This is a genomic window from Arthrobacter terricola, assembly GCF_004354015.1.
GTDB classification, from domain to species: Bacteria; Actinomycetota; Actinomycetes; order Actinomycetales; family Micrococcaceae; genus Arthrobacter; species Arthrobacter terricola.
In genome coordinates this window covers 1-56,468 of the sequence record NZ_SMRU01000028.1, presented here as the reverse complement: position 1 = coordinate 56,468, position 56,468 = coordinate 1, and the positions used below count along the sequence as shown (strand labels likewise).

The 56,468-nt window shown below is 64.0% G+C and carries 57 protein-coding genes, 1 pseudogene and 1 riboswitch; of the genes and pseudogenes, 39 read left to right on the top strand and 19 right to left on the bottom strand.

The window, feature by feature from the left end; genetic code table 11:
* Positions 1–330 precede the first annotated feature (330 nt).
* The 8 genes and pseudogenes from E1809_RS28045 to E1809_RS20340 all read left to right on the top strand — a co-directional run.
* A pseudogene (locus E1809_RS28045) lies at positions 331–543 on the top strand (META domain-containing protein); the annotation flags it as partial.
* A gap of 1,560 nt (positions 544–2,103) precedes the next feature.
* Positions 2,104–3,981, top strand: coding sequence for a DNA primase family protein (locus E1809_RS20365; protein WP_205754279.1), 1,878 nt, complete (start codon positions 2,104–2,106; stop codon positions 3,979–3,981).
* Between the two features lie 155 nt (positions 3,982–4,136).
* Positions 4,137–7,421, top strand: a complete 3,285-nt coding sequence (locus E1809_RS20360; protein ID WP_133206059.1) for a hypothetical protein — start codon at positions 4,137–4,139, stop codon at positions 7,419–7,421.
* 81 nt (positions 7,422–7,502) lie between these two features.
* Positions 7,503–7,823 carry a PDDEXK family nuclease gene (locus E1809_RS20355; protein WP_133206058.1) on the top strand — a complete coding sequence of 107 codons (321 nt, stop codon included), beginning with the start codon at positions 7,503–7,505 and terminating at the stop codon, positions 7,821–7,823.
* Positions 7,824–7,862: 39 nt separating this feature from the next.
* The gene (locus E1809_RS20350) at positions 7,863–8,093 is read left to right on the top strand and encodes a thioredoxin domain-containing protein (protein ID WP_133206057.1); all 231 of its coding nucleotides are present in this window, start codon (positions 7,863–7,865) and stop codon (positions 8,091–8,093) included.
* On the top strand, positions 8,077–8,223 hold the full coding sequence (locus E1809_RS26855; RefSeq protein WP_165962422.1) for a hypothetical protein: 147 nt from the start codon (positions 8,077–8,079) through the stop codon (positions 8,221–8,223). The genes E1809_RS20350 and E1809_RS26855 overlap by 17 nt, the downstream gene beginning before the upstream one ends.
* Before the next feature lie 210 nt (positions 8,224–8,433).
* Positions 8,434–10,257 (top strand): SNF2-related protein, encoded by a 1,824-nt coding sequence (locus tag E1809_RS20345; RefSeq protein WP_133206056.1) that lies wholly within the window; start codon positions 8,434–8,436, stop codon positions 10,255–10,257.
* 246 nt (positions 10,258–10,503) lie between these two features.
* Complete coding sequence (locus tag E1809_RS20340; protein ID WP_133206055.1) at positions 10,504–10,701, top strand: hypothetical protein; 198 nt, start codon at positions 10,504–10,506, stop codon at positions 10,699–10,701.
* A gap of 94 nt (positions 10,702–10,795) precedes the next feature.
* Here the strand turns inward: E1809_RS20340 and E1809_RS20335 are convergent, their stop codons facing one another.
* Complete coding sequence (locus E1809_RS20335; RefSeq protein WP_235835697.1) at positions 10,796–11,737, bottom strand: SUMF1/EgtB/PvdO family nonheme iron enzyme; 942 nt, start codon at positions 11,735–11,737, stop codon at positions 10,796–10,798.
* Positions 11,738–11,758: 21 nt separating this feature from the next.
* Positions 11,759–12,580: an aminotransferase class IV gene (locus tag E1809_RS20330; protein ID WP_133206054.1), complete on the bottom strand. Its 822-nt coding sequence runs from the start codon at positions 12,578–12,580 to the stop codon at positions 11,759–11,761.
* Positions 12,581–12,969: 389 nt separating this feature from the next.
* On the opposite strand from E1809_RS20330, the gene E1809_RS20325 reads away from it, so the two are divergent.
* From E1809_RS20325 to E1809_RS20270, 12 genes are all read left to right on the top strand, one after another.
* Entirely contained in the window at positions 12,970–13,479 is a 510-nt protein-coding gene (locus E1809_RS20325; RefSeq protein WP_205754278.1) for a hypothetical protein, read from the top strand.
* A gap of 341 nt (positions 13,480–13,820) precedes the next feature.
* Positions 13,821–14,105: a hypothetical protein gene (locus tag E1809_RS20320; protein ID WP_133206053.1), complete on the top strand. Its 285-nt coding sequence runs from the start codon at positions 13,821–13,823 to the stop codon at positions 14,103–14,105.
* 64 nt (positions 14,106–14,169) lie between these two features.
* On the top strand, positions 14,170–15,072 hold the full coding sequence (locus E1809_RS20315; RefSeq protein WP_133206052.1) for a hypothetical protein: 903 nt from the start codon (positions 14,170–14,172) through the stop codon (positions 15,070–15,072).
* 97 nt (positions 15,073–15,169) lie between these two features.
* Complete coding sequence (locus E1809_RS20310; protein ID WP_133206051.1) at positions 15,170–16,180, top strand: hypothetical protein; 1,011 nt, start codon at positions 15,170–15,172, stop codon at positions 16,178–16,180.
* Between the two features lie 53 nt (positions 16,181–16,233).
* On the top strand, positions 16,234–17,466 hold the full coding sequence (locus E1809_RS20305; RefSeq protein ID WP_133206050.1) for an AAA family ATPase: 1,233 nt from the start codon (positions 16,234–16,236) through the stop codon (positions 17,464–17,466).
* Between the two features lie 36 nt (positions 17,467–17,502).
* The gene (locus tag E1809_RS20300; protein ID WP_133206049.1) at positions 17,503–19,200 is read left to right on the top strand and encodes a vWA domain-containing protein; all 1,698 of its coding nucleotides are present in this window, start codon (positions 17,503–17,505) and stop codon (positions 19,198–19,200) included.
* Between the two features lie 77 nt (positions 19,201–19,277).
* The gene (locus tag E1809_RS20295; RefSeq protein WP_133206048.1) at positions 19,278–21,230 is read left to right on the top strand and encodes an AAA family ATPase; all 1,953 of its coding nucleotides are present in this window, start codon (positions 19,278–19,280) and stop codon (positions 21,228–21,230) included.
* Positions 21,231–21,504: 274 nt separating this feature from the next.
* Positions 21,505–24,306, top strand: coding sequence for a UvrD-helicase domain-containing protein (locus tag E1809_RS20290; protein WP_133206047.1), 2,802 nt, complete (start codon positions 21,505–21,507; stop codon positions 24,304–24,306).
* Positions 24,307–24,432: 126 nt separating this feature from the next.
* Positions 24,433–25,053, top strand: a complete 621-nt coding sequence (locus tag E1809_RS20285) for a hypothetical protein (RefSeq protein WP_133206046.1) — start codon at positions 24,433–24,435, stop codon at positions 25,051–25,053.
* A gap of 31 nt (positions 25,054–25,084) precedes the next feature.
* A complete protein-coding gene (locus E1809_RS20280; protein ID WP_133206045.1) occupies positions 25,085–25,510 on the top strand; it encodes a hypothetical protein in 426 nt (141 codons plus the stop codon).
* Positions 25,511–25,636: 126 nt separating this feature from the next.
* Positions 25,637–25,816: a hypothetical protein gene (locus tag E1809_RS20275; protein WP_133206044.1), complete on the top strand. Its 180-nt coding sequence runs from the start codon at positions 25,637–25,639 to the stop codon at positions 25,814–25,816.
* A 507-nt stretch (positions 25,817–26,323) separates the two neighbouring features.
* A riboswitch (ZMP/ZTP riboswitch) is annotated at positions 26,324–26,400 on the top strand.
* Between the two features lie 24 nt (positions 26,401–26,424).
* A complete protein-coding gene (locus E1809_RS20270; RefSeq protein ID WP_205754277.1) occupies positions 26,425–27,558 on the top strand; it encodes a hypothetical protein in 1,134 nt (377 codons plus the stop codon).
* Between the two features lie 289 nt (positions 27,559–27,847).
* Here E1809_RS20270 and E1809_RS20265 read toward each other — a convergent pair whose 3' ends face one another.
* A complete protein-coding gene (locus tag E1809_RS20265; protein ID WP_133206043.1) occupies positions 27,848–28,798 on the bottom strand; it encodes an SGNH/GDSL hydrolase family protein in 951 nt (316 codons plus the stop codon).
* A gap of 322 nt (positions 28,799–29,120) precedes the next feature.
* Between E1809_RS20265 and E1809_RS20260 the strand changes: the two genes are divergently transcribed.
* The 3 genes from E1809_RS20260 (at position 29,121) to E1809_RS26850 (ending at position 31,037) form a co-directional block, all read left to right on the top strand.
* Complete coding sequence (locus E1809_RS20260; protein WP_133206042.1) at positions 29,121–29,315, top strand: hypothetical protein; 195 nt, start codon at positions 29,121–29,123, stop codon at positions 29,313–29,315.
* Positions 29,316–29,380: 65 nt separating this feature from the next.
* Positions 29,381–30,526, top strand: coding sequence for a glutamate--cysteine ligase (locus tag E1809_RS20255; protein WP_133206041.1), 1,146 nt, complete (start codon positions 29,381–29,383; stop codon positions 30,524–30,526).
* 367 nt (positions 30,527–30,893) lie between these two features.
* On the top strand, positions 30,894–31,037 hold the full coding sequence (locus E1809_RS26850) for a hypothetical protein (protein WP_165962421.1): 144 nt from the start codon (positions 30,894–30,896) through the stop codon (positions 31,035–31,037).
* On the opposite strand, the gene E1809_RS20250 is transcribed toward E1809_RS26850, so the two are convergent.
* Both E1809_RS20250 and E1809_RS20245 read right to left on the bottom strand, forming a co-directional pair.
* Entirely contained in the window at positions 31,034–31,429 is a 396-nt protein-coding gene (locus E1809_RS20250) for a low affinity iron permease family protein (protein ID WP_133206040.1), read from the bottom strand. The genes E1809_RS26850 and E1809_RS20250 overlap by 4 nt on opposite strands.
* 156 nt (positions 31,430–31,585) lie before the next feature.
* On the bottom strand, positions 31,586–31,852 hold the full coding sequence (locus E1809_RS20245; protein ID WP_133206039.1) for a DUF7218 family protein: 267 nt from the start codon (positions 31,850–31,852) through the stop codon (positions 31,586–31,588).
* A gap of 580 nt (positions 31,853–32,432) precedes the next feature.
* Here E1809_RS20245 and E1809_RS20240 point away from each other — a divergent pair.
* Both E1809_RS20240 and E1809_RS20235 read left to right on the top strand, forming a co-directional pair.
* Positions 32,433–32,630, top strand: coding sequence for a CsbD family protein (locus E1809_RS20240; RefSeq protein WP_133206038.1), 198 nt, complete (start codon positions 32,433–32,435; stop codon positions 32,628–32,630).
* A 162-nt stretch (positions 32,631–32,792) separates the two neighbouring features.
* On the top strand, positions 32,793–32,999 hold the full coding sequence (locus tag E1809_RS20235; protein WP_133206037.1) for a hypothetical protein: 207 nt from the start codon (positions 32,793–32,795) through the stop codon (positions 32,997–32,999).
* A 60-nt stretch (positions 33,000–33,059) separates the two neighbouring features.
* Here the strand turns inward: E1809_RS20235 and E1809_RS20230 are convergent, their stop codons facing one another.
* Complete coding sequence (locus tag E1809_RS20230; RefSeq protein WP_133206036.1) at positions 33,060–33,332, bottom strand: DUF1508 domain-containing protein; 273 nt, start codon at positions 33,330–33,332, stop codon at positions 33,060–33,062.
* A gap of 632 nt (positions 33,333–33,964) precedes the next feature.
* Here E1809_RS20230 and E1809_RS20225 point away from each other — a divergent pair.
* The 5 genes from E1809_RS20225 (at position 33,965) to E1809_RS20205 (ending at position 36,931) form a co-directional block, all read left to right on the top strand.
* Positions 33,965–34,429, top strand: a complete 465-nt coding sequence (locus E1809_RS20225) for an SRPBCC family protein (protein WP_133206035.1) — start codon at positions 33,965–33,967, stop codon at positions 34,427–34,429.
* 201 nt (positions 34,430–34,630) lie between these two features.
* Positions 34,631–35,080 (top strand): hypothetical protein, encoded by a 450-nt coding sequence (locus tag E1809_RS20220; RefSeq protein ID WP_235835696.1) that lies wholly within the window; start codon positions 34,631–34,633, stop codon positions 35,078–35,080.
* 206 nt (positions 35,081–35,286) lie between these two features.
* Complete coding sequence (locus tag E1809_RS27170) at positions 35,287–35,880, top strand: hypothetical protein (RefSeq protein WP_133206034.1); 594 nt, start codon at positions 35,287–35,289, stop codon at positions 35,878–35,880.
* A gap of 75 nt (positions 35,881–35,955) precedes the next feature.
* A complete protein-coding gene (locus tag E1809_RS27165) occupies positions 35,956–36,213 on the top strand; it encodes a hypothetical protein (RefSeq protein ID WP_133206033.1) in 258 nt (85 codons plus the stop codon).
* 205 nt (positions 36,214–36,418) lie between these two features.
* Positions 36,419–36,931, top strand: a complete 513-nt coding sequence (locus tag E1809_RS20205; protein WP_205754276.1) for a GNAT family N-acetyltransferase — start codon at positions 36,419–36,421, stop codon at positions 36,929–36,931.
* 721 nt (positions 36,932–37,652) lie between these two features.
* Here E1809_RS20205 and E1809_RS20200 read toward each other — a convergent pair.
* Entirely contained in the window at positions 37,653–38,135 is a 483-nt protein-coding gene (locus tag E1809_RS20200; protein ID WP_133206032.1) for a hypothetical protein, read from the bottom strand.
* Positions 38,136–38,415: 280 nt separating this feature from the next.
* Here E1809_RS20200 and E1809_RS20195 point away from each other — a divergent pair, with 280 nt between their 5' ends.
* Positions 38,416–39,168: a MerR family transcriptional regulator gene (locus E1809_RS20195; RefSeq protein ID WP_133206031.1), complete on the top strand. Its 753-nt coding sequence runs from the start codon at positions 38,416–38,418 to the stop codon at positions 39,166–39,168.
* A 121-nt stretch (positions 39,169–39,289) separates the two neighbouring features.
* On the opposite strand, the gene E1809_RS20190 is transcribed toward E1809_RS20195, so the two are convergent.
* Positions 39,290–39,625 (bottom strand): hypothetical protein, encoded by a 336-nt coding sequence (locus E1809_RS20190; RefSeq protein ID WP_205754275.1) that lies wholly within the window; start codon positions 39,623–39,625, stop codon positions 39,290–39,292.
* Positions 39,626–39,853: 228 nt separating this feature from the next.
* On the opposite strand from E1809_RS20190, the gene E1809_RS20185 reads away from it, so the two are divergent.
* The 5 genes from E1809_RS20185 (at position 39,854) to E1809_RS20165 (ending at position 42,910) form a co-directional block, all read left to right on the top strand.
* Positions 39,854–40,318, top strand: coding sequence for a hypothetical protein (locus tag E1809_RS20185; RefSeq protein ID WP_133206029.1), 465 nt, complete (start codon positions 39,854–39,856; stop codon positions 40,316–40,318).
* 184 nt (positions 40,319–40,502) lie between these two features.
* Entirely contained in the window at positions 40,503–40,937 is a 435-nt protein-coding gene (locus tag E1809_RS20180) for a hypothetical protein (protein ID WP_133206028.1), read from the top strand.
* 142 nt (positions 40,938–41,079) lie between these two features.
* Positions 41,080–42,018 carry a hypothetical protein gene (locus tag E1809_RS20175; protein WP_133206027.1) on the top strand — a complete coding sequence of 313 codons (939 nt, stop codon included), beginning with the start codon at positions 41,080–41,082 and terminating at the stop codon, positions 42,016–42,018.
* 208 nt (positions 42,019–42,226) lie between these two features.
* Entirely contained in the window at positions 42,227–42,427 is a 201-nt protein-coding gene (locus E1809_RS20170; protein ID WP_133206026.1) for a hypothetical protein, read from the top strand.
* Positions 42,428–42,550: 123 nt separating this feature from the next.
* Positions 42,551–42,910 (top strand): hypothetical protein, encoded by a 360-nt coding sequence (locus E1809_RS20165; RefSeq protein WP_133206025.1) that lies wholly within the window; start codon positions 42,551–42,553, stop codon positions 42,908–42,910.
* Positions 42,911–43,074: 164 nt separating this feature from the next.
* Here E1809_RS20165 and E1809_RS20160 read toward each other — a convergent pair whose 3' ends face one another.
* On the bottom strand, positions 43,075–43,683 hold the full coding sequence (locus E1809_RS20160) for a hypothetical protein (RefSeq protein ID WP_133206024.1): 609 nt from the start codon (positions 43,681–43,683) through the stop codon (positions 43,075–43,077).
* Between the two features lie 361 nt (positions 43,684–44,044).
* On the opposite strand from E1809_RS20160, the gene E1809_RS20155 reads away from it, so the two are divergent.
* From E1809_RS20155 to E1809_RS20145, 3 genes are all read left to right on the top strand, one after another.
* Positions 44,045–44,599: a hypothetical protein gene (locus E1809_RS20155; protein WP_133206023.1), complete on the top strand. Its 555-nt coding sequence runs from the start codon at positions 44,045–44,047 to the stop codon at positions 44,597–44,599.
* A 95-nt stretch (positions 44,600–44,694) separates the two neighbouring features.
* Positions 44,695–45,174: a hypothetical protein gene (locus E1809_RS20150; RefSeq protein ID WP_133206022.1), complete on the top strand. Its 480-nt coding sequence runs from the start codon at positions 44,695–44,697 to the stop codon at positions 45,172–45,174.
* A 333-nt stretch (positions 45,175–45,507) separates the two neighbouring features.
* On the top strand, positions 45,508–46,221 hold the full coding sequence (locus E1809_RS20145; protein WP_133206021.1) for an ankyrin repeat domain-containing protein: 714 nt from the start codon (positions 45,508–45,510) through the stop codon (positions 46,219–46,221).
* A gap of 163 nt (positions 46,222–46,384) precedes the next feature.
* Here E1809_RS20145 and E1809_RS20140 read toward each other — a convergent pair whose 3' ends face one another.
* The 10 genes from E1809_RS20140 to E1809_RS20095 all read right to left on the bottom strand — a co-directional run bounded on the left by E1809_RS20140 (position 46,385) and on the right by E1809_RS20095 (position 56,132).
* On the bottom strand, positions 46,385–46,987 hold the full coding sequence (locus tag E1809_RS20140) for a dihydrofolate reductase family protein (RefSeq protein WP_133206020.1): 603 nt from the start codon (positions 46,985–46,987) through the stop codon (positions 46,385–46,387).
* A gap of 497 nt (positions 46,988–47,484) precedes the next feature.
* Positions 47,485–48,282 (bottom strand): hypothetical protein, encoded by a 798-nt coding sequence (locus tag E1809_RS20135; RefSeq protein WP_133206019.1) that lies wholly within the window; start codon positions 48,280–48,282, stop codon positions 47,485–47,487.
* Entirely contained in the window at positions 48,279–48,887 is a 609-nt protein-coding gene (locus tag E1809_RS20130; protein ID WP_133206018.1) for an RNA polymerase sigma factor, read from the bottom strand. Before E1809_RS20130 ends, E1809_RS20135 begins: the two co-directional genes overlap by 4 nt.
* A gap of 290 nt (positions 48,888–49,177) precedes the next feature.
* On the bottom strand, positions 49,178–49,681 hold the full coding sequence (locus tag E1809_RS20125) for a DUF6194 family protein (RefSeq protein ID WP_165962418.1): 504 nt from the start codon (positions 49,679–49,681) through the stop codon (positions 49,178–49,180).
* A gap of 314 nt (positions 49,682–49,995) precedes the next feature.
* Positions 49,996–51,012, bottom strand: coding sequence for a hypothetical protein (locus tag E1809_RS20120; RefSeq protein ID WP_133206017.1), 1,017 nt, complete (start codon positions 51,010–51,012; stop codon positions 49,996–49,998).
* Between the two features lie 55 nt (positions 51,013–51,067).
* Positions 51,068–51,502: a hypothetical protein gene (locus tag E1809_RS20115; RefSeq protein ID WP_133206016.1), complete on the bottom strand. Its 435-nt coding sequence runs from the start codon at positions 51,500–51,502 to the stop codon at positions 51,068–51,070.
* 450 nt (positions 51,503–51,952) lie between these two features.
* On the bottom strand, positions 51,953–52,768 hold the full coding sequence (locus E1809_RS20110; RefSeq protein ID WP_133206015.1) for a class I SAM-dependent methyltransferase: 816 nt from the start codon (positions 52,766–52,768) through the stop codon (positions 51,953–51,955).
* A gap of 10 nt (positions 52,769–52,778) precedes the next feature.
* The gene (locus E1809_RS20105) at positions 52,779–54,308 is read right to left on the bottom strand and encodes a putative bifunctional diguanylate cyclase/phosphodiesterase (RefSeq protein WP_133206014.1); all 1,530 of its coding nucleotides are present in this window, start codon (positions 54,306–54,308) and stop codon (positions 52,779–52,781) included.
* Between the two features lie 377 nt (positions 54,309–54,685).
* Positions 54,686–55,060 carry a DUF7793 family protein gene (locus E1809_RS20100; protein WP_133206013.1) on the bottom strand — a complete coding sequence of 125 codons (375 nt, stop codon included), beginning with the start codon at positions 55,058–55,060 and terminating at the stop codon, positions 54,686–54,688.
* A 481-nt stretch (positions 55,061–55,541) separates the two neighbouring features.
* A complete protein-coding gene (locus E1809_RS20095; protein ID WP_205754274.1) occupies positions 55,542–56,132 on the bottom strand; it encodes an AAA family ATPase in 591 nt (196 codons plus the stop codon).
* Positions 56,133–56,468: the final 336 nt, after the last annotated feature.

The following is a 56,468-nucleotide window of genomic DNA, read 5'->3' as shown; positions in this document are numbered from 1 at the left end:
TGCTCCGATCAGCTTCAATGCCGGGGGGATTCGATGGAGCATTTTCGGTTGCCGCAATCGGCTTTTTGCCTTCTTTTCGCCGGCCTGCTTATGACTTCTTGTGGGTCTGGTCCGGTCGGCAAAGCCGGCACAGCCGTACCCGCTCCGCCTCCGATCAGTTCCGCGACTCCACAGGTATCCTGCGCGCCGTTCCTCCCCTCCGCTCCGTGTTCTCAATACGTCAGCATTTCAGGGAATTCGAACGGCGTCACCCTCCCGTGGGTAGCGGCTGGCGGGCTTACGGTAGAGCTGAATTCCGTGAATGGTGGACTCTAGCTCACCGCGAAGACTCCATGTAATCCGGTCAGCGGACCGGCAATGATCATGGGGAGCACTCTCGTTGTCGAAAAGCTGGCGCTCGGAGCGGTTGGCTGTGTCGGCGACCCGGCTGAACAGGAAAAGTGGGTCGTAGGGTTCCTCAAACAGCCTGTTGAAATGAGCCTCGATCAGGACACTTTGACATGGAAGAGCGGAACCGGCACTCTCAGCTTCAAAACCAGGTGACGACCGCTATCACTCTTCGAAGGGGTCGATCGCCTGTCGGCAGGACGGACAAAATGGATCTGTTGGGGCCGGGCTTCCGGCATGGCCGGCCTGGATTCGATGGACGAAGAAGCGGGAAGAAATGAATAAAGCAACTTACATCGGCATTTCCCTTCTGGGCGCTGTGGCGATTTTAGTCGGATTCTTTCTCATGTTGAGACCCCAGGGCTCGCCATTGGCCGGAATAATATTTGTATTATGTGGACTGGTTGTGGCTGTCAACACTTGTTTTGCTTACAGAAAAGCGAAATTATTAGGGAATTTTGACGAAGATTCCGGGAAATAAGGCCGAGGCCTTTGCCGGAAAAGATGCGAGGGTGAACAGAACGGTCAACAGATTCCAAAACCGCCAGCAATGCACCGCTGAATCCCGGCCCAGGTCCGTGTTGATCTGCCAAGCCATGCAGATCTCGCCTGCTTGGGGCACACCCCAAACTGACACTCAAGGCTTAGCCTTCAATTTCACGCCATTAATACCCGGGCCCCGACGTTCCTCCTCGGTGTCAGCGGCCTGGCGCTCCTCACGCCCGGAATCCACCCGGCGTTCCGGCACGGTCCCGCAGTTGCGACCGGCCCCGCCGCGGCGACCCCCGTGGCCTGGTGGAAAAGACTTGAACCCGAGCCGGTGATCCACCGGTAAACACGTGCCCCGGATGAGACCGAATCTCGTCCGGGGCCTTTTCTCCACGGCGCCGCCTGTGACGGAAAACGCGGCGGGCGCCCGGCTGTACCACTTCATCTGGTACAGCGAAAAACAGTGTCTGACCTGCGAAAACACTGTTCCGGACGAAAGTGTTGTACCACTTCGAAATCCGGTGTGGTACAGGTGTTTCCGCAGGTCAGATGCCCTTTTCGGGCCTTTGTACCACATGTACCACGCTTTTCCGACTTTTATATAGGAGCGAGGATATTGAAGCCGGAAATTACCGGTCCACTGATTTTTTGACAGGGAAAGAGGCTTGCGGAGAAAAATGAAAAGCGGTATCGCGCGCCTGCGTACGTAAGCCCATAAAAGGGTGGTACATCTGGTACAGGGGGTATCGAAACCCCTTCTGAACTGGGCTTATATATGTACCACTTTAAGATCTAAAAGTGGTACAGCGCTTCTCTGTACCACTATGAAACCCGCCCTGACCTGCGAAAACAGGTGTACCACATGAAGTGGTACACGCCCGGATACCCCGGTGGGGTATCGGGAGCCGGGCCTCCTTCTCATCAGGCCGGCCCTTTCCCGACGATGCCCGCCCCTGGGACGCCCGGGCCGGCTGGCGCCGCCCCCGGGTGGGGTGTTGTGTCGCGACCGCGCCGCCTGCGCCGACGCAGCAGACGCCGGTGGCGGCCTCCCGCGGCGGGACGTCCAATTCGAAGCTTCGCTTTTCTATCAATAGATGACCGAGTCCCCTTGCGATTCATCTATTGAATGATCTATCGTGATGATGCACGTTCCCTTCAGATATGAGCCCCGGTCAGGCTTCCCACTTCGTGCCGGCAGGGTCCTCAGGCAGCGAGAAAAGACGACCCATGACGACCTTCGAGGATGACCTTTCCGTTTTTCCAAACGACGGAAACGGCCCGGAAGGCGCCGTCTCCACTCCGGCCACCATGGCCAGGTTCGCCTTCCTGGAGGAGCTTCAGGAGTTCTTCACCAGGCGCTCCGAGGCCGCGGCTCCGCTGAATTTCATCATCACCCACGTGACTGCGGCCTACCTGGATTCCCTCGATCCGGCCGACGCGCCCGCACCCCGGGTGCTCGAGCAGGAACTGCTCGCCGCCGGCAACCTGATCATCAAGGCGGAGAACCGGAAGATTGGCAAGGACGAGCCCAGATACCCGATCGCCCGTCAGCTTTCCTGCTGGCAGCTCGCGCAGGTCCTGCTGCGCCTGCACCACGTCGTGCGCATCGCGCCCGTCAACCAGAGCACCGACCGCGAATACGACCTGCTGGCCGCGTACCAGGCCGTCGGATCCCGCCGCGGAACCTACACGCCCAGTGAGGACGACATCCGCACCACTGCGCGCCGGTACAACACCGCGCTGACCTTGAACGAGTTCAAGGAAGTCCTGGCCGTGCTGCGGGAGGACAGCCCGCGGGTGCACCTGTTGACCCACCGCGACCTCAGCGCCCAGAACAACGGCGTCCTCTACTACGGCGCCGAGCCCCTCGACCTTGACGTCGGGGGCAGGCAGTTCCACTTCGAGCCGAAAAAGATCCACCCGTTCGACCCGGCGCTTGTCTACCTGGCCAAGGCCTCCGTGAACTATGTCGAAGACGCCCCCGTCCAGGTCATCAGCCACCCGGACCGCGACGACTGGGAGGTGGTCGCATGGATCAACAGCCTGTTCGACCAGCCGGACCAGGAAGGCCTGGCCGAGCTGATCTGGGAGATCATCGGCGCGATCGTCCGGCCGCACGTCCGCTGGGGCAAGACCGCCTGGTTCTACAGCGAGAAGGGAAACAACGGCAAGGGCACCCTCTGCGCGCTCATGCGCAACCTGGTCGGCGACGGCACCCACACCTCGATCCCGCTTTCGGACTTCGGCAGGAACTTCGCGCTGGAACCGCTGATGCGCGCCAACGCGGTCATCGTCGACGAGAACGATGTCGGTACCCTGATCGACAAGGCCGCCAATCTGAAGGCGATCGTCACCGGCGACGTCATCCAGATCGACCGGAAGCACCGGATGCCCGTCGCGTTCCAGTTCCACGGCTTCATGGTCCAGTGCCTGAACGAGTTCCCGCGGGCCAAGGACAAGTCGGAGAGTTTCTACCGCCGCCAGCTGTTCGTGCCGTTCGCGAAATCCTTCACCGGCGCCGAACGAAAATACATCAAGGACGACTACCTCAGGCGGCACGAAGTCCTGGAGTACGTGCTCTGGTACGCCGTCAACCGCGCCGGGGCCGGGTCTCCCGGGAACTACTACCAGCTCTCGGAGCCCGCGGCCACCAAGGCGGTCCTGGAGGAGTACAAGGAGACCAACGACCCGGTCCGGGCATTCTGGACTGAGTTCCGCGACCGCATCATCTGGGACCTGCAGCCGTTCCCGTTCCTGTACGACCTGCACAAGGCCTGGTTCACCGACGTCTCGCCCTCCGGATCCCCGGTCAGCCGGCAGAAGTTCGTCTCCAACCTGGTGGCGATCGTGGACGAGGACCCTGACTGGCATTGCCCGGACAAGAACCGCAAGATCCGCCCCGGCGTGATGATGGACGGTCCCGAACCGCTGATCGGCGAATTCGGGCTGAAAAGCTGGTATTCGCGCACTTATACGGGCAACGACCCGTTCAAGCTCGGCCGGCCGGTGCTGCAGGCCAGTTACCGCGGGCTCATGCGCCGGACACTCTCCGCCCCGGCCGCACCGGCTTCCGCCGGCCTTTCCGGCTCCGAAGAGACGGCCTGAGCCGGCGATGCCCGACATGACCACCACCGCCCGCCGCCACGGACAGCAGAAGCCACCGCTGCAGCCGGTCCCGGTCCGCGGGCCGCACTCCCGGATCCGGGCGGGCCCGGCCACGTCCGTGTGTGCCTCCGACCACGACTGAAACGAGAACCACCATGCTTGGAACCCAGGAGAAGGCCGGGACGACCACCGCGCCCCGGCAGTTTGCCCGCGTCACCGCGGCGACGTCCCTGTTCACCTTCTACGACATCGAATCGCTCTCGAACGTCTTCAGCGTGACCGCCTACACGCCCCGGCCGGCGGGCACACCCGATGATCTCGAGGTGTTCCATCTCGTCGATGACACGGCCCTGGCCGGACAACTGGAGCGGCAGGCCCTCCTGGACGCCGTTCGTGCGGGCAACCCTGGGCTGCCGCCTGTCCGGCTGCTGCTGCACAACCTGCGTACGGTCCCGGGCACGCTCCGCCTCGCCCAGCTCGTCGGCCTCTCCGACGCCGAACAGGTCTGCCACGCCGGGACTGAATCCTCGTATCCGCCGGACCTGCGACCGGTCTGCGACACGGACCCGGTGTATGACGCACGCCGGCATCCGTTCCTCGCCGGCTACAACTCGATGAACTACGACACGACGATGCTTGCGCTCTACCTCGCCGAGGTGTTCTCCGGCATCGCCGGGCACCGGGCGCAGCTCACCCATGCCCGGCACCTGGTGGCCGGCGCCGCCACACCGGAAGACCGCTCCCACGCGCACAGCCGGCTGAGGACCGTCCTCGGCCAGCGGCCGGCGTTCGACCCGCCGACCGCCGCGGCAATGCGTGCCCACAACGACCAGCTCTTCGACCCCCGGCACATCGACTACATGCCGGGCTATCTCGGCTGGGACACCCCGGCCGGGAACATCCGCCGCGCCATGATCCAGTCCGGCCGGCATCTGGACGTCGCCCGGCTCAACGAGCACCAGCAGCGTGTCGGGCTCAAGAGACTGCTCGGCATGCTCGGACACCAGATCCGCGAATCCGGCAAGCTCGGCCACGACAGCGTCATCACCACGGCCGGGGAACTGTACGAGCTGCTGGCGTACAACGTCGCCGACTGCGTGGGCCTGGCACAGCTTTTCAAGCACCCGGCCTACTCCAGCGCCTTCGACCTGAAAGCGGGCCTGCTCGCGCAGTACACGGAGACAGTCTTCAACCGCGACGGCAGCGTGCGGCGGGACCGCCTGGCCATCGATTCGTCCTCGGCGAAGTTCGTGGGCCGGATCCTGGCACCGCATGCACCGCTGAACGACATCGAAGCCGTCTCCTTCCTGTATCCGGCACCCGAGGTCGCCGCCGAGCGGAACATCGCGCAGTCCAACGTGCTCGACGAATGCGTGCGCTTCTTCGAAGACCGCGTCGCCCCGGACCGACACAGCAACCCGGCCCAGGCCGAGGCGCACCGCGGCTTCATGCAGGTGGCCGCCTATTACCGGGCGATCGAAGGGCAGAACTTCAACGAGTCCGAGGAGTACCGCGAGCTGTACGGCCGCGACGCGACGTCGCTGCCGGACATCCCGAAAACCCCGAACAACCTGCCGTACTTCACCGCCGACGGCACCCCGTCCCCGTGCTTCGCCACGTTCTCGACCGGAGGCATCCACGGAGCCGAAGCCGACACCCTGGCCTACCGGATCGAACAGCTCGAGCACCAGCAGCAGGCCCGCATGATCGAAGCGGCCCGGAGGGTGTACCCGGACGCCCGCGACTTCGTCGCCGAGGCCAGGCGCCAGCACGGCCTGCTGACGCTTCCCGACGGCAGCACCGTGGACAAGCACCTGGTGCTGCTGGGATCCGACCCCGTGAAGGTGAAGTACCGCAGGCCGGCGAAGGCGGATCAGCTGCAGGCAGCCCAGCTCGCCCGGGCGCGGGAACTCGTTCCCGATCCGGCGGTGCTTTTGGCGACCCGGCGCCCGGAGGCCGAGGCCCTGAAGGTGCGCCTGGACGACGGCACCGTGCTGGACGGCAAGGTGGTCCTCGCCGTCACCTCGGCGGCCAAGGCTGCCTACCGCGACGAACCGGCGAAGAAGCCTCCGGTGCTTTTCGTGGGCAAGGATGACGGATCCACCCGGCTTCATCCCAGGTACGCCCGGACCAGCGCGGCCCGGGTCACGCATGAGGACTTCACCAGCTACTACCCGAACCTGCTGCGGAACATGCGCGCGTTCTGGAATCCGGAGCTGGGAGAGGACCGGTACGCGACCATCTTTTTCCGGAAGGAGGACCTCGGCCGTGAAATGAAGCAGCCGGCCCTGTCCCCGGAAGAGAAGGCCCGCCTGACGACCCTGAGGAACGGCACGAAGCTGATCCTCAACGCCGCATCCGGCGCCGGCGATGCCTCGCACAAGAACCCGATCCGGATGAACAACCGGATCATTTCGATGCGCATCATCGGCCAGCTCTTCAGCTGGCGCATCGGCCAGGCCCAGACGCTCGCCGGTGCCCGGATCATCTCCACCAACACCGACGGCCTGTATTCGGTCCTGGACCAGGAGACGAACGACCGTGTGCTGGCCGAGCAGGCGGCGCTGATCGGAGTCGACATCGAACCCGAGCCGATGTTCCTCATCAGCAAGGACTCGAACAACCGCATGGAGCTCTCGGTTCCGCCGGAAGGATCGACGCTGGCGGAGAGCAGGATCATCACCGCGTCCGGCGGGACCCTGGCCTGTCACGCAGGACCCCGCCCGGACAAGTCACTGGCCCACCCGGCCGTGATCGACCACGCCCTGGCCCGGTACCTGCAGGCCGTCGCCGGCAGGGGAGAGGCTGCCCTGTCGGAGCCGTTCGACCCTGTCCTGGGCCGCAGGATCATCGAGGACGCCCTCGACCTGCAGGATCCGGTGGCGACCGCGCTGCTGTTCCAGAACGTGATCGCGGCGTCCCGGGGCTCGATCACCTACCCCTTCGCGGCGGCCCCGCCGGACACAAACGTCGCAGATCCGAACGGCGATGTCCCCGACAGCTCCCGGATCCGGGATGCGCGGCCGCTGCAGATGGTCAACCGGGTCTTCGTCGTCCGCCCCGGCACGCCGGACGCCGTCAGCCTGCACAACGCAGGGGCGTGGAAGGTTCCACCGGCCACTTTGGCCAAACGACGCTCCGGGGAAGCCCGTATCCCGGCGGCCGACCCGGTCGCGTCGGGAATCCTGGCCCACCACGGCTGGGCCTCGACGATGTGGATGAAACAGCAGAACCAGGCCCTGACACTCGTCCCTGAGGGGCAGGATGTCCTCACCCGCAGGATCAACGGCATCGACCCGGCGTGGTCGATGGTCATCTGCAACGACGATCTGCGGGCCATGGACCGGAGCAGGCTCATTGCCATACTCTGCCCGCTGGACCTGCCCGTGTATGTCCGGATGCTCGATGAGACCTTCAGCAAGAACTGGAAGAACGCATGAGGCGGGCTTGCGCCCGCCGCGGGGGCCGGGCTGGATCGCTCCAACCGGCTCTCCGCGGTGCCGGCAGGACGGCGACAGCCGATGGCTAGGATCCTCGAGAACCCGGTGGAGCACTACCTGCTCGCACAGTGCCGCAAAAACGGTTTCCTCTGCCTGAAGTTCGTCTCCCCGGCCCGCGGCGGCGTTCCGGACCGCATCATCGTCACGGGCGGGGAGCACGGCACCGTCTTCGTCGAAGCCAAACGCCCCGGCGAGCAACCCACCCGCCGGCAGCAGGCGACCCACGCGAAGATGCGCCGGTTCGGGGCGGAAATCCACGTCGTCGACAGCTACACGGCGGTCGAGCAGCTGATGAACCACCTCTCCGGACCCGGCGCACTTCCTTTCCGGCGCCCGGCATAGCTGGCCGGTTACCCGAAATATCCACGAGAGAAGCCCGACATGAACACCGCCACCACGCGCGACATTCCGCGCACCGCCCGCAGCGAGCCCCGGATCACGATCTACGGACCCAAGGAATGCCCTAACTGCGGACAGGCCATGGTGTTCTTCGACCGGAATTCGATCGCGTACACCAAAATCTGCATCGAGGCCGGCGACACGGACCACCGGTACATCACTGAAGAGCTCGGCTACGCGGCCGCCCCGGTCAATCGTGGACATCAACCATGACACCGGCGCCGGACAGCGCACCGTGCACTGGGGCGGCCACCGGATGGACATGCTCGTGGCCGTGAGGAGCCTCGTGGTGAACATCCGGTCAAACGAAGCACCGGCCGCCGACGAGGCCCTGTCCGCGTGAACACGGACCACCACAAGTATCCACGGATCACGCCGCCGTTGTCCCGGATCTCCACGGGGCGCGGCAGGGCGGCCACCGGATCGAGGACGAAAGCGGGATGGGATGCGCTGGCCGGCCATCCCCGGCATCATTGCGGTCCCGCTCATCTGCCTTGCCGGAGCGTGGCTTCTCCTGCACTGACACCACAATCACCGAGAGGAGGAGGATGCTATGACCACGCCAGTCACGCCTGCTCCTCCAACGGCGCCACCCGTTGTACCCGCGCAGGCTGCCCGCACTTTGATGCCCCACCAGCAGCAGGCCGTCGACTTCATGGTCAGCCACCCGTACGCCGGCATCTGGCTTGCGATTGGCGGAGGCAAGACCGCGTCCACACTCACCGCCCTGCAGCAGATCCGGCCGATCGGTCACATCCTGGTCATTGCGCCGGTCGCCATTGCCAGGTCAACCTGGCTCGACGAGATCGAAGACCTGAACCTGCCGATCCGCACGCGCTCACTGATCGTCGACGAGCGGGACCGCAAGCTCTCGAAGAAGCAGCGGCTTGAGCGCATCCGGCAGGTCTTTACCGATCCGCCCACGATGTACTTCATCAACCAGGACCTGATCTCGCGGTCACCGGACAAGCGCTGCAGGGTGTGTCGCGGCGACGGACTGAAAAACCACGCGTGCATCGAATGCCAGACGGGTCTTGTCGACCAGATGCCGAGGAAGCGCCTTCCGGGTCCGGACGGCAAGCTGCACGACACCATCATCTGGCCCTTCCAGACCGTCATCATCGACGAGTCCCAGGAATTCAAGTCGCATTCGTCCAACCGTTTCAAGGCACTGGCGCGGGTCCGTCCCGCCGTTACCCGGTTCATCGAGCTGACCGGCACACCGTCGCCGAATGGCCTCGAGGATCTCTGGAGCCAGATGTACCTCCTGGACCAGGGCCAGGCACTGGGTGCGACGATCACCGCGTTCCGCAAGCGCTGGTTCACCCCGAAGATGATCCCCGGGACCACCACCCCGGCACAGTGGCTGCCCAACACGGGAGCGGAGCAGGAGATCCATCAGGCGATCGCCCATCTGGTCATGAGTGCCCGGAACACCTCCCTGGTGCTGCCTCCGCTCACCGTCGAAGACATCCATGTCCGGCTTACGGCTGACCTGATGGCGGCCTACCGGGAGTTCAAGAAGAACCTCGTGATCGACATCGTCAACGAGGCCGCGCGGCGTTCTGCCGAACAGGCGTTCCGGCGGTGGATTGTGGCGGATCCTGATCCCGAGGCGCAGGCAATCCGCGACCGGCTGGGCACGTTGGCCGGCGAGGATCTGCGCAAGACCTATGAGCAGTGCAAACAGGCCAGGATCGGCGGTTTCGTCCAGGATCCGGATGCTCAGCTGGTCTCCACCGTGGTGGCGGAAAACCAAGCGGTGCTGACGAGCAAGCTGATGCAGTTCGCCTCCGGCACGCTGTACACCAGTGATCCTGATGACCCCTCGACCAAGGGCCGGTACGAAGTTCTGCACGACGAAAAGATCCACATGGCCGAGTACCTGGTCCGCAACAACGGGGGAGACCCTGTACTGATCGCGTACCACTTCAAGTCCGACCGGGAACAGCTCATGCTCAAGCTCAACCGGGCAGGCATCAGGACCGAGGCCTTCGACGGTTCCCGCGCGATGACGCAGCGCTGGAGCAACAAGCAGATTCCGGTGATGCTGATCCACCCGGCGTCTGCCGGCGCCGGGCTCAACCTGCAGCACGGCGGCTCCACGATGATCTGGTACACCCTGCCGTTCTCGCTCAAGCACTACCAGCAGACGAACGGCCGGCTCTTCCGGACCGGCCAGACCAAGCCTGTGAGGATCTACCAGCTGATCACGAAGGATACCCAGGATGAACGGATGCCCGCGGTCCTGCAAACCAAGGATCTGACCCAGACCCGGCTCATCCAAGCTGTCGATGTCGAGAAGGCGCTGGCGTCCGCCCTCGAGGAGGAGATCCGCGGGGACGTCAACGATCTCTGGTCGACGACACGCCTCTGACGTTGTGGAATCTAATCGGCACGGCCGGTTCGCGCGTGGCGTGCTCGTCCAGCCGGGGCTCGGCAGAGCCGATCCGGGTGAAACTTGGTAAGTAATGGACCGGTGGGACATTCCTGAGTCTCACCGGTCCGCACTGTCGCGACCCACTCAGGAGACCGCCCCTCGGAAGAACGGAAGTTCCGACGTGCGGATCCGCACGATGATGCCGCCGTAGAGTTTCGATGCCAGGCCGGAGAGGAGGCCCCGATGGGCAAGCCCAAACACCAAAAACGCAGCCACCTGTCCGTCGAGGGTTTCCGGCCTGCTGCCAATCCCGACCTTGCCCGAGCGATGCGCGAACTAGGGCGCAGCAACTCCGCCCAACCGCACATCGCTGCGCCGCGCAAAGGCACCCGCCGCGAGCGTGAACGCCAAGCGATCCGGGACCAGAGCCGAGGAGCATGACCGTGCGGCAATTGACCGAAGACGAGTTCGACACGGAGTTCACCGTCGTGACCGGCCGTGAGGCCGTCCCGGATAGCAATTTCGGCTCATTGAGCTATCGTTCCTCCGGCCGCATCTGGTCGGGCGAACTTGCACAACGGAACCCGGTGTCATCGTCCTGCATGAAGACATTGGCGTCGTTGGTCTCGGCCGGGTAACCTCGCGCGAATGTGCTAGTGAATGCCGAACCCTTCAACCCGTATCGCCCCATCCCCGTCTGCTCGCCGAGCCATTCCCACACGTTGCCTACCATGTCGTAGACGCCGTATGGCGACACCCCGGAGTGGAACCGAGACACATCCGTTGTCTCTCCTATACGGCTCTCTCGCACGTTGCACTTGGCTACCGTCGCCTGATCGCCCCAGGGGAAAGTCGCCCCCTTGGTCCCGCGGGCCGCTTTTTCCCACTCCGCAGCCGACGGGAGCCTCTTTCCGGCCCACTCTGCGTAGGCGACGGCATCAATCCAGGACACATGGACGACCGGATTGTCGTAGCGGTTACGCTCGCAGCGGCCGTTTGCCCAATGGCCCGGTGATGGGTGGTCGGTGGCCGCGACGAACCGGGCATAGTCCGCGTTGGTGACGGGGAAGACGTCGATGTAGAACTCGTCCACCCACTCAGCCTCGTTGGACGAGCCAGACAGGTAAATCCCTTTCGGCACTCGCACCATCAGGCGGCCATCGCCCGAGTGCTTGATGTAGTCGCCCACCAAGCCGTGAGTCGCTGCAGGGTCGACGGCCTGCGCCATACGCGCGTCCTCATCGTCTGAGAGGAGAGCTACGAACCGCACCTGTACGTCCATGTCAGCCGCCCTGAGCAGGGAGTCCAGACCGGCCTGGTTGACGGGTCGTATGTCGGCATCTTCGCCTTGTTTCTCCCATTTTGCTACGGCACGGTCGGAGATCAGGAGTCGTTCCGCCAACTCAGCGGTCGTCATCCGCAAAGCCACCCGCAGTGCTTTGCTCTCGCGCCCTGACCATCGCTTCACCACTGACATGGCCTACGCCTCTCCGATACCTCAGACCAACTCGCTGGGCACCTCGCCGTACGCCTTGCGCATCAAGTCGAGAGCAGGATGCTCCACGTCGAAGGAAACGTCGTTTATGCTGGCGATGCCGCGTACGCCGACGGAAACGTTGGTGGCGAACGCGGCACTCATGGTGCCCAAGTCGTCGAGATGGACCGGAGACGTCTTTTGGGCAACGCCGGAGGTTTCCTGTGCCTGCTGAATAAGTTGCATGGTCACGCCAGGCAGAACAGGACCCGAAGGCCACACGACGTCGCCGCCTGCGGTGATGAAACCGAGGTTCCAAGTCGCGCCCTCAGAAACCGTACCGTCGGGTTCGACGAAGATCACGTCGCCAGCGCCCTGACGCTGGGCACCACGGCGCAATCGCATCTGGCTCCACAGGCCGACATGCTTGATGGCCGCTGCGTCCCTGGTGAATGGGACTGTGACAGTCGTCAATGGGGTCGCAGCCATCGGCCCGGAAGGCGAGGAGGTCACCAGGATGTCCGGGTGAGCGTCGGCGGCGATGTTGCCCAACCCGATCGATGCATCGAACACGGTAATGCGGAGAGAGACTGGCCCGTTGACGCTTGTGAGATAGCTGCGAATGAAACCACGCACACGATCGGTATCGAGATCTACCTCGAACACCGCGCGGCAGTCCCGCTGGAGCCTCTCGAGGTGGAGGGCAAGCCCCCTGACGGTCTTATCAGGCTCGACTCGCATAGTGGTGAAGTGGCCGTAGTTCGTTAGCGCCAGACGCAACAGCGCCTCCGTGGCGTGCTCACCGTCCGGGGTCGAGTCGAGAGGGGATCCATTCAACGTCACCATGCGACCCACAATTTCATAATTCGGTTTAGTTCTCCAAAGTTACAGCACTTGTCATATCAATATGACTCCGCGTCAATCAGGCTTGTGGGTAAGGAACTACACACACTTTGAAGGATGCTTCGTGATTAACCCCAGGAGCCCTCCCGAGACCCAGATCGCCATTGGGTACAGAGAACCGCGCTTCAGCTCGCCACTCTGCTCGACCCCCGGCGCCGTCCCGTAGACGAAATAATCGCCAGTCTCGATCCTGGACCAAAATACGTCGTTCAAATTGGAGATGAATTAAGCCAAGGAGAACCAGACGATCACCGACGTGCTCCATGAGCACTACGACCGGGTCGAATCCTTCGCGTCACCCGTGCCGATCGCTCACGCAAAGGAGTGCAGTGATGACCACTCACAACCCCAGCTCGGATGAATTCCACGGGTTCGACAAAGCTCGCGCCATTATGTGGTGCTACGAAGCCCGGGCTCGTGTGGTGGAACGCCTTGCACTCACGGACTTTGTCGCAAACGCGGCTATTGCCGCCGTACATGTCGACAACACCTCGCGGGCCGATCGCGTCTACCTCACTGCTTTCGATGAGAGGGGCTGCCAGCTTTCATCCGACACCCTCTACACGGATGAAGCCGGGCATCACCTCGATGTTGCGCCCGAGTTTGACCACGACTTCACTGGAATGTCTGTTGCATCTGGCTCCGAACTGGACGCTGCCGTTGAGCGTGAGTATGGCTGGGTCATCAACATGCAGGCGTTGCGCGCCTACGACGCTCTCGCCGATCACAGAGCAACCCAGCGTGCTGTTGTTCTGGCCCATCTGGCTGACATGATGCGCCGCGGCGACGCGAACGGATTCCTTTTCGACCCAGGAGACTCCGGCAGCGCCGGCGCAGCCTGAGGAGCGCCAACCTCCTCTTTGCCCCTGCCTTCGAGCTGCTCCTGAAACAAGTCAAGTGCGGTTTCCGCCTTCAGCATGATGTCTCTACCACCTGTGGTCGGGGTGGCGAGTTCGCAGCCAGCATCCTGATATGACAAACGGTCCGGGAAATCTGACAAGTTTGAAAACCTCGGCTGAACAGGGTGGCGAAGCCAACAGATACTGGCCGCATGAGTTTCTTGTGCAGGGGAGTGCGGACCGACTGACGTCGGTCCCGGGTAAGGAAATGTGACGAAAAGAGGGACGCCCTGGCATCCCGACAAGGTCACGACAGGTTATCAAACCACACCAGAGAGGCTCTCATGGCCAGCACCTTTGACACCGGGCTCACCGAATTCTCCTACCTGATCAACTGCCGCCTCGTGCACATCTACAAAGTCGGCGGCGGCACGATCGGCCGCCGTTACCAGGGCCGGTGGGGTTACCGGGTCACGCAAGGCGGCACAACGATCGCCTCCGGTGAAGACCTGCAGACCGCTACACCGAAGACGCACGCAGAAGCAGCCGCTCTGGCCGTCGGGATGGCCGTGCGGGACACCTCCAGGGAGAACGTCCGAGGTGCGTCGACATCGAAGTCCCAGGCGTAGATCAGATCACTTTTGACCGCTCACACCCCCATAGACCGTCCCCAGACAGAAGGAACCGACCATCATGGCCACCACCACCGTCACCGCCGAACAGCTGACCGAGGGCTCCATCGTCCTCGTCCGGGGCAAGCTCGGCTTCGCCCGCCTGACCCGTCTCATCGAAGGCGCCGAGTTGCAGGCTTCCGATGCCCGCCGGGCGCAGAACAACATGAACCCCGTCGGCGTGCCGCACACCACGGCGACTCTCACCCATGCCGATGTGCTGCTGAAGGATCCGGCGAACCCCACGCTCGAAGAGCGTTTCGTCGCCGAGCGGCGCTATCCCTCCCGCAAGCGTCCGGAGACCGGCGCGAACTACTCGATCGACTCCAAAGGACGGAATCTGCCGGTCATCGCGATCCCGGACGGCAACGGCAAGGTCGTCCAGGACACCTCCGGACAGGAACTTGCCCAAGGCCTGGACGTCACCCTGGTGCTGCGGACCTACAAGCCGAAGAAGTATAACAAGCGCGGCCTGGCGCTCGAGCAGATCATCGTGAACGAGCCGGTCAAGTACTACGCGGGCAACGCCAACGCCGATGAGCTCGCCGCACGCGGCATCGTCTTCGTCGCCCCGCCCCAGGCGGTGCAGGCCGGGCAGAACATTCAGGCCGGGGAGGCAGCCCCGGTCGAGGCAGCCGGCCAGGTCGTCGACGCAGGCACCGGCACCGTCATCGACGAGAACGGCTTCGCGCTTCCCGCTCCTGCCGCGATGGTGCCCCCGGCCCCGCCGGTTGCCGACGCTGCGGCTGCTCCTCCGGCCCAGCCGCAGGCGGAGACCCTGGAGCAGAAGCTCGCCCGGCTCGAGGCCGAGAACGACGCCCTCAAGGACGCCGGCTCCGCCATCGGGGCTGCCACTGCGCCGGAGAACCCGTGGAGTGACGCTTCCGCCGACAAACAGCCGGCCGGCATCACCTTCCAGAGCTGAGGCCGGGCTCGTCCGACCTGGCCCCTGCATGCACCTCCCGTGCAGGGGCCGGATCCGTCCCGGCCGTCCGTCTCTGATCGCGAAAGGCTTCGTATCCATGACGAGTGTTGATCCCCGTGCCTGGTTCCCCGGTTTCTATGCAAACCCGGCGGTCCAGGCACTCGCGCCCGCGTCCCGGTGGACGATCTCCGGCCAGCTCGGCGACAACGAAGACCAGCGCAAAGCACCGGTCGACATCCGCGAGCTCCTCGACCACCGCAGGCTCCGCGGCGCCTGGGCCCTCGACGACCGGTGCCTGCTCACCCTGGATGAACTGACCAGCAGGCTCCCCACGGCCGCCAACTGCGCGTTCTACCTCCGGGCCCCGCTCGACGGCCTCATCGTCATCGACATTGAGAAGAGCTGTCCGCCCGACATCTCAGGGCAGCTCCTGGCGCTGCCGTCAATCATCTACTCGGAGCAGTCGATGTCCGGACTCGGGTACCACCTGCTGACGGCGCTTCCTGGGAATTTCGCCGACTTCCCCGGGGCGGCCGGGCACAAGGTGCTCCGCGAAGAGCACGGCTGGTACGAGATCCTAATCGACCACTGGATCACCTTCACCCGCCGGCCCCTGGACGAAGACGCCGTCAACCGGGGACGGTCGGCCGACGTCACACCCGGATTCTCGTCAGTGGAAGCCGTCTACGCCGCCCTCGCCGAAGCTGCCCGGTCCAGGAACACCGGATCCGGCGCAGTCGCCACGACGGTCCACGTGCCCGACATCCCGGGCTCCGGGCGGATCGTCAGGCAGATGATCGATGGGACCCGGAAGCGCTTGAAGACCCCCGATGACTTTCACGGCGACACCTCCCGCTGGGAGTTTTCCGTGCTCGGCACGCTCTACCACGAGATGCACACCCACCTCGCCGGGCCGGCCGGGTTCGGCTGCCCCTATTCCCGCAGCGACCAGGCCTGGCTGCTCTATCAGGCCGCCGTCCGGATCCTTCCGGAACGCCACAAGCACCACGAACGCCGCAACGGCCGTCCCTTCCTCCTGGACCGTGCCGCTGCGATGATCGCCGGCCAGTCCCCGGCAGGTGGCCGTTCCACCACGGACGGCACTTGACCCTTTCCGCTCCAGCCTTTCTCTTCCCGCCATCACAGAAAGAGCATTCCGCCATGCGCTTCAACGACATCCTCTCCGAGATCGTCAAGCAGGACCTCGAAATGAACATCGTTCCGGCCCTCATGGGAGAGCCCGGCATCGGCAAGTCCAGCTTCGTCGAAGCGCTGGCTTACTCGATGAACACCAAGGCCTTCGTGCTGCCCTGCAACCAGCTGGCCGACAAGGCCGACCTGACCGGCGCACGCCTCGTGCCGACCGAAAACGGATCCTTCAAGCAGGTCTTCTACCCCCACCACGTCATCCAGGACGCCATCGACTATGCCGAGGCGAACCCGCGTGAGTGGCCGATCCTCTTCCTCGACGAAGTCAACCGCACCACCTCCGATGTCACCTCCGGCGCCCTGACCCTGGTCACGCTGCGCAAGATGGGCCACGTCGAGCTGCCCAAGAACGTGCGCATCATCGTGGCCGGCAACGACAAGGGCAACGTCACCACGCTGGACGAGGCGAGCCTGTCGCGCTTCTCCATCTACCGCGTCGAACCCGAAGCGGCCACGCTCCTGCAGATCCTCGGCGACGAGCTGAACCCGTGGGTGCGCAAGGTCCTGACGCAGTTCCCGGCGATGATCTTCCAGAAACCGATGTCCGGCATCGTTGCCGCCGACGGCGCCGACGACGAAGACGAGAACACGACGTCCTCGTTCGCCGAGCTCTTCGACTCCGGCGAGGAGATGAACCAGCTCACCACGCCGCGGACCATCGACAACCTGTCCAGGTGGCTGAACAAGGCAGACCGCGCCCAACTCGGGCGCTACCTGGCCATGCCCACGGTGGTGGGGGACCGGGAGACCACCGTGCTGAACGAGGTCGTCGAGTCGCACGTGGGCAACACGGCATTCGCCGTGCAGGTCGTTGCGGCCATCGCCGAGGACCTCGCCTCGGGTGCAGGCCAGCAGGCCTCCCACCAGATCGTGGTGCCGAAGCCGAACTGCTACGCCGATCTGAAGGCCGCGCAATCGATCACCGACCTCGAAACGATCATCGCGGTGCTCACCGACTCCGACAAGTCCGGCTCGCTGCTGTACGCGCTCAAAGAGCACGAGGACAACGAGCGCCTGATCCACCAGCTGGCGCAGGCCACGCACCAGATCGAGGCCGCCCACACCCGCACGCTCTTCGAACTGGTCTCCGCCCAGCAGGCCGACACGCAGAACGTCGAAGCCTTCCTGGGCAGCGGCGCACCGGTTGCCGAAGCCGTCAAGCCCATGCTCTCGGCGTTCCTCTGAGCCCTGCCCGATACCCGTCAAGGAGGGTGCATTCCCATGACGTTCACCGTCACCAACCAGAAGCCGGTCGTGCTCGACGCCGTCCACACGATCACCTGCACGGGTGACTACGACCCGATGGCAGCCATCGGACGCACCATCGTCGAGCCCCTGCTGACGCCCCTGAACCCTGCATCTCCCGCCGCCATCGCCGATGCGACCGGCCGGGCGCTCGGGCCGGCGGACATCACCGACCTGCTCCTGGCCTGTGCCGGCGACACCATCGACGCTGCGGCCGAGCAATCGATGAAGGAACTGCTCGGGCAGACCCTGGTCAATTTCGACCAGACCACCCCGCTTCCTGTGGGAGAGCTGTTCGCCGCCCAGGCGGGGCGCAGGCACAAGCTGCCCGCGCCCGTCCCGGGCAAGGTGGTGTACACGGCCCGCGAGGATGTGATCCCGGCGGCCAAGGCCCTGCTGTCCGGCACGTCCGACGCCGGGCAGTTCTTCGCGTCGCTCGCCTTCGCTTACCACCCGGACACCCTGGGATTCTGGTTCGAGACCGGGACCGTGTTCGATGACTTCAAGACCTGGCTGGCCCAGCAGGCACAAATGATCGGTCCGGCACTGCCTGCAGCCACCACCAAGCTCCTCGGCGACTTCGCGGGCCTTTCCCTGCAGGGCCTGACGGAGTCCCTGCTGCTCCGCCAGGACGACAGCGACAACAACGAGGAGCTCTCGTTCGCCCGCCTGATCGTCCACATGCTCATGCAGTTCCTCCAGCAGCAGCGTGCCCGGTCGCAGGCGGCCGGAACGCAGATCATCGCCGGCGTGCTGCCGTTCACCGTGGGCGAGCTGTTCTGCCCGAAATCGCTGGTCTTCGTCAACGCCGAGGCCCACGCCCGGGCACGCCCGAACAAGGTCACCGCCGAGTGGGGGATCATCAACCAGTCCCTGGCATCACCGGTCAAAGTTCTCTCCCACCGCAACCTGTCGAAGCTCACGGCCATGCACCGGGCGACGGCCCGCGCCCAGGCGCAGGCGGTAGCACAGGCACGGAATGCCGGCCGGCCGACGTCCAGGTCCGCGCAGGTCGTGTTCCGCAAGCAGCCGCCGACCAAGGTCGACTTGTTCTCGGCGCTCACCCGGGTGCTGAAGCGGATGGGCAAGGTCAACCGGTCCCAGAACATCTTCCGGAAGTCCAGGACCACCTTCCTGAAGGCGAACCGGCGGGATCCGGACGACTTCAACAAGGCCGGCCGGATCACCTCGGTGAGCTACATGCCCGATCTTCATGTGTACGTCGACACCTCGGGTTCGATCACCGAGGCGAACTACCAGGAAGCGGTCCTGATGCTCATCAAGATCGCCAAAAAGCTCAACGTGAACCTGTACTTCAACTCGTTCAGCCATGTGCTCTCCCAGGAAACACTGCTGCGCGTGGAGAACAAGTCGATCACGCAGATCTGGCAGGAATTCCGCAAGGTCCCGAAGGTGGACGGCGGCACCGACTACCTGCAGATCTGGAACTACATCAACGCCTCCGCGGTGCGCCGACGCCGGCTGAGCCTGGTGATCACCGACTTCGAGTGGCGCGTGCCCGGCACCCGCGAAGACCACCCGAAAAACCTCTACTACGCGCCGTGCTCGGCCATGGACTGGAATTCCATGGTCCGCAGCGCGAAGCACTTCGCCAAGGCAATGAAGCACATCGACCCCGCCATCGCCCAGCGGCTGCTGGGAATGATCGTCTGAGCCCCCGCCGGCACGGTGCCGCTTGGCCTCCGGGGCCTTCCGAGAACTCTCACTTCACTACGAAACGGAGCACAGCCATGGGACTGTCCAACTTCACCGGCAGCACCGACGACGACGCAGCCCCGCCCCACGGACCTGGCGGCGGGGCCGGACTCCCGCCGGTCTTCCCGTTCTCCGGCATGCCGGTGAGCGCCGGCGATGACACAGCCGCGGCCGAAGAGATGCTCGTCAATTACAACGAGCGGTTCGTCAACGCCGAACCCACGCTGTTCCGCGACCGCCTCATCGAACAGACGCTGTCCGTCCTCATCGGCAGGACCAAGCCGAACGCACTGCTGGTCGGACCCGCCGGCGTGGGCAAGACGAAGATCGTCGAGGACATCGCACGGCGCATCGCGCTCGGCGACACGCTCATTCCGGACCAGCTGAAAACCCACACCGTCTTCGAGCTTCCGCTCTCCAACCTCGTGGCCGGCTCCTCCCTGGTCGGCGCCCTGGAGCAGAAGGTGAAATCGATCCTCGACTTCGCCTCGGATCCGAAGAACAAGGTCATCCTGTTCATGGACGAAGTGCACCAGCTCACCGCCGGCGCCGAGAGCGGCACCTACGGCAAGATCGCACAGATCCTCAAGCCCGCCATGGCCCGCGGCGACCTGCAGGTCATCGGCGCGACCACGACGCAGGAAGCCCGGTCCCTGGACGATGACCCGGCCTTCAAGCGCCGGTTTTCCAGGCTGGTCGTCGACGAACTGACCCCGGCACAGACCATCGACATCCTCGCCCGGATCCGGCCGGGCATGCTGGCACACTACACGCACCGGATCAGCGTCGCCGACGAGGTGCTCCCGGCCATCGTCCGCATCGCCGACGAGAACATGAACGCCGGCACGGGTTCACACCGGCCCGACAACGCGATCACCCTCCTGGACCGGGCGATGGCGGACCGTGTGCTTGAACAGAAGCGCCTGATGGCCACGGCCCAGGCCTCCGGCGACAACGCCACCGTGCAGGCACTGCAGGCGATCGCATGCGTGCCGCTGACCGAAGCACGGGTTGTCGACGTCGCCCGCCGCATGCTCACCGGCACCACCGTCAAGCACAGCGTCGACGTCGCCGGGTTGAGGGCAAGCCTGCACCGGCATCTGCAGGGCCAGGACCCGGTCCTCGACACGCTGGTGGACCGCGTCGGCCGCGAAGAGCTGGACGTCTTCCCGCGGACCGCACCGATCGCCTGGCTTTTCGCCGGCGCCTCCGGCGTCGGCAAGACCGCGTCCGCGAAGATCATCGCCGGGCAGGTGACCGGCCAGGAGCCGGTCATCCTCAACATGACCGAATTCCACCACGAATCCTCGATGTCCCGGATCGTCGGTGCGCCTGCCGGGTACATCGGCTCGGACTCGAACGCCGAGCTTCCGTTCGACTCCCTGGAGTCCAACCCGCACCGGGTGGTCCTGCTCGACGAATTCGAGAAAGCGGACCGCGCGGTCCAGCGCCTGTTCCTGCAGGCCCTGGACGAGGGGTTCATCACCACCGCGAGGGGAAAGAGAATCGACTTCTCCAAGGCCCTGGTCATCGCCACCACCAACGCGGCGCGGGAGTCACTGGACGGCAGGCAGACCGGCTTCGGCACCGGCCCGAAGACGGTGTCGCACCGGAGCCTGAACACGGCGCTGGCCCAGGTCTTCGACGCCGAGCTGCTGGGCCGGTTCTCGCTGGTGATCGGATTCAACCCGATCGACGAGGACAGCTACGGCAGGATCCTCTCCTCGCACTACGTCCAGCAGCGCGAACGGATCCTCGAGGCGAGGCCGCGGCTGGCCCACGCTTTGCCGCCGGCCATCCCGGCGTCGGACCTCAGGGTGATTCTCGAGCAGAGCTTCGTCCGCGAACACGGCGCCCGTCCCGCAGCCCGAGCCATCCGCACCTGGATCGAAGACCGCCTGCTGGCAGCCCGGGGTGCCCAGCAGAACGCTTCTGCTCCCGGGGTGCTGGTGCCGGCGCAGGACGCGGCGGCAGGGGAGCAGCTCTGACCGGATCACCGCGCGCTGCCTCCGGCGCGCGGTGTACGGGGCCTTCCGGCCCCGTCGGGCGGTACGGGAAACACGGGCCACCGGCTGCCTGAAAGGCGGTCCGTGGCCGGCGTCGTCCCTGCGGTTCTTCGGTCTCGTGCACGGAGTCATCGACCCGGCACAGCACAGCCCCACCAACGGACGGGAGCACTCCGTGCCAAACGTCGTTCGCACGGCACCGCGGTGTCCTGCGTAGTGCCATCCAGCCATTCGCCATCAACGGAAAGCGTGCGCCATGCCTCTCCTGCTCGACGACATCGATCTCACCACGCCGGTCGCAAGGACTGTCGACCCGAAATTCTTCTCCTCGAAGCTTACCGGCAACGGCAAGCACAAAACCGGCCTGCTGCACGGCGCCCTGCGCCCGACCGTCAGCGCGAACAACAGCGCCTACATCGCGGCTGCCGTCGACCATGTCGAGACCAAGTCCACCTCGACGCAGCACGGCATCACGACGGTGAGCCTGCCGTTCGCGCCGGTCCTGCGCGCGGCACTCGGGACCGGCGGCGCCTTCACGCTCGCCACCCCCGACGCCCGGGACCGTTGCGCCATCACGACCGGCTCCAGCGACTGGGACGTCTTCTTCGACATGACCCCGCAGGCGGCGAAACTCTTCGAAGATGCCAACGGTGACACCAGCAGCGGCACGCCGAAAACCACCCGCGACTTCATCGTCCAGTACCGGATGGAGCTGTTCTTCCTCAGGAAGGGCGCCGCTGTCCCCGCCCGCGCCCGCATCGCACCGGCCTCCGCCGGACGCCGCAGCCCCGACGAGACCGTCGTCGTTTCCTGGGATGTCGATCCGCTGGCCAACGCCCGGGGCTTCGTCACGGATGCCCTTGGCGCTGCCGGCCTCACCGACCTGGACCCGGATGCCCTCGCCGACTGGCTGGCCAACGGGTTCAACATCCACGACCGCATCACGCGCCAGGCCGAAATCTGGGATTCGGAGGAGATCGCCGATGAGATCACCGCCTACATCGAGGCTCTTCCCGCGGATCCTTCCCGCACGCAGCTCAACGCCCTGGCTGTGCAGCTGCGCTACCTGGAGACCTACAACGTTCCCCTGGAGGCCTACCGCACCATACACCGGGCGATCGAGACGGGCTTCGACGAAGCCACCGCCGCCGCGCTGTCCAAGCAGAACCTCAACCTGCTGATGAGCCACACCCTGTATCACCTGGAAAAGATGAAGCCCCGGCTGACCACTCCGGCCGTCCCGGCCGGTGCTCCGGCGATGGCCGCGCACCTGTCCGTCCAGCAGCGTGCCGCCCTGAGCAGCCACGAGCCGCTCGTGATGGTGCAGGCAGGTGCCGGAACGGGCAAGTCCCGAGTGATCCTGGAACGCATCAAGTACCTGGAACAGTGCGGCGTCGACGCGTCCGAGGTGACCGTGCTGAGCTTCACCAACGCCGCCGCCGACCACATCACCGACAAGAACCCCGACGTCGGCTCGATGACCATCGCCCGGATGATCAATGACATCTACCAGCTGAACCATCCGACGCACGAGCTGTCCAGCATCGACACGATCATCAACAGCATCGACATCTTCTATCCGAGGAGCACCTTCGCTGCCGGGTTCCGGATGCGCCTGCTGGAGGTCGACCAGAACAAGACCGGTGCGATGACGGCCCTGAACACCTTCATCGAGAACCACTTCGACGAAGTGATTGCCCTGCTCGACACGATCGGGCAGACCTCGCTGGAACTGGAGATCGTCATCGCCTACCAGCGGATCGATACGATGGCCGAGCCGGCGCACGTCGCGTGCCGGTACCTGATCATCGACGAGGTGCAGGACAACTCGATCTTCGAGTTCATCTACGTGCTGAAGTACATCAGCAAGCACGCGCAGAGCCTGTTCATCGTCGGCGACGCCTCCCAGACTCTGTACGAGTTCCGTTCGGCGAACCCGCGCGCGCTCAACACCCTGGAAGGCTCGGGGGTCTTCTCGACCTTCAAGTTGACGACGAACTACCGGAGCAACCAGGAAATCCTGGACTTCGCCAACGTCGTGCTCGGTGACCTGGAGACCAACCAGTTCGCCGGCATCCGGCTGCAGGCGAACTCCCTGGCGGTTCCTACGGCCAAATCCTTCCAGGACACGGTCGCCCTCGACTACCGCACGGTCTCCAGGCTGAACGGCTTCGTCAACGACGAGCTGCACGGCATCGTGTCCCGCACGGTCTGCCGCGAGTATGTCGACACCTGCCTTGCCCGCGGCGAACAGGTCGCGTTCATTGCCTACTCGCGCCGTGAAGTCGCCGTCATCCAGGACGCGCTCGAACAGCACTACCCGGACAAGCACGTCGCCAACCTGGTCAGCGAGAAGGTGTTCGCCACGGACGTCTTCTCCAAGTACATCAAGTTCTTCTGGAACGACGTCCTCCAGGTCCAGCCCTCCAACGCCTCGTTCGTCGTGGCCCAGGGCATCAAGGACAACATGGACAAGCTCACGAAGAACGCCGGGAACAAAAAGGTCGCCGATGCCGTGCTGGGCATGGTCTCCACCTGGTGGACGGCCAACGCCCGGGTCATCCGCGGCTGGGAGCAGCTGTGCCTGCAGGGCACGCTGGCGCACGGTGACTTCTTCGACCGGCTGCGGGACAACCTGCTGCAGTTCGAGATCCGTCACAACGCCGTGCGCCAGTCGCTGACCAACCAGCGCAACCGTGAACAGAAGGCGAAGAACACCGCGAGCGACGCCGAGCTGATCGTTTCCACCATCCATGGGGCGAAAGGCCTCGAATTCGACAACGTCGTGGTCCTCCACAAGGAGGCCGCGCCGATGTCGCAGGAGGCCCGGCGGATGTTCTACGTTGCTTTCACGCGGGCCAAAAAGAGCGAGTACATCCTCTCCTACGGCACCGTGAAGAACCCGGCAATCGAATCCAGCCATCAGCGGATCATCACGCTGCTCACTGAACGGGACAAGCTGGCGGCCGCCCGTGCCGCCGGCATCGACCCCGATCTGCTCGACGACGGGACGGGGGAGGCCGACACCTCCGAGGACGCCGGGCTGGCCCGCGTCTGATCAGTGTCCGCCGGTTCCGCCGGAACGCCGGGCTGTGGAGGGTCTTTCCGGCTCGCCGCAGCCCTAGCGCGTTCCATCAAAATTACCCGACCAGGGCCGCCGGCCCTTCGACAGCAGGAGCGACCCATGACCACCGTCGACTCCCGGGACCACGCCGACGCTCTCGTCGATGACCCCGGCTCCACGTACGACCTGATCGTCCTGCACCGGGACAGGATCGTCTTCCACGACCACGCCGGTTCGCCCAAGGAGCGGCTGCGTATGTGCACGGCCCTTCTCACCGGCGGCGGCACCTACCCGATGGTCGACGCCGGCGAAATCAACATCCTGGTCCGGTCACGCCCGAGCGCGCCTCCGGATCTGGTGCTGGACGCCGTCGCCAAGCTCTGCCGTCGCTGGGGCGTGAACATCTACGCCAGTACCACGCACAAGAAACCCGCAACGCCCTTGCTGAATGGCCCCGCCATGCTCTTTTCCGTGATCACCGACTACGGCCCGGGCGCGGGCCGCACCATTGCCGAGCACTTCCCGAGCCGCGAGGCCAGGCATGCCGGCCTCCTCCAAAGGGTCGGGACGTTCTTTCCCGGCCAGGAGAAACAGCCCGGGATCAGCCCCGACACCGAACAGCGTCTCGCCTCGCTGCTCGGCGCCCTGCTCACCCCTGCGAACATCATGCTCACGGAGTCGGCCTGGAACGAAGCCTCGGGCATGTACGCTCCGGCGGGCCGCCTGCTGCAGGTGCTCTGAAGGTCAATTAACCGCGAACGAGGTATCAACGATGTCACCTGTTTATACCCTGCCGGCCGGGACCCCTGACGCGGTCGCGGCCTGCGCAAAGAACCTCCATCTGATGCTGTGGCAGGAGATGAAGGAGCAGTGCCGCGCCGTCCGCTGCGTTCTCTACCGGAAAGGGCTGGCCTATTCCCGCAACGATCCTGTGCCTGAGGAACTCAGGTGGGCGCGCCTGACCTACTCAACCGCCTGGTTCAGCGCCGAAGGCGACCGAAGGTTCATGACGCCCTACGACCACAAAGCGTGCACATTCAAAGGCCCGAGGCTCGAGATACCTCCGATGTTCGTCACCGCCTCGCCGGCCGAATGCCGGAGGATCGCGCGCGTGATCCTCGCCGGTCACGCCGGATCCGGGGTGGACGCCGAAATCCTGGGATTCAGAAAAGGACTTGTCCACTTGGATGCGGCCTGAACCCTGGCCCGCGGCACATCCCTCCTCATCAATTCCCGCCGTCAACCAACGGCGACCAGCCCGATGCCGTCCGATCAACGCCGCCGTCCGGAGATCCAGGCCACCACACGAAGGAGCCAGCCAACAATGTTTGAGACTGCCACCACTGTTCCCGACGCCCTGTTCGACGCCGACCGCGCCGCCCGGTCCGATGACCCCGACGACACGCCCGGCCGGTCCGACTGGATCATCGCAGGCACCACAGTCGTCCACTCACCGTCGTCGGAACGCTATGGACCTGTCCGGGACGCGGGCCGTCGGAAATAACTGTCCGGCGACCTGGTCACCCTGCCTCAAGGTACAGAGCGTGCCTACCGGACGTTCGACCACGCCCCCGCGGGATATCGCCGCCGTCCGATCTCATCCAGCACTGTGAAAGCCCCGTCTCAGCCATTGAACCTGGCTGGGACGGGGCTTCTATTTTGCTCTGCCGGCGCTTTCTTAGGCTGTTCGGAAACTAATTCGGTGGGCTCGGCTTCAAGCGGCCTCGGCCAATCGTGCTGCTCTGCGCGGAGCTTTTCTCGGGGTTTAGGGCACAGCTGCCGGTGACGTTCTTCGAGGCGGCGGAGAAGCGAGCGTAACCGATGAGAGACTACCGGATGTGTGTTGCGTTCAGGGCACCGTCACCGGGCTTTATGTCGGGCGGGGTATACGGGAATCCGGCAGCGGTAGAACCACGAGGATCTGAAGAAGGGCATAAGACTGCTGGGCGGCGCCCGGCGGAGGACCGGCTTGCGGGCGCTCATCTCGGTCCCCGGCCAGCCGGGCAGGGTAACCTTGGAGTGCGACTGGCGTGGCCGGACTGACCGGCGTGGAGCATATGAGCGACATCGACCGTCTGGGTGTCCTTCTTTCCGATTGGATAGGAGACACGCGTGCGCTACGGAATGAACCCTCATCAGCAGGCCATGGTCATCGGGCGTGACGGGACTCGCGTTATCAACGGCGAGCCGTCGATGATCAACTACCTCGACGCGCTCAACGCCTTCGAGCTTGTGCGCGAAGCGGAGGCCGTGACAGCTCGCCCCGCGGCCGCATCGTTCAAACACGTCTCACCTGCCGGGGTGGCGATCGCGGGCGAGGTCGAACCTGTCGCTGCCGCGGTATGGCGCGTGAAGGGTACCGAGGCCAAAAGCCTGCTCTCGGCATACGTGCGCGCCCGAGACGCCGATCCGAAGTCTTCGTTCGGTGACGTTGTCGCGCTCTCGCGCCCGGTGGACATGGAGACCGCGCAGTTCTTGCGGACTGTCATCTGCGACGCCGTGATCGCCCCAGGGTTCGAGTCCGGCGTCGCCGGCGAGCTGGCCTCGAAGCGGTCCGGACGGTTCCTCGTGCTCGAGGCAGACGCGCAGGGCGTGCCGCCGACGAGGGAGCGACGCGATGTGTTGGGTGTGACCATAGAACAGGACCGGGATACCGCAGACCTGTGGGCCGCGTTGCCGGACGACGGCACCCTTGATGCGGACCAGCGGATCGACGCGCTCCTCGGACTGGTCACGCTCCGGTACACGCAGTCGAACTCGGTCGCGTTCGTGCGCGACGGCGCCGCGATCGGCATCGGTGCCGGACAGCAGAATCGCGTCGACTGCGTCCGGCTCGCAGGCGCGAAAGCCCGCACTTGGTGGTTGCGTCGTCATCCCTTCGTCAACGACCTTCTGGCAGTGTCAGAGATGGGCCGCCAAGACCTACTGAATTGGCAGATCCGATTCGCGGGGCATGAGATGACCTCCGGACAGTTGCGTGAGTTCGAAACGCTCTTCGGGAGCGAAGCCCGGACCCGCTACGACGACTCCTCGTGGCGGCACGAGTGGGCCGCGGAACTGCGCGGAGTCACAATGGCCTCCGATGGATACCTGCCGTTCCGCGACAACGTCGAACATGCCGCCGAGTACGGCGTCTCGACCATCGTTGAGCCCGGCGGCTCAACTCGAACCGGAGAAGTCACGGACGCCGCCCGCAGCTTCGGCATCACCCATATTCAAACCGGGCTACGCCTTTTCCACCACTAGCGACGTGTCGCGCTGAGGGATCCTCGACCGGGCTCTGCGGTCATCCGGGATCCGTGTGCGGCGGGAATGAGACGTCACCACGGCGGAGCTTTGGTTCCGGACTATTTTCTACCCGTCGTCCCGAAGGTTCTTGAGCTCCGGGATCAATGACCTCGACTCTGCGGTCTTCACTTCTTCCGCTGCGGCCTCCGCGCTTCACCGTCAGCGGGTCCGGTCCACTGGCATCCGGCCAGGGACAGCCGGCGCGTCCAACGGCTTGGACGCGGAAGCGACGGGTACCTGGAACAGCTCAAGCGGCGCGGCCGGGGACCACCGACGCATCCCCTGGTCCGGCCTCCGCGGTCACAGGAACGAGCCCCGCAGGGAGCGCCCCGGCCGGCCTTCCGGCACCGAACACGGGCACCGCTTCCGGGCGTTTCGCCCTGAGCTCCTTCTCTGCAGCATGGGGGCCCAGGCGACTCAGCGCCCAAGGAATCAGGTACTGCCGTGCCCAGACGAGGTCTCCTGCCCTGGGCTGGCGCCAGCTTCTTTCCGGCAAGTCCCCGGGCTGCACGTGCTGGAGCGTGTGGGGAACGTGAAGGGCATCCAGCACCATGGCGGCGACCGTGTAGTTCCCCATGGGTGAGAGATGCAGGCGGTCCGGATCCCACATGCGAGGCTCCCTCAGCTGCGTCAGGGCCCACAGGTCAGCTACCACCGCGTCGTGGCGCCGGGCGATGATGCGGATGTTCTCGTTGAAAATCGCCACTTTGGCGCGGTTGCGTCCCAACAGTGGGGTCGCTCCCCAATCCGGACCGGTGAACAGCACCAAAGTAGCGCCGGTGGAACTCAGTTGTTCCACCCCGGCATCGAGTTTGGCTGCGAGCTTGTCCGGATCGCTGCCGCGGAAAACCAAGTCATTCCCGCCGGCCGAAAGAGAGATCAGGTCAGGCTTCAGCGCCAGCGCCGGCCCGGTCTGCTCGTAAAGGATCTGCTCCAGAAGCAGGCCTCGCACGGCAAGGTTGGCGTAGACGAAGCTCGGGTGGTCCTTACTGAGTTCTTCGGCAACACGGTCGGCCCAGCCGCGCAAACCTCCAGGGTGGCCCGGTTCCGGATCACCCACCCCTTCAGTGAACGAGTCCCCTAATGCGACGTAACGGTTCCAAGGATGCAGGCCTGGTCCGTTCCCGCGATTGGCGTAACCGAGGACGCCTTGAAGAAGTCTGCCCCGAGCAACCGCGGCGGCGCGCCTGACGTTCATCCCGCACCTTCTTGCAAACATGGATCGTATCTTGAATAACGGCAGGTGCAAGCGCCATGTTCCCGCGAAGGTCGCGCCTTCTTCCCCCAACTGACCGATGCTGCCGGACAGGGCGCGGCCATTGAGGCCATTCCCGATTCCTCGGCATCTTCGATGCCCTGGCCGGGTTCGAACGCGAACTTGTTTCCGAGCGCACCCTCCGGCCTCGCCTCCGCGCGGGCCTACGGCCGGAACGGTGGGCGGCCCTACAGGCCGATGGGTGTGAACGGGCTGTCCAGGAGATGCCTTCTGCCCGGGAGGGCCGCAGTGGGATGATGCAAGCATGAGCGAGAACAAGGAGCCGTCGATCCCGCCGCATCCGGGCCATCGGGTAACCCGGCCGCCGGTGACGTTGATGGAGGACGCCGGTAGCCCGGCCACGCATCAAATGCGCGTGATTGCGCGCCGCCGCAACGAAGCGGAAGCCAAACTCGAACAACAGCTGCACCCGCCCCAGGAAGGGCCACGGACCAAGTAGCGGCGCACCGGGCTCTGGCCGGGTGCTCCTTTCTCCAGCCAGCCGATGTTCGACAGGAGGCGCAGATGCGCACGATCGGGGTTGAGGAAGAGCTCTTGATCGTTTCGGCGGGAAGCGGATTGCCTCTGCCGCTGGCCGGAGCGGTCCTGGACGCTGCCGGGACCAGGGACTCCGGGCCTGTTTTGAAGACGGAATTCAAGCAGGAACAGATCGAGGTCAACACGAGGCCATGCGGGACCGTGGATGAGCTTCTGGCCCAAATCCGGGCCGGGCGTGCCCTGGCGGACGCGGCGGCTTCCTTGTTGGGGGCCAGGATTGCTGCGACCGCAACTCCGCCGGTGTACTCGGCGACTCCGACCGTGGGGAACCCGCGGTACGAGGTGATGGCCGAGCGGTTCGGTGCGGTTGCCCGGGAGCAGATCACCTGCGGGTTCCACGTCCACGTGTCCGTTGAATCCCGTGAAGAAGGCGTCGGAGTGCTGGACAGGATCCGGCCCTGGCTTCCGGTGCTGCTGGCGCTCAGTGCCAACTCACCGTTCTGGAAGGCCGAAAACACCGGTTTCGCCAGCTACCGCACACAACTGTGGAGCAGGTGGCCCACGGCCGGGCCGACCGACGTCTTCGGCACCGCCGCCGGCTATGACCGCGCCATGGCAGGGCTCATCGGAACAGGAGTGCTCCTTGATAAGGGCATGGTCTACTTCGACGCCAGGCTCTCGAAAGACAACCCAACGGTCGAGATCAGAATCGCCGACATCTGCCTGTACGCCGAGGACGCCACCGTCATCGCCGCCGTGATCCGGGCCCTGGTTGAGACCGCCGCCCGGGAATGGCGGCTCGGTACCGCACCCCCGGCCATGGACACCGCTATGCTCAGACTCGCCAACTGGCAGGCGAGCCGTTTCGGTGTCAACGGCCCCCTGCTCGGGCCCCTCGACGGGCGGCCCCGCCCCGCCGCCACAGCAGTCGACGAGCTGACCGGCCACGTCCGCCACGCCCTGGAACAGTCCGGAGACCTCATGCTGGCCCGCGCCGGCCTCGCCGACATCTTGTCCCGCGGAACAGGCGAGCGGATGCAGCGCCAAGCCTTCAAACGACGGATCACCGCCGATGTTGTCGCGGCCGTTGTTACTGCCACACACGGAGGCCGGAGGACCGACGGGAACGCCACGGCCGCCCCGGAAGACAACCGGTATGAAAGGCGTCATTGACCGCCGCCAATGCCGGAAGGACGCAGCATCAGCCATTCTCCGCACGAGGTACGGCGGGAAGTTCAACAACTGCACCAAGCCTGCGGTCCTCAGATACCTGCGCCAAGGCACCGTGCCGCAGGCCCCCATGAAGGACCTACCAGCCTTGGGGCCGGCGACGTCTGCGGGTCGAGAGCTCAGGCGCCGGGCTCTGGAAGCTCTCTGCGTCACCGGCCCGTCCAATAACCGGCCGCTCCGGGCGCCGGTTGGTTCCAGCCACACTTGACTCTGCTTCAAGTCAACACCGGGCGCGGTCCCGTCGCACGAGTACCGTGTACTTGCTTTTGCCTGTTCCAGTTCCATGGGCGCGGCATGGAGGTGTGGATTCGTGTCCGCGTCACAAGAGCGATCCAGTTCCACCCGGCCATTCGATTCCGGCACCCGCCGTGCAGGCGCGACCTTGGCCCCCGCGCAGCTTCGTATTTCGAAGGCCATGGAGACGGTCGGGTCTGTCGATGTGAAGGTGCTCTAGTCCGCCCCGGCCTCGGCCTGTTCCTCCATGCGGTGACGCTGCTCCTCGAGCTCTTTTTCACCTTCGTCTTCAGCTTCGTAGAGCTTGGCGTTGGTGATCCTGAGCTCACGCATGACGGCGTCAAGCTTCAGGTGAAGGGCCGCGCTGTCCCGGTTCTGGGTGTTCTGGATGATGAAGACCATCAGAAACGTCACGATGGTCGTGCCGGTATTGATAACCAACTGCCAGGTATCCGAGAAGCCCAGCAGTGGTCCGGTGAATGCCCATACAACCAGCACAACGAGGGCCGCAGTGAACACCCAGGCGTGGCCAAGCACTTTGGCCGTCTTGGTGGTGAATCTGGTGAAAAAATCCTGATGGGCTTCTTGGCGGTTGCCTCTCATTGCGGTCATGTTCTCCCTTCCGGGCCACCGGGGCCCAAGTCCTCTCAGTCGTCCAGCAAGGAGGGGCCCGTGGTTCGTATCTCGTCGGTTGCGGTCGTGTCCGGGGCCGGGGTGCTGGTAAGGCCAAGCCGCCCGTTACCTGGCTGTTGGAACCAGACGGCCAGGTCAGTGGTTGCGCAGGGCTTCAATGAGTTCGGTTTTGTTCTTTCCGGAATAGCCGCGCAGGCCCAGTTCCTTGGCCCGTGCCCTGAGTTCCGGGACGGTGCGTTCGTCGTAGTCTTCCGCGTTGGCTCCGCGGCTGCCGACGGTTCCACGGCCTTCCTTGGCGGCTGCGTTCGAAATGCGGGCAGCCTTCTCCTTGGATGCTCCGTCTTTCCTGAGTTCTTCGTACAGTTCCGGGTCTTTCAGGCTCGGATTCTTCTTGTTCGGCATGCTTTTGCTCCTTCGTGAGAAAAATCGTCACAAACCGGTCACCCGCGGTTCACCCGACCGGGGCCAGGGGCGGCAGCTCAGGTTCAGCATCCGGGGTAGGTGGGGTGGGGACCGGTAGCGGGTCAGGCGAGGGAAATGGTCCCGGTATCCCGGGATCCGGGACAGGTTGCGGCCCGGGATCCGGGACAGGAGGCATCGGGACAGGAGACAAAGGTTCCGGGACCGGGGCCGGTTCAGGTTCCCGGGCAGGATCCACAGATGGGTCCTGGGTGGGGTTCCGGGGAAACTCGTTCATGTGTGCTCCTTGGAATCAATTGATTCAGGTGGCCCCGTACCGGGCTGCATCGGTTCCGCGGTTCAAGTTTAGGTCCGGGGCAGATGGAGTCGGAAGGCTACGACCCTTCTATCTGCGCAGGTAGCCGGACTAGCTAGGCCCGGAAACAGTCATCGGCGCGTGTTTCACGCCTTCCTGGAATGCTCCCCGTCGCTGGCTCGGTTTAGCCCGGGAAGCCTAAAATTGGAACGTGCCCGGCACTCCTCTTCACGGCCGGGCACGAGGACCGAGGCCAAGGAGATCGCCATGGGACTGGGTGACAAACTCAAGCATGCCGCCGAGGAAACGGCCGGCAAGATCAAGGAAAAAGCCGGACACGCCACCGGAAACGTGCGCCTGGAGGCCGAAGGCAAAGCCCAACAGGCAGCGGCACACGTCAAAGACGCAAAGGAAGCAGCCGGGGACATCGCGGAAGACATCGCAGACCGCTTCACGGAAGATTGACGGCGTCCGCGGGTCCGTGCTGCCAGCTCGGCGGGGCGGTCAGCGGACCCGCGGCCTCAGCCGGCCGGACCTCGGCCTGGCACACGTACCGGCATGATGTCTGGTCTCGCCGGAGAGGTTGAAAGTCACGGGCCGGGTGGTTCCGGCCGGATAAGGTGCCTCATGCGCCTCAGACGTATCATCGGGATCCTGGTGATCCTCTGGCTGCTCATCGGGGCGGCGGCCGCAGTGCAGCGCGGCCAGTTCAGCACTCCTCCGGCGAGCTGCTCCCAAGCCGGCACCATCGCGGTGACCATCGTGTCCGGGCCGCTGAACTATCTGGGTGTGAACCCGAAAATCGGCTGTCAAATACCCAGCCCCAGCCCGTAAACCAGCCGTAACTTGCATTGGACTGGTCTGCGGTCGTCCGTGGCGCGGCAGCCGGGCGCGCTAGCGTCCTGCTGCTTTCCGGGAACGTTCAATCTTGCCGTGTTGCGCGGATGCGGCATGGCGCTTGCGGTGGGTGGCCAGTTCGTCGTGACCGTGCCGGTTGTCCCTGACCGTGGCCGTCCCGGCGATTTCCCTGATGTTGGCAATGCCCTTCGCCGCGGCGGCCCCGTCGGGGAAGGTTACTGACATTGCCACCAGATAATCCTCGGAATCTACTAAAGCCACCCTGTACCCGCCGTCGGGGGCATCCATGAGTTCAAAATAGCCGGCCATGTCCTTTGCCTCCTGTCCGGCACGTGGGCGTGTGAAAAGGGACAAACTAAGTATACTGAGCATCACCGCTTCAGGCACCCCCGATCGGGAACCCCAAGCGTAGCGGGCCGGCACGGCCATGCAGGGCGGGCCTTTGGGGCTCAGTCGTACCATTCCCAGCTCTCGGGGACCCACCAGGACGGAACCGGAAGCGTCGTGGACGCCCCGCATTCGGCGCAGTTAAACCGCAGAGTCGAGGGGATCTCCGGCCCTGCCCCGTCACCTAGGCTGAACGGCGTGAACAACGCCTGGCTTGAGTCCACGGGGGCACCGCATGCCCCGCAGCGAGGATCCGGGGGTGAAACGACCCCGGTCCGGCCCGACCCGTCGGGCCGTCGCCCTGTACTTCCTGGTGTGACCATCGTGACCACATCGTTGCACATTCGATGAGGTCCCGCGTGCGTCAGGGCGCCCAGATCGTCCTTGCGTACGGTGGGCTGATGAAATCCACCTTAGTCTCCCGAGCCGCGGTGCGGGGGCTCCTCCGTCAGGTGGATCTGTCCCTTCCAGGCCGGAAGATCGTTTTAGCGTGGAAGTGAGACCCGATGGCCTGCATATCAGGGCCGGGCCGGTAACTGAAGGAGTGAAAAGCCATGGCCACCGTGCTGGAATCGGTCGACGTGAATGTCCCGCTGAGCCAGACCTACAACCAGTGGACCCAGTTCGAGGAATTTCCCCGCTTCATGGACGGAGTGGAAAGCGTCCGGCAAATCGACGACACCACCGTGCATTTCACCACCGACATCGCAGGGATCCGGCGCGAGTTCGACGCCAAGATCACCGCCCAGATCCCCGATGACACCATCAGCTGGGAAAGCATGGACGGCCCCCACAATTCGGGAAGCATCTCGTTCCGGCCGCTGAGCGCCACCGAGACCCGGGTCACCGTCAACATGACCTGGGAACCGCGGACGACGCTCGAGCACCTCGGCGCGTCCACACACCTCGACGACCGGCAAGTCAGGAAAGACCTGGAACACTTCAAGGAATTCATCGAGGCCCGCGAAGTCGAAACCGGAGCCTGGAGAGGAAGCATCACAGAAGGCGAAGTCGAATAGCAGGCTCCACCCACACCGGAGGCTGAGGATCCTCCGAGGTGGACCGCCCCCTTGGAACCATGGGGTGCCGGTCAAGCATGAAGTCAAACCAACCATCCGAAGGCCCGCAAGGCCAGGACGCGGAGACAGGACGCGAAGAAGCGTTCCGCGGGCTGCAGAACCTCTCGCCCGGCCTGGCCGCCTTCAAGGAAGTGAACGACAATGACGTCCGAAATCACACAATCCACCACAGACCCGACCGGCCGCGGCGACGACCGCCCATGGTGCAATACCTGCGGCAGCGACGAGGTCCTCATCATCGAGACCATCGGCATCCCCGCCGCCGGGCCGCCCGGCATGGCGGACGTCAGCTACACCTGCACCGAATGCGACGGCTTCTACGCCCACCCGGTCCGGCAGGACTCCCTGGACCCGGAAACCCTGACAAAAATGCTTCCCGGCCCCGGGGACGAACAAATCGGCTGCTACACGCACTGCGGAGAACCGATGACACTCGGTACAACCGGCACACACCATCTCGCCTCCGAACGCACCAATGACACCGAACACCGGCTGCTCGAGGTATACCTGCAAACCCAGGTGCTGCACTGCCGCTGCGGCTTCCAAATGGAACTCCCCGGCATCGGAAATCGCCGAACCGCTGCAGCATAACGAGAGGCCGTCAGGTCTCTGCCTAGCCGTTCGTCTCCACTGGTCACGACAATGTGCACGATGAGGGATCCCTGAACGGACACCCCGCTCTGACCGCGTTGGCTTCGCGGCAGAAATAGCACCTCCGCGCGCCACATCGCTGACGGTCAGAGGTCTTGCGGTGGGCATCGTCCGGGGAAGATGATCTGTCCATCGGGAGGTGCGTTGTGTCGTCGGGTTCGTTATCCAAAGCAGCGGCCCTTGCTGCCGCATGCGTTATCGCCCTCGCTGGCTGCGCCGGTCCGCCAGAGCAGGCGGGCCAAGGATCCAGCCCGCCCGCGAGTGCGGGGGCACCGTTTCCCTTGCCCGTTCCGTCGTCCCCGGCCGCGCAGGGCGCGGCTCCGACGTCGCTGCCTTCATCCGGGAGTGCGATCATTACCGTGCAGCCCGGTGCTCATCACCTGATCCCGGCCACGAGCGATCGGATCGCTGCTGGGGTCTGCGGCCTTGCCGTCGGGCCTGTTGCCGTCGTGTTCATCAATCCGGACACACCTGGGCCGCGATGCCAGACCGTGACTGCATCCCAAAGCCTTGAGATCGTCAACCACACGGGCAGCTTCGGCTTCGCTGGCAAGACCGTGACCATCCGTTGGGCTCCGTATCCGACTGTCTCGCTCGACCCGGGACAGGCGGTGATGTTCTCCGGCGAATTCGGCGCCTACCTCGCACCCGGTGACCATTTTGTCTGGATCTCCGTCTACGCCGGCGGAGGGACGGAGGTCTACCTCCGCGACGCGACAAAGACGGCTGGCTCACCGTAAGCCGCGGTCAGCGATCCTCAACCGGGACGTGTGCGTCCCAGGACCCATCGACATCCACGTTCAGGTCACGCAGACTTGGCCAAAAGCGAGGATCGGGAAACCAACGCCCCATCGACGACCGAAGCAAATTGGGGACCAATGGCTAGGTTTTGGAACAGGAAAACGCCGGCTCTGTCCTTTATCCCGGTCGGGATCGTGGATGTCGGTTTGTTTATTGCGGCTTCAGGTGGCAATCGGTTTGGCTACTGGTTAACAACAATCCTGCTTGTCGTGATCCTCCTTGCGGTCGTCAATAACTTCCGGATCGGCCGCGCGGAACGTGAAGGACACTAGGCAAAATGTTCCGCCGCGCCGTCGGAGTCCTCGATCGTGGGGGAACGCAGTCGTCCGACCCCATCGGGCAACTTCCCCGCGCCGACTCACGTTCATCGACCTTGAGACGGTCGATTGCAGCACCCGTTGAAGGACCGGCTCAGGGGCGCCTCTGTCGCATGTTCATATCCACGACTGGCCGAAGCGGCGCGTCTACCGTTCAGCAATGACGGTCAACTTTGAGGTGCGCCGCGCTGAGCCTGCCGACGCGCCAAGCATGGCGGGAGTTCACGTGGACACCTGGCGGGAAACCTACAGGGGATTGATGAACGATGCCGTGCTGGATGATCCTGGACTCCTGGACTGGCGCGAGCGATTCCAGGCCTCGGCCCTGAGCGATCCACGGTATGAACAGAACAACGTCGCCGTCGCTTTGCATGAAAGCGCGTTGATCGGCATTGCAATGTCAGGCCCCTCACTTGAGGATCCCGACGAGCCGCAGGAGTTGCACGTCCTCTACGCATATGCCGCGTTCCACGGTTCGGGGGTGGGCACGGCGCTGCTCAACGCAGTCATCGACCCAACCGCACCTGCTGCGCTCTGGGTGGTTGACCCTAATCCGCGGGCACAAGCCTTCTACCGAAAGAATGGCTTTGTCCCCGACGGGGTGGTGAAAGTCGAACACGGCGTGCGGGACGTTCGAATGGTCCGCAGGACCCAAGCAGCAAACACCCGGTAGAGGATCTCCTCAAGGACCACGGCTCCGGGAACAGCGGGAAAGCGTCACCCGTCGGAAGTCGGCCGCGCGCGACCGATGTATTTTTCCTGTCTCTCGCAGGCCGAATGCTGTGCCGGGACCTCGTCTGCCCGATTGGCCAAGCCGTTGTTCGTAGCATTTGATATCGTGACGATCAACCGAACAATCCTGTCTCCAACTAAGCCGAGGTCCCTCTGGAACCGTCAAAACCGTCCGCCGCCGACCTCGGCGCGCTGACGTATTTCGATCGCCTGATAGCCTCGGGGAAATACAGCAGAGAGTCCCTGTATTACGTGAATAGGTTTTGGAACTTCTTCTGGCTGTTCAAGGCCATTTTCGCTGTGGAAGCCGTCGCCCTCGTTGCTACCGTACTTTCGACCCGGCCCAAAGTATCAAGCCCCTTCTTCTACATTCCCATGGGCGTCCTGTGCATGACAATCGTGGTCTATATCACGATCGCGGTTATTCGGTTGTCGGCCCTGTTTCGCTCAAGGGCTCGCGATCGCCGGAATATACGGCAAGGAGTAGCCCTCGACATTCCGCCGGCAGGTTGGAGCCCGCCTCGGAACTGGAAGCCCGGCATGGCCGTCGCATCTCAATTCGAGTAAGCCTGTCAACGGCAGCTTAGAACGGACCGGTGGCGGCAAGTTGGTTTGCCGGCGATGTCAGAATTCCTCTTCACCGGGGGTGTGTGTTGGCTGTGTCAGGTGACGGGAAATACGTTGACGGCATCCTTCGCACGTCTGATGCCCCATAGGAACACGGAGCCGTCAAGGTTTCGCACGGCTATGGTTCGTTTGACGCTGAGGATGTCCACGTCCTGGGGATACTCGTACCCGGTGTGGGCGGTGAACTCTTCTGCGAATCTGCGGTTGATGACCGGTGCAAGCTGTTTGCGTTTCCGGCTCCCGTAAATGGAAAACCCGGTCAAGAGGGCAAGGACGATACCCGTGACGGTAAATCCGAGCCAATGGGGAATGCCTGTCGTTCCGAACTCGGTGAAGCCCAAAAGGATCCAGAACAACAAGAAGAGCGGACCCGGAATGCTGCCCGCCGTTTTGTATTTCCTCAGTTCGGGCAAAGTGACGGTGAAGGCGTGATGGGCGTCATCCATGAGGCTCTCCTGGATCCGGCGATGCACCGAAGCGGCGGTTCTCCTCCGCTGGCTCATAGTCTGCCACCTCATGCGTTTCCAAGGACTTTTCACGTGGGCAGTCCGGTTGGGGCAACGTAGGCGGACTGCGTGGTTTCGCGCATTTGGAGTCTTCGTTCGAGCGGCGCCCCTGGGCTCCCCGCCGCTTGCGGCTGCGTTGCTGATGCTCAACGGCTTTGGGGGCTCAACCGCCATGCCTCCGATCACTTCCGTCGATGCTCCTATAGGCGTCTAATCAGGTTGGCCGTTGGATCGCGACCCACAGCGCAGGAAGCTTGATCCTGACGCCACGTCAGGTCCTACGCTGGGAAACGTGTTGGAGACCGGCGGGCAGTTGTGGAGCATTGGTGAACTGGCGGCGTTGTGCGGGGTCACTGTGCGGACCTTGCACCACTACGACCGGATCGGACTATTTCGCGCAACAGGGCGAACCGGCTCCGGGCACCGGCGGTATTCGGAGGACGATGTCCGCCACCTTTACCGCATCAGGGCGCTGCGGGCGCTGGGCCTGTCCCTGGAGCAGGTCCGCGAAGTCCTGGCGTCATCGCCAGATGACGCCGGCGCCGTGCGGCAACTGCTCAGCGCCCAGTTGTCGGCCCTGCGTAACCAAGCGGAACAGGCACGGCGCCTCCAGCACCAGATCCAGGCCCTGCTCGACAACACGGGCAGCACCATGCCGGGCGTGGATCACTTCATATCAATTCTGGAAGGGATGACCATGTACGAGAAGTACTTCACCGAGGAACAGCGCACCGAACTGGCGCAACGCCGGGCTGAGCTCGGCCCGGCAGCCGTAGACGATGCCAAGGCCACGTTTGCACGCCTTGTCGAAGAAGGACTGGGCTATGTGTCGGCAAATACTCCTGTGGACGACCCCGCGGTATTGGACTTTGCGAGGCGTTGGGATGGGCTCGGTTCCCGGTTCCACAGCAATGACGCGACCAAGTCGGCGGCGCGGAGCATGTGGCAGGACAACAGCCCGGAGCTGAGCGCCAGGCTGCCATGGCCTCCGGACCGGCTCCAGGAACTGGTCACGTATCTCCAGCGGGTCCGGGACGCTGGCTAAAGCAGGACCTCCGGCCGGGCTTTCATCCGCGTGCGAGACGTCTCGACGAGGCGCATCCATTTCACGCCATCGGAGCACGCGCTGAAGGATCCTGGAGCGGGCGTTCGCACCCAGCACGGCCTCAGATCTGGAAAGTCATTCGAGTGCTGCTGGACTCGAGGGTCAACGGGGAGTTCAGGTCGATTCCCGCCTTCAGCAGGTATGCGAAGTCGACGATTCCCATGAACGCGCCGGCTGCCGAGCTGCTTTGGAACAGCGGGGCCGAGGTCCCATGCTTGTCGGAGAGCGCAAGGGGTTCGGCTGCGATTGCGGGAAAAATGGCTGTCGCGTGGTACCTGCCAGGGAGCATGACGCTGGTACGAACGCGGATGAGGACATGCTCCGTGGTAGTTTCCACGCTTTGAACGGTGAAGTCGATACCGCTCTTGCTCAGAACCTTCGGCATGCTGACGAACATGCTCTCCAGCATACGTCGATGCCGGTGGAAGGATGAGGATCGCCGCAGACTTCCGGCCGTCGTCAATTTAGGCTGCGTCATTGGCGCGTCCTCGGGTCATTGCTTTGGGCTTGGCGAAGGACGGGTCCGGGTGCGACGCCTCAATTGGCAGAGGCATCGGATTTGTCCGGAACGGGGTCCCTGACATTCACAAACACGAGGTCGTCAAAGTGGTCTATTCTCTCGAGAATGGATAGCCACGCAGAGGATAGGGCACGGGCAATCTTCCTCCGCGAGCAGACGGGGTTGATCCTGCCCCATGAGCTACCCGATTTCGCGACTGACCTGCTCGTCTTGGGTTACGATTCGCCGTCGCTTCGCGAACTGGCAGGCCTTCCTCAAGGGGACCGGGCAGACGCGGCAGACCTGTGGAAAGGCGTCCGTGGGGAACTCGGCATCCCCACCGAGAGCGAGGAAGAAGCTGCTGTCTATCTCCTGGGTTATTGGGCCCGGGAAACAACGCGGGGACGGATTGACGTCGTGGCCGGGTCCAAGCTGATGTACGAGGCCGCTTGGTTCCCACTGGGACAGCCGAAGGAACTGAACGAACTCGTCTACCTCCTCGACATCTGGGACGAGATGCCACATCGCCGCGAACAGACCGCCGCGAAGCTTCTCGCGTTCGCCCGGACGCTGGCGGGCAGCGGAAGCTAACCAAAACACATGGTGAAGGATCGCCATAGTGAACTTCTTACGCGGAGCGGGTAGGGTCGTGGCTCCCTATTCTTGTTTTGATGCCATCGCCGTTTTATCCCGGTGTGTGGAGTTTCCGTAAACGTAGTCGCCAGTAGGATCGACAACGTACTCGAACCTTTCGAAATGCGGAGAATACTACACGATGACCGGACGCCGCGGTGAACGAGGCTGGTGGAGCCGGGGGAGGCTGTGGTGGAGGTTTGTGTGCCTCGGGGCACTCCTCGGCCTTGTCGCAGCACCCATCCACCTGCTGAGTTGGACGCTGCCCACCTACAATCCCGACTTCGTCGTCTACTACGCCTTCTACCTGGTCTTTGAATTGATGCTGGTGTCGGTTCTGGGGGTTGTGGTTGCCGGGGCGGTGATCGTCGCCAGACTGGCAGTCGCCGAAGAGACCACCCCCAGGAACCAGGCGATGGTCACCGGTGCCGTGGCCTTCATCGCTTCGGGTGCCTTGTCGTTCTTGCTCGCCGCCCTCGGTCACACCGGCAGCCCCTGGGCCGTCGCGGGTATCACCGGAGTGTTCGCGGGCGGTGCTTTCGCTTTCGTCTACTACAAGCACACCAGGCAGACTTGAAAGGAGAGCCATACCCCGTCTTGTATGGGTCCCGCAGCGGGATCGGCGCGGCCGCGGCAGTCACTGCCCTAGGCAGGATCGATTGTCGGCGATAGGCTGCGGAAACGGGGCCGGCTGCGGCTCGCGGGACAGGGGGACCACGTTGAGCTCGTTCGTTGTCGGCAAGGATCTGATCGACCTGTTGGCGACCGCCGCCCGGAGGATCCGCAACGGCAGGATGTGGGATGGCTTCTTCGACTATGAGGACACCGCTACCGCACAGTCGATCGGGGAAGCACTGGCCCGCTTCAACACAGTGGCGGTCGCCGACCACTACCAGGAAGAGTATTCCGAGCCGGAGTACACGTTCACCCCGGTCGAGGAGATCCTGACCGGAACGCTCGAGCCCAGGCATCTGGTGCAGATCTGCTTGGCTGCGAGCTGTTACAACTACCAGACCGGCGAGGACCACCCGCAATGGGCCTACAGCCTCCCGTGGGCAACCGTGAAAGCGATCCGTTTCTGGGCAGAGACCCGCCTCTACGGGCTCGGCTGGCCGATCGTGAAGCTACGGAACTCCGGTGGATACGAGTGGGCCGGCCTCGAAGACGCGGCCTGGGAATGGACCCGCGAGCACGGCTTCCCAGATCTGCAGATCAATCCTGGCCGGCTCGACGACGACGAAGTCAGGCAGGCGATCACGGCCACCGAGCGGATGGGCGAGCAGGTGTCCGCGGCGCTGGGGATGTCCAGGGTCTCTCTCCTCGCCCGCCTTGTCCTGGCTGGCCATGAGGACGGCGCCTACCTGATCCTTGAGCCGGATGGCGGCCGATTTGTCCGCTGTGCGGTCTTCCGGGAAGGCGGCGGGAAGATCGCCGAAATCAGCTCCCCCGAGGCGGCTGCCCATAGTGCAGAGCCCACAGGCGGGGAAGAGGTTCGAGCACTCCTGGCGGCCGTTGATCCCGGCCCTGAGAATCCGGCCTGGACAGAGTTTGCCCCTGAGGATATCCCGCCGCTGGATGAAGGGTCTCGAGCGATCGACCTGGAAAAGGCGTCGGCCTGGTCGCCGTTGACCACCCGTCCGCGCCCCAGCCACACCTGACCGAACGTCTCGCCGCGGTGCGGACGACTCACCCGAACCTCCCGCAGCATTCACGTTTAGGGATCCTCGGACGAACACGGCAACAACGCGAATCCCTGCTGCTCTCTCAAAACGCCCGCGCCGGCCACGGGGAATTCGAGGTCTACCCCTCACCCGCTGAATCGGCCTGAAATCCGTACAGTTGGGTCAAACGGAAGATGAGGCAACCATGAGTCAACCAACTAAGCGTTCGAGACAGAACACGTTCCTCGGGTACGGGTTCATCCTGCTTTCAATCATCGGGATCATCAGTGGCATCGGCCAGATCTGGTCCTCTGGAAAGGTGGTGCCTGGCCTGACGACGATCCTGTTCGGTGTTGTTTTCATCGTTGTCGGCGTCATGCGACTTCGGGTAAAGAGCAGGCTGTGACCGTCCTGCCCCGTCAGCGCCGGCGGAGCCTGCAGACACGCCTACCGGCGGATATGGAGCTTTTACTTGGTAACCCGCGATCCTGAGCGTCAGCTACTGGCAGGGCCAACAGCCTACGCCCTGATGCGTATGCGTATCAGAAATACAACTACTACTACTCTGGCCTTCCTCGCCATCATGGGCGTCCTGAACGTTTCGCGCATCCCTCTGTTGTGGCTCATGTATACCGCTGCGGCTGGAATGCTCGTGAGCAGATTTTCAGTCGCATTCCTGGTCATCTACGTCGCGATAAAAACAAAAGCCGAGGAAGAAGCCGGCTACACCACCCTGCAGCACGGCGACAGGAAACTGGAACAACGCGACCCGTATCTTGGCAGGGTTGTTCGCGGCCCCGGCGAGGACTACCTCGAACCAGCCCAGTTCAGTGCCGCCCTCCAAGCTGCCAAGGCGGAAGCCGACAGACAGGAACCGCAACGCAGGTAGTCGAAGATCGCGTCTTCTCTGCCAAAACGCGAACGCTGTCCTCGGTTCGATGCACGCCGAATGGCAGCTACTTGCGGGCGGGCTATCCGCTGTCCGGTCAAGGATCCTCTACCGGTCACGTTGGAGGACGGTGTGCACTTCCCAGGTGAGGCATCTCAGGTTCTCTATGAATGCGTTGAGGGGCGTTTGGCAAGGATCGCATCCAAGGATTGTCCCGCGTGGGCCCGTTCATCCTTATCTGTGGGGAGAAGCTCGAAGCGGTCCTGGAAGGGTGTGGAGCTTCCTTGGATCTCGAACACGAGCTTCGGCCGGGAGGCCAGCGGGCCGCTCAGGTCCTCCAGCCTGACGTCTTTCACGAGGCTCCACGGGATCATCCCGAAGGAGAAGGCCCCCTGAGGTCGCACCAGTTCGAGCCCTCGCCGGTCGGCGACGACGAGGACTCGACCGGAGCGGCCTCTAGCCTGCCTGGTGAGTGGGCCGGGCCTAAAAAAGAAGTCGGTGTAGCCGGCACCCCAATAGGTTTCAACGACTACCGCGTCCGGCCGTGCGGCACGGAGAGCCTCCGCAGCCTTCCTGGCCTTGCCGGCCGGAACGGTCAGCAGGAAAACCGCCGGGACACCGACAACGGTCAGCGCGAGGAGCAGGTCCCAGAGAGCCTCGGTGCCCCTGGAGCGGACGCCGAGAGAGAAGCGTGCGGCGAACAGAACTGCCGTCGCCACGAGCAGGACGATGCGGAGTGCGGGCACTCGGGACTTGCTTGGACGCTCAGCCATGTGAAAACTCTACGAAGTCTGCTCTGGATCAGGTCCCGGACCCGCCGGAACAAGGACGGTCGGCAAAACGATCTACCCAGGTGCGGCCCACTGGCCACAGATCTCGACGTCGGGTGATTCTCCGTCGAAACTCTGAGAGCAAGAGCCAGTAAGAGTTCCAGTAGAGGACCGGCTTGCGGGACGCTGTGCGGGCGGCCCTCTTGCAGGATAAACCAAGCGCTTATCTCGCCGCTTATCGAACGGTAGCCTATGCCCTGCTGGAAGCTGAACAGCCCTTGCTATACGGAGGACCTGCGGACCCTGGCGATATGAGCGCAGCAACCGGCTGTCGATCTGTGGTCTTCGGACTTAAGGTAAGTGAATGTTTAGACTTGTGGGCTTACTTTTATGGTCGCTCCTTTGGCTGACAGCCAAGGTTGCCTGGTATGCCGCGATCGCCTTGGTAAGGCTCATGGTCTTCTGCTTCGGCATCGTACTAAGGGTTTTTGTTGTGTTGTTTGCGGGCGTTTCCCGCGAAATTGCCGACGGAGCCGCAGCTCGGAAGCGTGCAAGCGCCAGTCAGAAGCCTCCGTCTCACAAAGTGAACACGCGCAGTCCGAGAGCGGGGACACCGGTCAAGCCGGTGCCGCAGGTGAGGAACATGTCTACGCCAGGGGCACCCGAAGTTCCCGTTGATGTGGAGACATTGATTCGGCAAAATAAGCGCCGCGATCGTTCACGGGCCGCCTCCGAGTGGTTTCGGATGTGGGACGAAGCATTGACTCCAGCCCAGCAGAAGGAAAAACAGGTACTTCGGCTGGCGCGTGAGAGCGGCAGATCGATAGCAGACCACAGCTTCGGACTTTTCCCGGGGGATTACATCCGGGAGGAACTCGACCGGCAGATGAAGGAAAGACCGCACCTGACCGATACCTGATGGTGGGAGCCTGGGGCGCAGCCAACGCGGTCCAGTGATGCAAGGACAACAACGCTGGACAGTGATAACCTTGGTTATATACGGGAGGCGTGGCCATGACGATTAGCACCGACACCGCAATTGCCAATGCCCGCCGTGCACGTGCACGGCGCGAGCTGGGAGGCCTGGACTACATCAGGAACGTCCGCGCGGCCGTGGAGATCTTGGACCAGCGCATCGTCGCCCGCGAACTCGGCGTGAGTCAACCGGCGATCAGCAAGCTGCTGTCGCAGGCGGATGCCAGGGGAGTGAAGCCGATCCCGGAGGGATTCAGCGGTGCCAGCCCCTACGAGATCGCAGAGCGCTACGCGGCGGGCGACATTGACCGGGCGACGATGAGCCGGGAACTGTCCGCGTGGCCTTACGTGAAGAACGAAGGTTTGGCTGCGGCGCAGGCGGAGTGGGACTCCACACCTTATCCGGACACTCCCGGTTCCTTTGAAGAGGTCGGTCAGGCATACGATGAGGGTCTCATTGACGGTGAGGCCTACGACACGATTCTGGCCGCCTCAGACAAGGTCCCGGAATCCAAATGACTACGCTGTAATGCGTCACCACCGGAGAACAGACTGCAGTGATCCGCGCCCATTTGCAGCGTCCGGGCGCGGACTGCCGACCTCTGACGGCCCGCACGACGCGCCACGAGCCAAAACCCCCCCATGGTTCAACGTGCGCCGCGGGTGCGCCGCTCGAAGTCCGACGGCAGCTCCACACGGAAGTCCTGGCGCGTTTTACCGGGGCCCGCCCCGAGGTACGCAAGGACAGGAGAGCGGTCGTCATGGCGGCCCGCCGGGTGCCGGCAAATCCACGGCGCAAATTGTTCTCATCAACCAGACGCTGACGCAGCCAGAACACCGAGAGGATCGGCTATGCCCTCCGAGAGCGACTACCTGAACGCCTTCCTCGCGATCCGCCAGGGCGAGTTGGAACATCTTGAGACTTTGCTGAAGGCACATCCCGATCTTCCCAACTGGCGCCTGGCCGGGCCCGCGCGAGGACGTACGCCGCTTCATGTCGTCACCGACTGGCCCGGATACTTTCCACATGGACCGCGCATCGCCGGGCGCCTTCTCGAAGCGGGAGCCGACGTCGACGCGCGCGGTCCGGACGGCTCAGGCGAAACGCCCCTGCACTGGACCGCCAGCAGCGATGACGCCGCCGTCGCCCGTGTGCTGATCGCGGGCGGCGCGGACATCGAAGCGCCCGGTGGGTCAATCGGAACGCCGCTCGACAACGCGATCGGGTACGGCTGCTGGAACGTGGCCCATCTGCTCGCCGAGCGCGGCGCGCGGGTCGACAAGCCCTGGCACGCCGCCGCCCTCGGAAAGCTGGAACGCCTCACGGAGCTCCTCCACGCCGATCCCGCACCCGGAAAGGATGCCGTGGACCAGGCCCTCTGGCACGCGTGCGCCGGCGGGCACAGGCGTGAGGCCGAGCTCCTGGTCGAAGTCGGCGCTGACCCCGGCTTCACCCCGGACTACGGCCGGGGCACCTTGCTCGACGCGGCTTCGAATCATGGCACCCAGCGGATGAACCTCATCGAATGGCTCGAAGGACTCGGCGTACAGCGCGGTGACCGCTAAGACGCCCGCCGGACCGCGACAAACGCTCCGAACCAGCCCTGCGTCTTGTCCGCAATCGGATCCCTGCCCGACGCATCATGGACGGACAGAACTGCTCAATCGGGTGGAACTCACGTCTCTGGACGTGGTCACTCCGTCACGGCGCCCGCATGGCGATGAGCGATCAGCCGGCTTTGCGGGGCTGGGGTCCAACGCCTTCGGGAATCTCACCGTGGAGGTGCGGTTCGTAGACGAGCTTCACAGTCCGTCCGTCCAGCACGGTGGACCCGATGAGGTCCAGGTCGAACTCCGCCCCGTCCTGGAAGAGCGCGGCATAGCCCGCGCGGCCCGTGATGGCGGGAAACATCATGACCTCGAGCCGGTCGACGAGGCCGGCGGCGAGCAGCGCGCGGTTCAGGGAGATGCTGCCATGTGAACGCATCGGTACGTCGGTGGTGCGTTTGAGCCGGTCGATCGCGGTCACCGCGTCCTCGTTCAAGACGGTCGCGTTCTGCCACCCGGGCGCCTGCGGGTCGAGCGTGCTGGAGAACACGATCTTCGGCAGTTCGTTCAGGCTCCGGTAGTACGGTTCGTCGTAGTCGACGATGAACTTCCGGAACTCCCGGAAGGTTGTCGCGCCGAAGACGAGCACCTGGTCCCGCGCGAAGGTTCGCACCCGGTCCTCGATCAGCTCGGGGCCTTCCTTGCCCCAGTACCCAGGCCAGCCCTCGGCAGAGCCGTAGCCGTCCACGCTGCAGAAGAAGTCGACAGTGAAGGTGGTGCTCATGGTGCTGCTCCCTTTCCCGGGCCGCCCCGGGCGGGCGGCTTCATCACTTCTACGATCACGACCGGCCCGATCCGACACTTCTGCCCGGACTTCTTTGACGATGCCGTGCTGTCGGGTTACCGCTGCCCCTTGGCTGCGCCCAGGAGTCAGGAGCTAAGTTTGGTTCCCGACGCGGGCCGGGGGCAATACTCAAAGGTCCGGACACGGCAAGAGGCCGGCCGGCACATTCGCTGACCTGGTCTCTTGTTGAACCGTTGGAGCGGCTGGATGGTCTCCGCCTGAAGTCCCTTCGGTCCCCGGGCAATGTCGTTCCCCGTTTCTTCCACAGGCAAGTGGCCGGTTCCGCTGCCCGGAATGCTGTCCCGTACACCCGCGCGACGACCCTATGTGCCGGTTACCGGTTTTCGAGGTCTTCTGTGCGGAATGTCCGACACCGGCGGACACGACGTTTTCGCCGACGCAGCAATACCCGGCGGCAGCGAAGGGTCTGCGGAGTTTTATCGTGGCTGGGCGCTCCGGGTTGGGTAGGACGGGATTCCACCGCCGGTGCCCCCAGCCATAAAGACGCCGACTCTGGTTTCACCGTCGCTGAGGAAGACCGGAATTTCACGGGGAGGTCTTGGGGTGCTGAAGTTTTTTACGGCGTCTTCGGGGCTGGTGGGCATTGGGCCGCCGTAGAGGTCCCGGGCATAGGCGTATCCGGACCGCCCGTTAGTGGCTATCACCGCGATGAGGTCGGGTGTTCCGTTCTCCGGGCTTTCCACTCCGTAAGTCTCACCTTTTGCGTTGACGCCCAGGCGTGTCCTTTCTTGCATCACATATTCGGCGGTGAGCTGCCACCGGGCTTCGGGGGTGGTCTTGATCGTGACGCTGTCCTGCCCGGGGACGAGGCCGAGGGTGTAGCCGGCCCAGCCTGTCCTGCCGTCTGTGACGTCTTCCCCGGAGCAGCTGCTGGACGCGCCGTCGGGATATACAAACCGGCCCGGTGTGAGGCACTTGAGCTCCAGCCGTATCCCGGTCGTTCCTGCCGGGGGAGTACCCAGTTGAACAGTCGCTGTGCCGGTGTAGGTTGTGGTCACGGGTGAGGCCAGGGGGGTCACCTTTTCGCCTCCGGGAATGACCAGAAGCCCCGCGGCCGCTGCTCCGGCACCGAGCAGCCCCGTTCCCAGCACCGCGGCGGTGCCCAGCAACACCCCAGGCCGCCGCCGTGAAGCGGGCGATTCATTTGCGACCCGGGCGACAAGTTCGGCCCGAAGGGCATCACTGAACACATCGTCAACGTGAAGCTGGTTCATGGCCGTTTTCCTTCCAAGACCGGGGTTGGTGCGGTGGGAGGTTTGGTGGATGCGTCGCCCCCGAGCGCGACTCTTAGACGCTGACGGGCCCTGTGCATGCGTGACTTGGCTGCCGCCGGGGTCAGGTTCAGGACCTCGGCCGCGGCGGCGATCGTGTGCTCTTCGAAGACGATCAGGCTCACCAGGTGCAGGTCCTCGGTGGTCAGAGTGCCCAGCGCGCGGGCAAGATCCTGATCGAGCTGGTTCTGGTAGCGGCTGTAGGGATCCGTGGCCGGGTCATTGGCCTCCTGGCGACGGGGAAGGGAATTCAGGAGCCGCCGGTAGCGGAAGTCAGTGCGGGCGCGGTTGCGAGCCGTGTTCGCGGTCGTCACCAGAAGCCAGGGAAGAATGGATCCGTCGACGACCCGCACGTGCTTCCGCCGGCGCCACAGTTCCAGGAATGACGCAGCCATGATGTCTTCTGCATCGTGATGGTTCCCGCACAGCCGGTAGGCGTGTCGGAAAACCCTGTCGCGGTGCCGGTCATAGAGGGCGCCAAAGGCGTCACCCCGGCCAGCAAGGCTTAGACTCCACAGCTCCGCTTCCCCGTTTTCGTTGCTCCCCATGCCCTTTAGTGTCCGGTAGAAGCCAAAAGGTTTCACGGAATCAGAAAGAATTTCGGGCCGCGTCCTGACCCGAGGAGTACCTGCTGGTCGTTCCCTTTGTCGGCACTCAGGACCCTGGGTTCAAATCGCCAAGACCGCCCTGGCATCCTCGTGGCGTCGCCACCAACTGGTCGATTTCGCTGCGCGGGCACGAGGAAGCACCCATCTCCGCTGCGAGCTGCGCGACGGGGCGTGTCCGATCCGCTCAACAGGGCGGTGCTTGCGTTCTGCCGGGGTGGCGCGTTGCGGCATCACCCTTCCGTGCCTGCGTCGGGGTCGCCGTCCGTCGGGTCGTTGGCTCTCCGGCGCTCCGCCCGCCGCCTGGCGTCTTCATGGGCCTGGAGCAGGAGGCGGGTTGCCAGCGCGTATGTGTTGACACCAGGGTTGATGATTGAGACCCACCCTTGCCCGCGATACACAGGATGAGGGAGGACGACGTCGACGGCGGTGTAGTCCCTGGACGCCGGCTCGGCGCGGGGAATCTCACCGGTCAGTTCGACAAACGCCTCCGTACCGACGTGAACGTTCAGGCGCCAACGGTCGGGATGGTCGAGGTCGCAAAGGGTATCGCCGGGGTAGTTCTTCGTGACGATGGTGGCGTAGGGCTGCTGCCGCTGTGGCACTTGGCCATCGGGTGCGTAGTAGAAGAAGTGGTCTCCCCACACGATCTCAGGGAAGACGCTGCCCTCGTCGGGGGCGAGTTCGAGGACGCCATCAAACGCCCGGACTGTCTCAAGGAGCTGCTCCATGCTCATAGCTCAAGTGTGCCTCTAATGCCTATGGAGGGCCCGGGCCGCCGCGGCAACGCCGGGATACTCCGTGCGGCAGGTCTCCGCTCAGGAAGCACAGCTCGCCGGCAAAGGCCAACCTCAATCGGCCCGCCGTCAACAGTATGCTCGACACAATGTTCGAGGTCGTCGAAAGCTCCGTTGCTGGAAGTAAGAAGATCGGCATCCCGGGGGTCAGTCTGAACTGCCGTGAAGAATCGGGCAGAACTCGGAAGGGGAGCTGCTCCCGGCTCGCGAAAAACCGTGCATGCCGGTCAGGTGCTGAGATTCCCGAATCTCTCTCACTCACGGTTCGTGCTCCCGGCGATGCCTGCATCAGCCGGCGGAAGAAGATCCGCATGGCTGCTTGCGTAGATTCGGGCCCGTCGTATGCGGACAACGTAAATCGGAATGAAGACGACGAGTGCAACAACGAGGAAGGCGGAAAAGCCAATCTGGAAGGCGTCTGCCTGTCCTGAAACAAACTGTTGCACCTGCTGAATTCCGAGCCCCAGATACAGCAGGATGAGGTAGCCAAGCATGAATGAAAGCGTGGTCGGGATAACCGCAGCGTATTTCGCGGCCGCGACCTGCTCGCCCTGATCCAGGTCGAGCTTCTTGTTGCTCAGTACGACCTTTGCTACTTTCCGTATCGTGCCGAGGTCACGGCCGACTGCGTCCCGGAGGCGCCGGCTCAACGGCAGGCTGACAATGACACATGCGAAGCCGGCGGCCAACAACGCGAACGCCAACGCGACGAGCGGTTGCACACCGCGGTGTGAAGCCGCGCCGCTGCTGCCCGCAATCAATGCACCAAGAACCACAAGCGCGACGGCAAAGACGGCAACGAACGTGATTGCGACAATTGCAATCTTCCGACGGATCTCCTTCCGTGTGATCGGCGCCCACCTCGACGGCTGCGGGTGAGCCTCGTCACGGCGGAGGAGGAAACGACCAATGAGAAGGCTGATGCACGTCAGCCCGATCCCGCCGGCAATGAACAGGACGGGAATCCATACAGGCAACTGCGCGGCCACCGCATAGGCAATGATGGCGATCGCACCCAGGAATTCGAGCCCCGTCACCACCCACAGCCACCGATTGAAGAACCTTTTGCTTTCCTCCGTTCTGGTCACGTTCCAGAAAGAGGTCAACGAGCCGAGGGTTAGCGGTCCGTAGATCATCACGGTAAGCGCAAATATGGCCAATAACTGCACTCCGGTGGAGTGCCGCGGCGAGAGGACAAAGATCAGAACAGCTCCGCCGACCATTAATCCGGTGGCGATAACCAAGGAGAATATGAAGGCGAGCACTTTCACGATGATGCCTTTCGTCAGTCACACCGGGCGGGATTTCAGATCCGGTGAAGGATCGTCATGGGGTGGCTTTTGGTTTGCGGGGCCATCCTTGCATCATGACGTTGGCGACGGTCACGCCTATACCGGCACCCAGTCCGCCGTAAAAACCTCCGCTGAAACCGATGAGGTCGCCTGCAGCCCATGCCACGAGTGAAATGATCAGCAGGGGCGGGACAAGCAGGATCCCACGACGCACCCACAACCGCTTTCTGACTCGTTCCGGGGCGTTGAGCGAGAAGACAGCCATAAGCACAAACACCACGGGGATGAGCAACGCCGGGACCATCCACGCCCGCCATGGCCACCAGTGCCACAGCCCAGCGCCGGACATCACGAACAGAACCACCAAAGCCACACAAGCTCCGACAAGGATCACCCAGTGCAACCGCGAGACTCGAAGCTGCTCAAGGGCCCGGGCGAGCAGAGCAGATTCTTCCTCATCGTTCGTCATCGCGGCCGACTCAGCAAACGGGCCGGCGGGAATGCCTGCGTCGCGGACCAGTGCCCATGATCGTTATGGCATTCATTCGTCTTCCCCCAATCGTCGCGACGCCCCGGAGCCGACGGAGGCTACCCGGCAAAGGCATGCCCGCACCACGCCGGCAAGTCCTCTCGCGCATCAATCAACATCGTGACTCCCACCATAGATAATCAGCAAGCTTCCTAACTAGAGTGCTCGCTACCCGCACGGCCCGGGGGTCGGAAGAACCCGCTGCTTAGGCAACATTGCCGGCGATGATGCTGTCGTGATGGCACCCCGGCGGCCCGGAATATTCCTTCTCTGTGTGGGTGCCCTGAATGTGCTCATCGGGAGTATGCCCGACACTCAAATCGGGCCAGGGCGAGCCCGCGTTTCGCCGTGCATCATCGTTCTCTATGCTCCCGGGCCGAAGGGACGCTCTTACGGTTCCTGCCCTGTTCGGGAGCCTTCCGTGCCCGACAGGAGAGCGTAGTATCCCGGAACCCATTGCGAAAGACCGCCGGGGTTCATCGGGACCACTTCAATGTTGACCGGCCCGTCCGCGATCACTTTCCAGTCTGATGCAGGAAAGGCGTTGTGTCGTTCCCTGGCGCCGAAATGCCCGGGCCGGGGAAGGTTTTCCAGGGCGCGCTGCAGCTGCGCGGGCATGCGTTGCGGGCTGGCACCGAGCTCTGTCAGGTAGGCGAGGCTGTTTCCGCGGAAGTTGGTTTCGGCCAGTAACACCCGGCCTCTGTTCCCGACAATGGTTCGCAGGTTGGCGGCCATGGCAGCCTGCTTGTCGGGCTTGAGGACGTGGAAGACTCCGCGGACGAAGACATTGGCCGGCCCCAGCCGCTCCAGCAGGAGCTCTCCCGCGCCCGCCCGTGAGGCGTCCAGGACCATGAAGCCGGCGTTGTGGATGCCTTCTGCTTCCTTGCTTGCCCTCTCGATCGCCCCTGTGGAGACATCGATGCCGAGAGCCCGCGGGAACAGGCCGGCAAGCCAGCGCGTGTTGCTTCCGTTGCCGCACCCGACGTCGACGACCGGCAGGTCCGGGTCAAAGTGGGCGGCCACGGCGTCGGAGTACTGCGCGCGTTCGGCCATGGAGTCGGCGTCCCACAGAACGTCCCCTGAACGGCCGGTGGCGCGGATTCCTTGCCAGTATCCTTCCCACGCGGTGTCCCGGTTTCGTGGTGCCCGGGAAGCGAGGCGTACTACCGTGGGGACGAGCAACATCCGGTCCCAGAGCTTCGACATAAGGCTAACTTTACAGACGGCGTGCGGGCCGGCGGAGTTGATCGGGTATCCGGGCGGCCGGTACCGGATATCCGTAGAAGTAGCCCTGGCCGTGGAGGCATCCCATGGCCTGCAGCTGGGTAGCCTGTTCGGCGGTTTCGATGCCTTCCACGGTCGCGCTGAGTCCGGCCGCGGAAATCAGCTGCAGAATGGCGGCGACGAACTGTTGCTGCCGGGGGTCGGACTCCATGTCCTTGATCAGGGACTGGTCGACTTTCACGGTGTCAGCCGGAAGCGACCTGAGGTAGCTGATGGATGAGTAGCCGGTGCCGAAGTCGTCGATCTGCAGCCCCACGCCGAGCTCCCGGAGCCGGCTGAGGACCTGTTCCTCCCCGGTTCCCCGGGACATCAACACGGTCTCGGTGATTTCCAGGACCAGACGCCGCGGATCCACGCCGTTCCTGGCCAGGGTGTCCCTGATGTCCTCCAGCAGGTCGGGCCGAAGCAGCTCGGCAGCGGAAAGATTGATGTGCAGACAGAAGTCCGGCAGGTCCGGATCGCTTCGGTTCCAGCGCCTCATCTGGGCGAGGCCTTCATGCAGCACCCAACGTCCCAGCTCGAAGATCAGCCCGGTTTCCTCTGCGATGCCGATGAAGCTTCCCGGCAGAATGGTTCCGCGGACGGGGTGATGCCATCTCAGGAGGGCTTCGACCCCGATGACCTTGCCGGAGCCGAGCTCGACCACCGGCTGGTACAGCAGCGCAAGCTCCCCGCCGGCAACGGCGGTGCGCAGTTCCGCGGTGATCCGCGACCGTTCCCGGACCGCGTCCAGCATCTCCGGGTGGAAGAGCTGGACATTGTTCCGCCCGCGCGCCTTTGCCTGGTACATGGCAATGTCGGCATCGCGCATCAGCGCCTCCGCCGGATACCCCGGTGTGCCGAGGCAAACCCCGATGCTGGCCATCGCCCAGACCGTCTCCGATCCGATGCGCATGCTCTCCTGCAGACACTCCGATGCGCGCTGCGCAATCCGCAGGACCTGCTCCTGCGTGGCCGCGGTAAGGAGGATGGCAAACTCGTCCCCGCCCAGGCGCGCCACAGTGTCCGAGGCCCTGACGACCGAGCGAAGACGCTTGGCAACCTCCACCAGCGCGGCATCACCGGCGCTGTGGCCCAGGATGTCGTTGATGGCCTTGAAGGAGTCCAGGTCCAGGACCAATACGGCAGGGGCCTTCCCGTCATCCACGCCGGAGAGGATGGCTTCCTGGATCCTCTCGGTGAGCAGGGTCCTGTTTGCCAGGCCCGTCAGGGCATCCGTCTTGGCCATCTGTTCCAGCTCAACCTGTGTCTTCCTCAGCATTGCCGTGCGGGCTGCCACCCGTTGTTCCAGATCCGCATGAATGTGACCCAGTTCCTCCGCGAGCAGATTGACTCCCGTGATGACAGCATCAATCTCATCCCGTTGTTCGGAAGGTTCAATGCGGGCGTCCAGGTCGCCGGCAGCCAGCCGGACAACGCCGTTAACCAGGCGCGGGTCCTGAACGCTCTTTCGCGGGCTCATGCAATCCTCGCGGGCAGAAAACCACCGGAAAATGCGCCGGTGACCGGATCCGTCCGATCAACGCGGCAGCGGGCAGAAATGCGTTCACTCACCAGGCCCCTCCCCGGCGTGACGGGTTTGTCTTCATGTCCCGGGCCCCACGGGCAGCAATGGATGCGGCGCCGCTTCTCCGCCAAGAAATTCCGCCCCGGGCCGCGGTGCCGCCGGGGAACCAACAGAAATCCGGCCTCGGCCGGTCCCGGGCGAGAAGGCGCCGGCGTTCCGGGCACACTGCCACGCCGAGACCGCACCCACGTCCTCCACGACCGGTTCACATTCTCCCTAAGGGCACAGCCGCGTGGCGCGGCACTGACCGCGGCAGGACGCACATCCGGGGCTCACGCACCAACATCAAGCCAGTCGATGGCCTCGCTGCGTGATGTAAAAAAACGGGTCGGACAAGGCGGGACGTGCACTCCAAGGAAGAAATTCGCCAGGACCCGGTCCACGGGCGACTTCCCCAACAAAGCGATCCGGGAAGCGCCGCACGGAATGGACCAGACAGCCCTTGCCTCCCGGCTCACGGAAGCGACTTCCGCCATGTCCACGAGCATCGGGCGCTGTTCCTGCCGGCACAACTCATTGACTTTCGCCATGGCCGCACGGGCATCCTCAACCTCGATGGCGACCCCGGGCACCCAGTGCAGATGAAGAAAACCGTCGACGCTCAAATCGACACTGGACTTTCCACCATCCCCAGTATCCGGTACCACGATCACGTCCCCTCCCGGGCAAGCCGCCGAGCCTTTCAGCAACTGCCTCAAAAATACCCCGGCACGGCGGCGTTCTCATGGAAACGACGCCGTGCCGACGTCCCGCGTGTCGACCACCTTAGAACGGCCAATCCACGCCTTCGCACATTGTTCCTGAGTTGTCTCCCGTGCGGTAGAAGGACGTTGAACCCCCGTCCAGGAGGTCTGTGCCCGATCCCGTTTTGGTTGAATGAAATCGTGCCGAAAGTGCCCCTCGACAAACCACGCCGGTATCTGTTCGTCTCACGGTGGCATCACCGTCTGGTACCAACAGCCGCGGTCCCGCCCCATCGCGGAGCGGCGGAAGTCCCGGTTCAGGACCGGATGTCATTGATGCGTAATCCGTTGCCCCAGGCAAGTTTCTGCAGCTATGGTGGTGAATTGCTCTGGCTGTGCCTTGGGGTGTGAACCGCAACGATAAATGTCGCAGTTTCCGCGTTGGTTAGTGTCCGATGAGCAGCGCTTCCTGGGCGGCGTCGACGGCCTCGGGGGTCAGGTGCTGGCGGTTGTTGATGTCGAGGATGCGGTTGATTTGGGTGATGAGGCGGTCGGCGAGTCGGAAGTTGCCGTTGGTGGCGCGGACGATGGCGGCGATCGCCGCTGTGTGCGCCAGGCCGTCGTCGTCGGGGTCGGGTGCTGGGAGTCGTTGGGCGGCTACAGAGGCGAGTTCGTCTTTGCGGAGTGTGCGGTATTCGTGGGCAAAGCCGATGCGGCTGTAGAGCTGGGGGTAGCGGGCGAGGCGCTTTTCGATCCCGGGCATGCCGATGAGGATCACACCCAGGCTGTGACGGTCGTAGAAGTCTCGGACTTGCTCGAGTCCGGCTGTCTTGAGTCGGTCGGCTTCGTCGATGATGAGCAGTTCGGTTCGGCCGCAGTGTTGTGATTCGGTGTGGACGTAGGGGTCGACGTGGCCGTGTTCGGCGTAGTCGATCGCCCAGGAGATGTGCTGGCAGGCTCGTGGCAAGCCTTGGTCGATCTGTTTGATTGTGGCAGAGACGGTGGGGGTGAAGAACGCGGTCTTGCTGTGCAGCACTTGTCCTGGGACGGGTGGGAGGTCCTCTTTGCCGCTGCTTAGACGATATGAAGTGGGACGGGTTACCTGCCCGTCCGGAGCGGTCCATTATCGCCGGGCGGTCCTGCAGCGCCGGCTTTGAGGTGATTCGGCCGCCCCGACGCGCATACTGGCGCTGCCGGACCTGGTCCCGGCGGTGGCGGCCCTTATCCCGGACGGCCAGTTTCAGCCGGGAGGATGAGGGGCCGGGGCCTTCTGTTTCACAGGTCCGTGGGTTGCCATTGGCGGCTCCTGTGGCCTGCGAGGGTCCTTGGGGGTGCAATGGTAGTGCCACATGTGAGGTTTGGGAGGTCCCGG

Excerpts from the sequence above, each read along its gene's own strand:
- E1809_RS20365 (WP_205754279.1), top strand. The coding sequence starts at position 2,104 with ATGACGACCTTCGAGGATGACCTTTCCGTTTTTCCAAACGACGGAAAC.
- E1809_RS20360 (WP_133206059.1), top strand. The coding sequence starts at position 4,137 with ATGCTTGGAACCCAGGAGAAGGCCGGGACGACCACCGCGCCCCGGCAG.
- E1809_RS20355 (WP_133206058.1), top strand. The coding sequence starts at position 7,503 with ATGGCTAGGATCCTCGAGAACCCGGTGGAGCACTACCTGCTCGCACAG.
- E1809_RS20350 (WP_133206057.1), top strand. The coding sequence starts at position 7,863 with ATGAACACCGCCACCACGCGCGACATTCCGCGCACCGCCCGCAGCGAG.
- E1809_RS20345 (WP_133206056.1), top strand. The coding sequence starts at position 8,434 with ATGACCACGCCAGTCACGCCTGCTCCTCCAACGGCGCCACCCGTTGTA.
- E1809_RS20340 (WP_133206055.1), top strand. The coding sequence starts at position 10,504 with ATGGGCAAGCCCAAACACCAAAAACGCAGCCACCTGTCCGTCGAGGGT.
- E1809_RS20335 (WP_235835697.1), bottom strand. The coding sequence starts at position 11,737 with ATGTCAGTGGTGAAGCGATGGTCAGGGCGCGAGAGCAAAGCACTGCGG.
- E1809_RS20330 (WP_133206054.1), bottom strand. The coding sequence starts at position 12,580 with ATGGTGACGTTGAATGGATCCCCTCTCGACTCGACCCCGGACGGTGAG.
- E1809_RS20325 (WP_205754278.1), top strand. The coding sequence starts at position 12,970 with ATGACCACTCACAACCCCAGCTCGGATGAATTCCACGGGTTCGACAAA.
- E1809_RS20320 (WP_133206053.1), top strand. The coding sequence starts at position 13,821 with ATGGCCAGCACCTTTGACACCGGGCTCACCGAATTCTCCTACCTGATC.
- E1809_RS20315 (WP_133206052.1), top strand. The coding sequence starts at position 14,170 with ATGGCCACCACCACCGTCACCGCCGAACAGCTGACCGAGGGCTCCATC.
- E1809_RS20310 (WP_133206051.1), top strand. The coding sequence starts at position 15,170 with ATGACGAGTGTTGATCCCCGTGCCTGGTTCCCCGGTTTCTATGCAAAC.
- E1809_RS20305 (WP_133206050.1), top strand. The coding sequence starts at position 16,234 with ATGCGCTTCAACGACATCCTCTCCGAGATCGTCAAGCAGGACCTCGAA.
- E1809_RS20300 (WP_133206049.1), top strand. The coding sequence starts at position 17,503 with ATGACGTTCACCGTCACCAACCAGAAGCCGGTCGTGCTCGACGCCGTC.
- E1809_RS20295 (WP_133206048.1), top strand. The coding sequence starts at position 19,278 with ATGGGACTGTCCAACTTCACCGGCAGCACCGACGACGACGCAGCCCCG.
- E1809_RS20290 (WP_133206047.1), top strand. The coding sequence starts at position 21,505 with ATGCCTCTCCTGCTCGACGACATCGATCTCACCACGCCGGTCGCAAGG.
- E1809_RS20285 (WP_133206046.1), top strand. The coding sequence starts at position 24,433 with ATGACCACCGTCGACTCCCGGGACCACGCCGACGCTCTCGTCGATGAC.
- E1809_RS20280 (WP_133206045.1), top strand. The coding sequence starts at position 25,085 with ATGTCACCTGTTTATACCCTGCCGGCCGGGACCCCTGACGCGGTCGCG.
- E1809_RS20275 (WP_133206044.1), top strand. The coding sequence starts at position 25,637 with ATGTTTGAGACTGCCACCACTGTTCCCGACGCCCTGTTCGACGCCGAC.
- E1809_RS20265 (WP_133206043.1), bottom strand. The coding sequence starts at position 28,798 with ATGAACGTCAGGCGCGCCGCCGCGGTTGCTCGGGGCAGACTTCTTCAA.
- E1809_RS20260 (WP_133206042.1), top strand. The coding sequence starts at position 29,121 with ATGAGCGAGAACAAGGAGCCGTCGATCCCGCCGCATCCGGGCCATCGG.
- E1809_RS20255 (WP_133206041.1), top strand. The coding sequence starts at position 29,381 with ATGCGCACGATCGGGGTTGAGGAAGAGCTCTTGATCGTTTCGGCGGGA.
- E1809_RS20250 (WP_133206040.1), bottom strand. The coding sequence starts at position 31,429 with ATGACCGCAATGAGAGGCAACCGCCAAGAAGCCCATCAGGATTTTTTC.
- E1809_RS20245 (WP_133206039.1), bottom strand. The coding sequence starts at position 31,852 with ATGCCGAACAAGAAGAATCCGAGCCTGAAAGACCCGGAACTGTACGAA.
- E1809_RS20240 (WP_133206038.1), top strand. The coding sequence starts at position 32,433 with ATGGGACTGGGTGACAAACTCAAGCATGCCGCCGAGGAAACGGCCGGC.
- E1809_RS20235 (WP_133206037.1), top strand. The coding sequence starts at position 32,793 with ATGCGCCTCAGACGTATCATCGGGATCCTGGTGATCCTCTGGCTGCTC.
- E1809_RS20230 (WP_133206036.1), bottom strand. The coding sequence starts at position 33,332 with ATGGCCGGCTATTTTGAACTCATGGATGCCCCCGACGGCGGGTACAGG.
- E1809_RS20225 (WP_133206035.1), top strand. The coding sequence starts at position 33,965 with ATGGCCACCGTGCTGGAATCGGTCGACGTGAATGTCCCGCTGAGCCAG.
- E1809_RS20220 (WP_235835696.1), top strand. The coding sequence starts at position 34,631 with ATGACGTCCGAAATCACACAATCCACCACAGACCCGACCGGCCGCGGC.
- E1809_RS20205 (WP_205754276.1), top strand. The coding sequence starts at position 36,419 with ATGACGGTCAACTTTGAGGTGCGCCGCGCTGAGCCTGCCGACGCGCCA.
- E1809_RS20200 (WP_133206032.1), bottom strand. The coding sequence starts at position 38,135 with ATGAGGTGGCAGACTATGAGCCAGCGGAGGAGAACCGCCGCTTCGGTG.
- E1809_RS20190 (WP_205754275.1), bottom strand. The coding sequence starts at position 39,625 with ATGTTCGTCAGCATGCCGAAGGTTCTGAGCAAGAGCGGTATCGACTTC.
- E1809_RS20185 (WP_133206029.1), top strand. The coding sequence starts at position 39,854 with ATGGATAGCCACGCAGAGGATAGGGCACGGGCAATCTTCCTCCGCGAG.
- E1809_RS20180 (WP_133206028.1), top strand. The coding sequence starts at position 40,503 with ATGACCGGACGCCGCGGTGAACGAGGCTGGTGGAGCCGGGGGAGGCTG.
- E1809_RS20170 (WP_133206026.1), top strand. The coding sequence starts at position 42,227 with ATGAGTCAACCAACTAAGCGTTCGAGACAGAACACGTTCCTCGGGTAC.
- E1809_RS20165 (WP_133206025.1), top strand. The coding sequence starts at position 42,551 with ATGCGTATGCGTATCAGAAATACAACTACTACTACTCTGGCCTTCCTC.
- E1809_RS20160 (WP_133206024.1), bottom strand. The coding sequence starts at position 43,683 with ATGGCTGAGCGTCCAAGCAAGTCCCGAGTGCCCGCACTCCGCATCGTC.
- E1809_RS20155 (WP_133206023.1), top strand. The coding sequence starts at position 44,045 with ATGTTTAGACTTGTGGGCTTACTTTTATGGTCGCTCCTTTGGCTGACA.
- E1809_RS20150 (WP_133206022.1), top strand. The coding sequence starts at position 44,695 with ATGACGATTAGCACCGACACCGCAATTGCCAATGCCCGCCGTGCACGT.
- E1809_RS20145 (WP_133206021.1), top strand. The coding sequence starts at position 45,508 with ATGCCCTCCGAGAGCGACTACCTGAACGCCTTCCTCGCGATCCGCCAG.
- E1809_RS20140 (WP_133206020.1), bottom strand. The coding sequence starts at position 46,987 with ATGAGCACCACCTTCACTGTCGACTTCTTCTGCAGCGTGGACGGCTAC.
- E1809_RS20135 (WP_133206019.1), bottom strand. The coding sequence starts at position 48,282 with ATGAACCAGCTTCACGTTGACGATGTGTTCAGTGATGCCCTTCGGGCC.
- E1809_RS20130 (WP_133206018.1), bottom strand. The coding sequence starts at position 48,887 with ATGGGGAGCAACGAAAACGGGGAAGCGGAGCTGTGGAGTCTAAGCCTT.
- E1809_RS20125 (WP_165962418.1), bottom strand. The coding sequence starts at position 49,681 with ATGAGCATGGAGCAGCTCCTTGAGACAGTCCGGGCGTTTGATGGCGTC.
- E1809_RS20115 (WP_133206016.1), bottom strand. The coding sequence starts at position 51,502 with ATGACGAACGATGAGGAAGAATCTGCTCTGCTCGCCCGGGCCCTTGAG.
- E1809_RS20110 (WP_133206015.1), bottom strand. The coding sequence starts at position 52,768 with ATGTCGAAGCTCTGGGACCGGATGTTGCTCGTCCCCACGGTAGTACGC.
- E1809_RS20105 (WP_133206014.1), bottom strand. The coding sequence starts at position 54,308 with ATGAGCCCGCGAAAGAGCGTTCAGGACCCGCGCCTGGTTAACGGCGTT.